The following is a 57,671-nucleotide window of genomic DNA, read 5'->3' as shown; positions in this document are numbered from 1 at the left end:
GCCGCGCTGGTGTCCAGAACACTGGAAGCATCGGCAACCGTGGCCGACAAGGACTCGATTTGTGGCTGCACGTTCCTGGCGTAATCCGCGGCGATGCTGGCAATGCTGTTTTGCGCCTGCTTGGCCAGATCCTTGACCTGCGCCCGCTGGTTCTGCGCGTCTTGGTTGCCCTGGCGGATATCGCTGGCTGTCGTGTTCAGCGCCTGCTGCAACCTGGTCTGCCGTGTGATTGAGCGGTCCAATGCCTTGACGATGGACGAATCGTCGCCCAGTAGTCCGGCCAGCGTATTGCGGATTTCGGTATATTGCGCGGTCTGCTTGCCCACGGCTGTGGCCTGGTGTTCCAGCTCGTCGGCGGTCGTGGTGGCTCCGCTGTTCGCGTCGGCATAGAGCTTATCGATGGAATCGGACACCGCGCCGAAGCTGGAGGCGCTCGTGTCCAGCGCGTTGCTCATTGCCTCGGTGGTGGTGCTGAGTGTGCCGGCCACATCGCTGACGCCTTGTTTGGCGCCTTTGAGATCTGTGCTGCCTTGTTGCGCGGCGCTGGAAGCCTGCGTGATGAGCGCGTTCGCGGTGTCCAGCAGAGCGCCGGCGGAATCGGTGAGTGAGCCATAGGTGCCGAGGAGATTGGCGGTGCTCTCGAGCTGGGTGGCGAATCCGGCGATATTCGTATTGAAGGTGTTCAGTTGCTCTTTCGCTGCGGGCGTGGAGAGTTGGTCAGCCAGCGATGACGCAATCTCCAGCCCGGCTGAGGTGATGGTTTTGGCAAAGACGGTGTTGATTTCCGCCGCCACCTCGTCGGTGCCCTCGTTGAGTAGGTTCGGAGCCAGCGCGTTCTTCTTCTCGTTGCGGTAGTAGGTCAGCTCGGCGTGCTGCACATCGTCGGAGAAGAAGGTCATCATGTCTTTGCTGAACTGCTTCGGAATCACGATGGCCGCATAGTATTTACCGGATTTCGCGCCTTCGATGGCGTCGGACTTGGAGGTGATGGTCCAGTCGAGTTCGCTGTTGGCGCGCAAGGCGTTGACCACTTGGTCGCCTACGGTGACTTTAACCGGAATCAGATCGGATCGATAGCCCTCATCCACATTGGCTACGGCGAACTTCAGGTTCTTCATGTTAGAGAACGGATCCCAGCAAGCGGCCACATTGAACCAGGTGAACAGGCCGGGAATCATGACCAAGCCAATCACGATGATGATGGACACCACATTGCTGGTCAAGCGCTTGATGTCGCCGGTAAAGAGCTTCCAGATTGTGCTCATCGTGCGTGCTTGCCTTCCTTGGTCGGCGGTGTTGCGGGAATGGTAAGGGTGTCTGCGCTGTGGTCGGGCCGTGCCTCGACGTTGGCCGGCGGCCGGTGACCGGTTTTATGCCTGTACAGCATGGCGCGAATCGATTCGTCGGAGAGGTTGCCGAGTTCGGTTTGGCGGCGGATGGAATCGCGCATATATTCCACGACCATCAGGAAGCCGACGATGATGAGCACCCATGCCAGCCACGTGCCCATCACCACGATCTTCTCGCTGGTGGTCAGCGAGAAGACGATGATGAGCGCTGCCGGCACCACGAATCCGGCAATCAACGCGCCCAGCAAGAGGCGTGGGTAGTGGTAGGCGAATTTGGCGGCGCGGCGCTCGATGGCGTGGCGGTATTCCTCGCGGTCGGCCAGTGCGGCGATAGCCTGGGTGACGCGGTATTCGTTGCTGGTGATGTGCACCGGCTCGCCGATAATCATGTCGCTTTCCTTGATTTCGCGGGCGAACAGACGGTTGAGATTCGCCAGCTTGGGACGGGCGCCGAGGCCGAGCAGGAAGGCGAGCATGGCGAAAATTAGCAGTTTGCCGATGTAGCCAAACCAGTGACCGTCATAGAAACCGCCGATGGTCTCGCGCAAGGCATCGATGGAATAGGTGAACGGCAGCAACGGGTAAAGCGTGCGGAAGAATCCCGGCATCATTTCGATCGGGTACAGACCGGAGGCGCCGGGCACCTGCAGGATGACCAGCGCCACGCACACGCCTTTGCCTACGTGCATGAAGGTGGTGGAGAGGGCGAAAATCACTGACATGTACACCAGTGAAGTGATGACGCAGGTGAGCAGGAACACGGGCGCGCTCGCGCATTGAATGCCGATGATGAGGTCGCCGATGCCAGTGACAAGGCCCTGGGTTGCGGCCAGCGTGGCCAGCAGCAGGAAACGGCCAAGATAGCCCTGGGAGGGGGTGAGGTTATCGATGTCTTCATCGTCGGTCTCGAGCTTGGGAATCACTACAAGCACGAATGCGCCTACCCACAGAGACAGGGTGGTGAACAGCGGTGCCATGCCGGAACCATAAGCGGCGACCGGATAGATGGCCTTCTCGATAATGACGGTGGGAGAGAGCATGAAGTCGGATATTGTGCTGGCGTCGAGTTTGCCGTCGGTGCCGATAAGCGCGTTTAGCGAACTGGAGATGCTCAGGGCCTTGATATCCGTGGCGAGTGTGCTGAGTTTGGCCTGCACACCGGCCAGAGCCTGGTCGGTGCTGTTCAACGCGGTTGTGGTGGAGGAGACCGCTTTGTCGAGCTGGTCGAGGGTCTGCTCCGATTGATCGATGAGCGAGCTTTGCGAGGTGATGCCATTGGACAGCGTACTGGCTGTGGAACTCAACGTGTTCAGGCCGGTGTTCAGTTGGGGAAGCGCGCCGGAAACCAGTGTACTGCGTGCGGTGTTGGTGGCATCCAGTGTGGTCTGGGTAGCGGTGTTGAGGCTGCTGGCCAGGCCTGCGGTATCGGTGTAGGTGTTACCGATGGTGGTGTTGAGACTGCTGAGATTATTCAGGGTTTCGGCGAGGTTGCTATTGCGGTTGTCCAGCTTGCTGATGGCGGATTTGAGCGGTTCCTGATTGGCGTTCGGCAGTTCCTTGAGCTGGGCGATGATATCGGCATTGGCCTGATTGATGTCTGCGGCGGTATTGATCATGCCGCCTACCTGCTGGTTGGCGGAGTTCAGCATGCCGGTTACTGTGCCGATGCTCTGATTGGCTCGAGAGGAAGCCTGGCTCAGCAGGCTTGACCCTTGGTCGAGGGAGCCGGATGTGGCGGTGACGAAAGTATTCAGACTGGTCTGTGTGGTGCCGATGAGTTTGGACGCGCCGGCCAGTCCCTGTGCGGTGTCGATGCCGAGTTCTCGTGCGTCTTCCAGCGCTTGGCGGGCCGTCCGTGTTTGTTCAGGCGTGCCGGCGAGCTTGGTGTTGAGTTTGGCGATGGTGTCTCGCGTGTGCTGCACGTCACTGGAGGCTTCATTGAGTGTAGTGATCGTTTTGGCTTTGGTCTGGTCTTCGGCAGCGATGGCTTTGTCTCCGACCGTGTTGATGACTTCGGTAAGCACCTCGGACACGGTGGACACAAAAGTGGAGTTGACCGTGCGGTCCACGGTGGATGCGCCGACGTCGGTGACTTTGGGCGCGATGGCGCTGGCTTTCTCGTTGACGTAGTACTGGAGGGTGGGTTTGTCTTTGCCGCCGGTCACCACACCGGCAAGGTCATTGGAGAAATCCTTGGGAATCACGATGGCGGCATAGGCTTTGCCGGATTCGACCTGGCTCATTGCTTCGGCCTCGGTAACGAAGGTCCAGCCGAGCTGGTCGTTGTCTTTAAGCTGGTTGACGATTTGGCCGCCAAGATTTTGTTTGCCGATCAGGGCGTTGTCGGTGCCGGTGTCGTTGTTGGCCACGGCGACGGTGATGCCGTTGGTGTTGCCGTATGGATCCCAGAAGCCGACGATGTTGTACCAGGAATACAGCGGCGGAATGAACACCATGCCGAACATGATCACCCAAGCTGCCGGCACTGTGAACAGGCGCGCGAAGTCGCGCTTGAGAACTTTCAGGATGTTGCCCACTGATACCCCCGGAGCCTGCTGCTGGATTACTGCGTTTCTCGTAGCGATACGGTAAGCGTAGCGCTACGGTTTAAGTAGCGTAATACCGCCGGGGGAGATTGATGGGTGATTTCGTCCGAATATGCGACTGCCCGGCGGCTTATCGTGCGCCGTTGGACAGTGTGTCTGGTTTTGGTGTTTGTGGGGCGTTGAAAAGAGTCGTTTTGGGCGGTATCCTCTCCCTGCCGGGAAAGCCCACCGCGTGGTTAACTTTTCACCGCGATGTGTTTGTCCCACCACGTAGTGACTGTTCCACGGCGAGGTGTCGCAAAATGGCTTTATTCAGCCAAAACCAAAATCCTGCTGACAACGTGGTGGAAGTTTTACTACGTGGTGGGGTGTTCGCCGCGTGGTGGAGGTGGCTGTAAGGGTGTCAAACTGTTTTGATGCTCCTAAGTTTGGCAAACCCCCGATTGGGGTGATAGCGTGAGATGACGCTACGCGGAGGGAAATCATGCTCAGAAACGACGATGCGGCCGCAAGCCCCGGGAATGCGCGGGAGCGTCGCAGCGGCATGGATATGCCGGGCACACATGCGGATTCCGAGGATAGGACTGCCGCGGACAACACTGTCCACGTTGCCGATGGTGCCAAGTCCGCCGTCGTGGCTGATTTGGTGGCCGACGAGTTGGACGTTGTCGGTCTGAATCCCGATGCCAAGCGTCTGCCGATTCTGGCGCGTATCTATGGTGTGCTGGTACTGCTCGACGGTCTGGCCGTGCTGCCGCTGGTGGTGCTGACCTGCATCTACTCCGTGCGTGAGATTCTGAATGGCCGTGTGCACGTCGATGCGATGAGTCTGACCTTCATTCTTTCCGTGGTCTACGCGTTGGTACTGATTGTCAGTGCCGTATGCCTCATCGTGTTCGGTGTTCTGTTATTGCGTAATCACCGCCGTTATGCCGCGCGATGGACGTATGTGCTGATGCCTCTCACCTTGGCCGACGGCATGCTGTCTCTGGCGCTGACCGGCCTCGGGTTCAACCTGTTGCTGCCGATGATCCAGATGATCATCCTCATCGTGATTTCGGTGACTGCCGATCCCTCCCTGATAGAGGAGAGACGCTTGCAACGCGCGCTCAAGCGTATGGATGAGCGCGATGAGTACGAGTCCGCCGTTGCTGTCGGCATGCTCGGGCGTGACCAGTCCGGCAAAGGCTATATCGCACTGGACTTCTTCAATGTCTTCTGGCTGTTCACCATCGCTTCAGTGGGTGGCTTGATTGTGGAGACGATATATCATTTTGCGCTCTATAACGGTGAGCTGCAGGACCGCGCGGGTCTGCTGTGGGGGCCGTTCTCGCCGATTTACGGCTGCGGTGCGGTTTTGGTCACCGTGTGTTTGAACCGCATGTGGAAGGCGAATCCGTTTCTGATTTTCTGCGCGTCGGCGGTGATTGGCGGTGCGTTCGAATACTGCACGAGTTGGTTCATGGAAGTGGCATTCGGCATCACCGCATGGGACTACACCGGTCGCTGGCTATCCATTGACGGGCGTACGTCGGGCCAGTTCATGTTCTTCTGGGGTCTGATTGGCGTGGTGTGGGTCCGCTGGCTGTTGCCTCGCCTGCTCGCGCTCATCAATCGGATCCCTTGGAAAGTGCGGTATTCGTTGACTGCGGTGTGTGCGGTGCTGATGGTGATCGACATCGTCTTCACCCTGATGGCCCTAGATTGCTGGTATGGGCGCATGGCCGGTCAGCCGCAGACTTCGCCGGTTGCGATGTGGTTCAGCGAGCGTTATAGCGATGCCTATATGACCAATCGTTTCCAGACCATGCACCTCGATCCCTCCAAGGCCGGGCGAATGTGACGAATCTCTTATGCGAGAGGCGTAAGACAGCTCGTGCGTGGTGACCGGCCGGGCGATAGACTGGAGCATGTTGTGATAATTTGGGGTCTCCGACAGGGAGGCCGCCGGTCGCGCCACTGCCGGGACCTTGGTCTCGGTTGCCGACGAACCGGTTGAGCGGGCAATCACATATTGCCCACCTGCAAGGAAAGGCAAGGCACATGGCCGAAGCTACGGCAAACATCGGTGTGATCGGACTGGCTGCGATGGGTTCCAACTTGGCGCGCAACCTGGCACACCACGGCAACACGGTGGCACTGTTCAACCGCCACTACTCCCGCACCGAAAAGCTGATGAATGAGCATGGCGCCGAAGGCAACTTCGTGCCGGCCGAAACGCTCAAGGAGTTCGCCGCATCCCTGAAACGCCCGCGTACCGCGATCATCATGGTCAAGGCCGGTGCGCCGACCGACGCGACTATCGAGCAGCTGGAAGAGGTGTTCGAGCCGGGCGACATCATCGTCGACGGCGGCAACTCCTTCTTCAAGGACACCATCAAGCGTGAGAAGGAAGTGCGTGCCAAGGGCTTCCACTTCGTGGGCTGCGGCGTATCCGGTGGCGAGGAGGGCGCGCTCAACGGCCCGTCCCTGATGCCCGGCGGCACTGCGGAATCCTGGAAGACCCTGGGCCCGATCCTCGAGTCCATCGCCGCCAAGGTGAACGGTGAGCCGTGCGTGACCCACATCGGCACCGATGGTGCCGGACACTTCGTCAAGATGGTGCACAACGGCATCGAATACGCCGATATGCAGGTGATTGGCGAGGCTTACGACATTCTGCGCCGTGGACTCGGCATGGACGCCGAGGAGATCGGCGATGTGTTCGAGGAGTGGAACAAGGGCGACCTTGACTCCTACCTCATCGAGATCACCGCTGAGATTCTGCACCACAAGGACGCCGAGACCGGCAAGCCGTTCGTGGACGTGGTCGTGGATCACGCCGGCATGAAGGGCACCGGTACCTGGACTGTGCAGACCGGTCTGGAGTTCGGTTCTCCGGTGGCCGCAATCGGCGAGGCAGTGTTCGCTCGTGCGCTTTCCTCCCATGGCGGGCTGCGTGAGGACGCTCAGAAGGAAGGCCTGGCCGGCCCGAACAAGACCATCGATTTGGCTGGCGAAGACAAGGCCGCGTTCATTGAGGACGTGCGCAAGGCGCTGTTCGCCTCCAAGGTGGTGGCCTACGCGCAGGGTCTGAACGAGATTCAGGATGGAGCCAAGGAATACGGTTGGGACATCAACCTGTCCGAGGTGGCCCGTATTTGGCGTGGCGGCTGCATTATTCGTGCCCAGTTCCTGCTCGACCGTATCACCGAGGCCTTCAAGGGCGATAACCCGCCGGCCTCCCTGCTGTTCGACCCGTACTTCGAGAAGATTATCGGCGAATCGCAGGATGCATGGCGTCGCGTGATCGTGCGCGCTGTGGAAGCCGGTATCCCGACCCCAGTGTTCTCCAGCTCCCTGGCCTACTACGATGGGCTGCGCTCCAAGCGTCTGCCCACTGCCCTGACCCAGTCCCAGCGCGACCTCTTCGGCGCCCACACCTACGGCCGCGTAGACAAGCCCGGCGTGTTCCATACTTTGTGGGCCGAAGAGGGCAAGCCGGAAATCGAAGCGTAGCTTCGGAAGTTCCGGCTTAGGGGAGCCCGGTGGGCTCCCCGGCCCTCTTCGGAGCGAGGCGGCTGTGCCGTCGGGCCAACACTGAGCCTCGCCGCAGGCAAGTCCCTAATTGCAGGGCCGGAGGCGAAGAGGGCAAGCCGGAAATCGAGGCGTGACGATATAGCTAGGCTCCCCTCAGAGAGGGGAGCCTAGCTACAGCTTTACAGCTTAGTGACGGTTTCTTCCGTGGAGAACCAGATGAATTCGTCCACTCCGTTGGCGTAGGACGACGGATAATTCGGATTATTCGACTTCGCAAATACGTGTGCCAGCGAATCGGCCTTACTGGCACCGGCAGCGAAGAACCATGTGCGGCGCGAACTCGCAATCATCGGAGCCGTCAAAGAAACACGCAACGGCGGCATCTTGGGGGAGTGATTCACACCCACAGCCAGCCGGTCGATGACTTTAACCTCATCATGGCCGGGGAACAGCGAAGCGTAATGGCCATCTGGTCCCATACCCAGAATCATCAGGTCGATGGTCGGCTTCGGGCCAAGCTCACGGATGAGCTCGGCCTCGTAATCGCGTGCAGCGGCGTCAAGCAACGCGTCGTTGGCAGCGTCAGCGGCGGCACGAACGGCGTCGTCATCGCTTTCGGCATTGGCCATGGCGTCGGCAATCTCGTCGGTGGAACGCACGTCGGCTGCCATCTCATGAATATTCGACTCGGGCAGCTTGCCGTCGGCCACCAGTTTGTCCAGTAGCAGTCGGCGGGCTTCCAGCGCATTGCGGTCGGTATCGTACGCCGGCACAAACCGTTCGTCACTCCACCAGAAATGCACGCGAGACCAGTCAATCGCCTCGGCCAGCGGATCATCCAGTACCAATCCCAGTGGTTGCGCGGCCGAGCCGCCGGACAGCGCCACATCCACGCGCGTGCGATGCGTACTATCCGGCAGCCTTTCAGCAAGCAGATCAAGCAATGCCAGCGCAAACCGCTGTGCGCCGGCCTGAATCATCAGATCCTTGTCTGGATAGACGACAAGTTTACGAGTTGCCATAAGTGTTCCTTCACGTAAAAAAAGACCACCCTCAGTCAGCTCCCGTCAGCGGGAGCCAATATGCTCCTCCCGCTGACGGGAGGTGGCACGAAGTGCCGGAGGGTGGTCAAATGAATATGCTCATCAGTGACGAATCAGATCCCAGCCCTTATTGATGACATCGGCGTAAATCTCATCCGGATCGATGCGACGCAACTCTTCGGTGAGGCAGTCCTCAATCGTGCGTACGGGAACGGAAATCGTCTGCGGAGCCTGCCCCGGCATGGAAATCAGTGCCTGATCCTCATACGGGCGTTCCAGTGACACCACGCCGTCATCGCGAGTCAGGTACACGCCGGTCACAGCCTCGGCATCGGGTACGAATTCGGTTTCGACTGGCACTCCGAGCTTGAGGTGCAGCCATGCGCACAGCAGTTCCATCGGCAGGAAGTCGGCCTTGCCGGTCACCTTGGCAGCAGTGATGGGCAGGTGCGGCGGCTGATCCAGCATGGAGGCGAGCATCGCGCGCCATACGGTCAATCGGGTCCAGGAAAGATCGATGTCTTCTGGAGTCCAGTTGCGGCGCAGGCGTTCGATCGTTGCCTCGGGATTGTTGGAGTTCAGGGCGTCGGTGATACGGCTGCGGGCCATCGCACCCAACAGATCCTTGGAAGGATTCGACGGTGGCGTGGTCGGCCACCAAGCCACTACTGGTACATCCGGCACCAGCAGAGGAATGACCAGAGTATCCGGGTGATTGATCAGGCCGTTGCGCGGGCGCAGAATAATAATCTCGCCGGCACCGGCATCCGCGCCGAAGCGCACCTGGGCGTTCAGATTGGAGTCATTCGGGTCGGCTGAGCCATCCGTCAGGTCGACTGCCGGATTATCGCGGTTGGCGCTGACCTCGGCGGCGACTTCACTGGCATTCGGCTCGTCGTTGGATTCGCTGCTGTGTGCGGTATCGGGCACAACGGCGATCACGCGGCAAGGATGCTCGCGGCTGGCCGAATTGGCCACCTCAAGCGCGTGCTCCAGGTTGGTGTCGTCGGTGGCGATCAGCAGCGTCAATACACGGCCGGTCGCCGATTCGCCGCGCTCCTCGTGCAGTTGCTCGATTTTGTGCGCAATCTCGCGGGTGCGAGTGTTCGGCATATCGATGATCATGGCATCCTCCAGTGGCGGTCGTCGCGTTCCAGCATCTCATCGGCCTGTGCCGGTCCCCACGTACCAGCGCGGTAGGCCTGCGGCTGGCCGAGCGTGGCCCAGAATTGTTCAATCGGATCGAGGATTTCCCAGCTCAGATTCACCTCTTCGGTGGTCGGGAACAGAGGCGGATCACCGAGCAGCACGTCCAGAATCAGTCGCTCATAGGCTTCCGGCGAGTTTTCGGTGAAGGAGCGGCCATAGCTGAAGTCCATGTTCACGTCACGGACCTCCATGGTGGAGCCGCCCGGCACCTTGGCGCCGAAGCGCATGGTGACGCCTTCATCGGGCTGCACGCGAATCACGATGGCGTTCTTGCCGAGTTCGCGCACGGCGGTCTGCTCGAACGGCAGGTGCGGGGCGCGCTTGAACACCACAGCGATTTCGGTCACGCGCTTGCCCAGGCGCTTGCCGCAGCGCAGGTAGAACGGCACGCCGGCCCAACGGCGGGTGTCGATGTCAAGGCGGATGGCCGCATAGGTTTCGGTGGTGCTGGAGGGGTCGATGCCCTTCTCCTCGAGGTATCCGACCACTTCGTGCGAACCCTGCCATCCCTTGGCGTACTGGCCGCGTGCGGTATTGGTGGCAAGATCCTTGGGCAGACGTACGGCGGAGAGCACCTTGGTTTTCTCGGCGGTCAGATCCTTGGCGGTGAAGCTCACCGGCTCTTCCATGGCGGTAAGGGCCATGAGCTGAAGCAGATGGTTCTGGATCACGTCTCGTGCGGCGCCGATGCCGTCGTAGTAGCCGGCGCGGCCGCCGATGCCGATGTCTTCGGCCATCGTGATCTGCACGTGATCCACATAATTGGCGTTCCAGATCGGCTCGTACATGGCGTTGGCAAAGCGCAGAGCCAGCAGGTTCTGCACGGTTTCCTTGCCGAGGTAGTGATCGATGCGGAACACGGAGTTCGGGTCGAATACTTCGGAGACCACGCTGTCGAGTTCCTTGGCGCTGGCCAAGTCATGGCCGAACGGCTTCTCGATAATCACGCGGCGCCATGCACCTTCGGACGAACGAGACAGGCCGGACGCGGCCAGCTGCTTGGCCACTTGCGGGAATGCGCGCGGCGGCACCGACATGTAAAAGGCATGATTGCCGCGCGTACCGCGGTCGCGATCAAGCTCCTGCACAGTGGCGCTTAGACGCTCAAAAGCCTCGGGGTCGTCGAACGTGCCCTGCACAAAACGGATGCCGGCGGCCAGATTGCGCCAGGTCGATTCTTTGAACGGGGTGCGGCAATGTGCCTGAACCGCGGTCTTGACGAATTCGATGAACCGTTCCTGGGTCCAATCGCGGCGTGCAAAACCGGTCAGGCCGAAGCTCGGCGGCAATAGGCCACGGTTTGCCAAGTCATAAACGGCCGGCAATAGTTTCTTTTGTGCCAGATCACCCGTGACACCGAAAATAACGAGGCTGCACGGGCCGGCGATGCGGGGCAATCGGAGGTCGCGCGAGTCGCGCAGGGGATTGCTCCAGTGGGGGGATTCACTCATGATTATTAAGGGTAGTCGCCGGAGGCTATCTATCGCTAGAGGCGATATACGATGTGGGCTGCGATTTATCGCACATTTGTGAAGTGCGGGCGGGGTAGGAGCGGGGTGAAGGCGGGAGTCCGAGCGATGGCGCGGTTCGAGATGTGCGCGTGAACGCCGTGCAGGCATATCAGCGTGCTGCCAGCATTTTTCCCAGTGTTCGTGCGAGTGTTCCAAAGATTGGAATCAGGGCTTTTCCATGTCAGCCCATTGGGAGAAAATGCATATGAATTAGTAACACAGTGTCAACTTTAGATGTGAAGTAATTATTATCATGCCTCGATCAGTGTCTTCGTCGTCGTATCCTCATGAGTATTCGAGGCATGCCTCCCACGCTGCAAAGCCGCATCGCCCACATCCACAACCGTGTAAGCCTCGCCAGCTGCGCCTTGATTGGCAGGCCCCGCTGCGCTTCTTCCAGAATCTGAGTGAGCGGTTGCCGCAACGTCATCACGGCAAGGTCAAGATACTTAAAGGTTCCGTATACACACGGCGTCGCATTGTGGTGGGCTGCTTGGGCGTGCTGCTGTTGGTCGAATTGTTCCAGCTGTTCTGGCCGTCCGACAAATTCTTCCCGCTCGCCACACTTGACGGTCATGCCGTGGGTGGGCAGAGTTCGCAGCAGGCTGCTGAGACGCTTAACGCCGCAACATTGAAACGCGCAGTAAAGCTGACCGATAAAACCACAGGCACTACGGTGTCGCTTACTGCCAAGCAGGCCGGCATCACGGTGGATTACACGGACCGGGCCAAGGCGGCGGCCAAGCATTCCGTGGTCAAGCGCATTGTTCCGTTCTCCTGGCTGTTCGTGCACAGCACCACATCCGATTCCCTGCCCGATGCGCTGGGAACGTCCGACAAGCAGGCGCATGAGGATATGCGCAATGCTTCGGTGCAAGGAACAAAGGGCGAGCTCAAGATAGTCAGCGCGGCACCCGGCTACACCTTTACTCCTGCGGATATTCGTTCTGCCGCTGGATCGAGTTTTTCCAGCAGCGCTACCGGCGACTTGGCCGCGGCAACCATCGAGATGGGCATCGTGAGCCCCACGGTCTCTGACGACACCGCCGAGCAACTGCTTGACACTTTGAATAAGGCGCTGAGCAAGGATGTCACGTTCACCTATGAAGACGGCACATGGACAGTGCCGGCCAAGAAAATCGTCAATACTGTCAGTGCGACAGTGAATGCGCAAGACGACACCAAGCTGGACGTTACCATCAGCGAATCCAAATTAATGCGGCAGCTCAAATCCAAAGGAATCGCTCTCAAGGTGGCAAAGAAAGCCGCTGACGCCGGTGTCACACCTGCGACGATTGCGGTGAAAGGAAGCGCCTATCAAGTCATAGACGCGAGTGCCACGGCGGCATCGCTGTCAGGCATGCTGGCCAGCGGGCAGAATGCGTCGGTTGCCATTTCAACCAAGGACTTCAGCAACGTTGAGTTGTATGAAGGTCTGCCCGCCAGCGGCACCATTGAGGAAAAGCTCCAGCAATTGTTCGGCGATGCCGATTATGAGGTCGCCGTCTACGACCTGAAAACCGGCAAATCCAAGATCCAGATTGACGCGGATACCGCGATGACCTCTGCCAGCACGTACAAGCTGTTCATCGCTTATTCGATGATCCATGCTGTGGAAACCGGCCAAGTCACGTGGGATAGCGCGCTCAATGGCATGACGCTGAGTTCCTGCATGGCCACAATGATCATTAATTCCGACAACAGCTGCCCGGAAGCGTGGCTGGCCCGTTACGGCTTCAGTACTGTCACCCAACAGGCGCATGATATCGGAGCCGCCAACACCAACTTCGTGCCGTACGGCATGACCACCACCGCCAACGATTTGGCCACAGTGCTCAAGGGCTTCTACAGCAACTCGATTGCCTCTCCGGATTCCACGGACCAGCTGTTCTCACTGATGGAAACGCAGGTGTACCGCGAAGGTATTCCTGCGGGCATAGGCTCGGACGGCGTGGTGCAGGACAAGGTCGGCTTCATGGACGGTTTGCTACACGATGCCGCAATCGTGCGCTCCGATAAAGGCGACTACGCGATGGTCATTATGACCGACGGCTCGAGTTGGAACAAAATCGCCCAAGCCAGTCTGCTGATTTACGAGTCTTTGTGAGTTCTGAAGGCCTGCGGCTGCTGGTTTTCGCAACGCCGTAGTTGAAATATCCCAAGACGGTGTGTAGTTTAGTAGAGTTGCCCCTCTAGCTCAACGGTTAGAGCAGCGTCCTTTTAAGTCGTGGGTTGTGGGTTCGAATCCCACGGGGGGCACGAGTAAATCCTTGGAATCGCAATGGTTCCAAGGATTTTTGGTTCGACCAGCCCAGCTCCTAGAGTGGTACTCCATGTCATGCACCACGATTCTTGTCGGCAAAAACGCCAGCTACGACGGTTCCACCATCATCGCCCGCGACGACGATTCAGGCTCCGGCCGTTACGATCCCAAGCGTTTCGTTGCCGTCGCCCCTGAAGACCAGCCGCGCCACTACCGCAGTGTGCTCAGTCACGTCGAAATCGACCTGCCGGACAATCCCTGCCGTTACACCATCGCTCCCAATGTGCTGAACAATCGTGGTGTGCTGGCCGAGGCCGGTGCCAATGAACACAATGTGGCAATGAGCGCCACCGAAACCATCGCCGTCAACGAGCGCGTGCTTGGAGCGGACCCGATGGTCGAGCTCAAGCCGGCCGTTAGCGAGCCCAACAGCCCCGATTATCAAGCCGAACAGCCGGGCGGCATCGGCGAAGAGGACATCATCACCCTCGTGCTGCCATATGTCGCCACCGCGCGTGAAGGCGTCGCTCGGTTGGGCGAGCTGCTTGAAACTTATGGCACCTACGAATCGAACGGCGTAATCATTTCTGACGTAGACGAGATTTGGTACGTCGAAACTATCGGCGGCCACCATTGGATCGCCCGCCGCGTGCCCGATGATTGCTACGCCACCATCCCCAACCAGCTCGGTATCGATGATTTCGACCTCGCGGACGCATTCGGCGAACGGCGTGAATACATGTGCAGCGCCGACCTGCGCGAGTTCATGGCGGTGCATCACCTCGACCGCACGATGGGTGCGACGTCGGGCCGTTTCAACCCGCGTAAGGCCTTCGGCGCCGCCACTGCCAAAGACCATATTTACAACACGCCTCGCGCTTGGTACATGCAGCGTCATCTCAACCCGAGCGAGGACTGGGATTCGCCGTCCGCCCGCCATACGCCTGAATCCGATGACATTCCGTGGTGTCGCGTACCGGAAGACAAGGTGAGCCTTGAGGACGTCGATTTCCTGCTGTCCTCGCACTTCGAAGGCACGCCGTACGACCCGTATGGTACGACCGGTACGCCGGAATCGCGCCACCGGTACCGTCCGATTGGTGTGAACCGCACCGGCCATATGGTGGCGATTCAGATTCGTCCGTATGTGTCGGCTGCCAATCGCACGGTGATGTGGGTGTCGTTCGGTTCCGGCCCGTTCACTGCTGCTGCGCCGTTCTACGCAAACGTCAACGATACGCCTGCCTACCTGCGTGACACCACGCCCGAAGTCTCCACTGGCAACCTGTATTGGACGAACCGCCTGATCGCCGTTGTGGCCGACGCGCACTGGTATGAGACGAACCGGTTCATCGAGGGCTATGCCGAGAGTGTGCGCGCGTTCGGTCACCAGCTTGTCGAACGTACGGATGCTTCGTTGGCCGCTGGCGGTGAGGTCGCGCACGATGTGCCGACCGTGTTGGAGCAGGCCAACGACGACATGGCCGACTACCTGCGCGAACACACGACCAAGCTGCTGAACGACGTGCTGTACACCTCCAGCAACTTGATGCACAACAGTTTCGCAATGTCCGACCGCTGGGCCGAGTAGCAAAACATCGGTTGGTAATAGTTATGCCCCCTGCTTGGTGTGTCAGCGGGGGGCAAACCTTGGCCTAGTTGAAGCCGACGATCCGCTCGGCGATGAGATAGCCGTTGCGCACGATCCAACGGCCGGGTTTGCCGGGCAAATTGAGCGCGCGGGACATCAGTTTGGCGCGTACATCCTTGCCGATGGCCGGTGAATAGGCGTCAATCGCGTCCCACAGCTCGGTTTTCTTAACATAATTGGCCGGATCGCGCGAAAGGATCAGGAACGCCGAGGTCACGCATGACTCGATTGCCAGGAAGTGAATCATGTACCGGTACAGGCCTTCCGGCACTGTGCCGCGTTCGGGCGTGGCCTCGGTCATCAACCGGTTGACGAGCCGCAGCTGGTCCACGCGGCGAATCATCACGTCGGTCTGCACGCTCTGGCCCTCACGCCCGATGAAGTAGTGATAGAACGGCACATCGAGATACTGGATGCGCTTCACCCACGGGAACGGCTGGTACGAGTAATAGAAATCGACGTAGAACGTGTGCTCGGGCAACTGCAGCCCGGAATCGCGCACCACCTGCGTGCGGAAAGTGAGCGCATGCATGATGATGTACTGAGCCAGGCCGAACTTGCCCAGATCATCCCAGCCGAGCACGCGGCCGGTCTCCATCACATGACGGAAGTTCACCACGATCTTGTGGCGCTTGGTCACTTTGTCATACACATAGTTGGTCACCAGCATGTCGATCGGCTCGCTGGCCTCACGTTGCGCGCGCAACGTGGCCAGAACCGTGTCGATGGCCTGCGGGTCGACCCAATCGTCCGCATCCACCACCTTGACATACATGCCTGTCGCCGCCGCGATACCGGTGTTCACCGCGCCGCCGTGACCCTTGTTCTCCTGATGAATCGCCCGCACGACGCCTGGATTGGTGCGTTCCAGCTTACGCGCGTACTCCAGCGTGCCGTCTTTCGAACCGTCGTCCACAATCAGCACTTCGAGGTCGCGGGTGTCGCTCGCCGAAAGCAGCGAGTTCACGCAACGGTCGAGATAGGACTCCATATTGTATGCGGGGATCACAAAGGTGAGCGTCTTTGCCGTGTTGGCCATGAAAGTCTTACGTCCTCACATATTTAGTCGTTCTGTTCAGTTTCCTGTTCAAACCGTAGCACTTCGGCTTCCGGCTCGGCAGAGTGTTGCGCAACCTGCTTCCCTGAACTCACATTCTGCAACCCTGAATCTTCCCTGAGCGTGTGGTCGAGGTCCGTCTGCTCTAAGGGCGATGATGCCTCGCCGTCCGGGGCCGGTGTTTCGGCATCGATCCCGCGCTTGGCCCGGCGCTCGGCCTCCTTCCGGGCCTTGACGCCTTCAAACAACAGCTGCGGCTTGGAATCGAGCCGGCTCAGGCCATGCCATGCCAGGTCCACGATGTACGCGGCCAGCTGCTCCTTGCTCACCTTGGGCCGGTCGGCCCAGTACTGGCCGGTGAACACGGTCATGCCCACCAGCATCTGTGCGTAGTATGGCACGCCCTTAACGGAGAGCTTCTGCCGTTTGAATGTTTCGGAAAGAATATCTTCAACGCGCACGGCGATATCGCCCAACAGCGAGCTGAACGAGCCGGACGGATCGGTGCTGGGCGAGTCGCGTACCAGCACCTGGAATCCTTCGGCGTTCTCTTCGATATAGGTGAGCAATGCCAGTGCCGTACGTTCCACAATCTGGCGCGGATTTACGGTCGGGTCATCCAATGCGGCTTCCAGCACACTGGTCAGCGCTCGCATCTCACGATCCACGATTACGGCGTACAGGCCTTCCTTGCCGCCGAAGTGCTCGTACACAATCGGTTTGGACACCTTGGCGTGTGCCGCAATCTCCTCGACGCTCACTGCCTCGAAGCCTTTGGCGGCAAATAATGCCCGCCCGATTTCAATCAGCTGTTCGCGCCGCTGCAGCGATGTCATGCGTGAAGAATGTGCCATAAAACTCCAGCTTAGTCGGCGGCTGGAATCGGCGGGGATTCCGTCTGCGGGCTAGACTTGGCAGATATGGATATGAATACTGTGCTCGCCATTGCTGGCGTGATTGTGGTGGCGATTGTCGTAATCGCCCTGAGTGTGTGGCTGGGCAAGTCCCGCAAGCGCGATTTGGATCGTGCGATGGGCAAGACTGCTCCCGATGATAAGCGCACCCGCGATGCCAAGGCCGCTGCCGATGCGCGACTGACAGCGGAAGCTGAGGCTGCCAAAGAGAGCGAGAAAGCCGGAGGTGCTGCGGCCGGTACCGCTGCGACGGGCAAGTCCGCTGCGGACGCCGAATCCGTTAGCCCTGCTGCCAAGCCGGCTGCGGCCGAGTCCACACCCGAACCCGCCAAGACGGAAACTCCGGAATCAGTCGGCTCCCGCCTGACCCGGCTCAAGGCCAAGCTCGCCAAATCCGGCAATCCCTTTGGCAAAGCGCTGTTCGACATTTTGGCCAAGGACAACCTGTCTGAGTCTGATTGGGAGGATGTCGAAGACACACTGCTGCTGGCGGACGTCGGCGCCGAGGCCTCCGCGCAACTGGTCGACGATCTGAAAACCGATGCCCGCATCACGGGTAAGGCCGACCCCGCCGAGGTGCGAGCCACGTTGAAGGACAAGTTGCTTGACCTGGTTGGCCGTGACACGGATCGTCGCCTCAATGTTGAGAAGCCGGGTGCCAACAAGCCCGGTGTCATCATCATGGTCGGTGTTAATGGCACTGGTAAAACCACCACGGCTGGCAAGTTGGCACGACTGTTCGTATCTGAAGACAAGCAGGTTATCATGGGCGCCGCCGACACCTTCCGTGCCGCTGCCGCCGATCAGCTTGAGACATGGGGCGCGCGCGTCAACGTACCGGTAGTCCGCGCCGACAAGGACGGCGCCGATCCGGCGTCCGTCGCATTCGAGGCCAGTGCCAAGGCCAAGGAAGCGAACGCGGACGTGCTCATCATCGACACTGCAGGTCGACTGCAGAACAAGTCGAACCTGATGGACGAGCTCGGCAAAATCCGTCGCGTCACTGAGAAGAACCTGCCGGTGGACGAGGTGCTGCTTGTGCTTGATGCCACCACCGGTCAGAACGGTATGGCCCAGGCCAAGGTGTTCGCTGAAGCCATCGGTATCACCGGTGTGGTGCTTTCCAAGCTTGACGGTTCCGCCAAGGGCGGCATTGTGATCAGCGTGCAGAAGGAGCTCGGCGTGCCGGTCAAGCTTGTGGGTCTTGGCGAGGGCCCGGACGATCTGGCGCCGTTCGATCCCGAAGGCTTCGTAGACGGCATTCTTGCGTAAGCCAACGTCCACGTTGTGAGAGCGCAAAACGCGCGACTTACCTATAAACCAAGCCCCGAATCATGCTCGAAACATGGTCGGGGCTTCGTCATATCCGTTGGAATCGCGCCAAAATTTCCCCGAGCGGTCGCACGTACGCTTCCAGCCACGCTTAACAATCGCGTAACTTGTCGTAACGAAACCAAAACGCGACCGGCTTTAACTGACGAACTGTTAGCCCCCATAAGGGGGACGGCATTGTAGAGACAAAGTCGACGCCGGCTGCGCAAAGCCCCCGGTGCCCTGAACGAAAGAGAGGGAGGTAGACATGGGAGCGATTGATTCCGGCAACACCGCATGGATCCTGACATCCGCGTCCTTGGTTTTCCTCATGACGCCTGGTGTGGCGTTCTTCTACGGCGGTATGGTTCGTGCTAAGGCCGTCCTGAACATGCTGATGCTTGAGGCGGCTGCCTTGTCAGTCACCATGATTATCTGGACCCTGTGGGGTTGGTCGATTGCTTACGCCGGTTCCGACATCGGCGGCATCTTCGGCGATCCGGCCAGCGGCTTCCTGCTGAAGGACTCCATGGTGGCTCAGGATGGCGTGTTTACCGCCACCGGTCTGAATGGCAACAACTACCCGGTTTCTGTGGACGTTGCCTTCCAGGTCGCTTTCGCGATGATTACCGTCGGCCTGATCTGCGGCGCCATCGCCGAGCGTGTGAAGTACAGCACCTGGATGATCTTCGTGGCGCTGTGGGTCACTTTCGACTACGCTCCGATGGCCCACATGGTCTGGAACGGCGGTCTGCTGTCTGCTGACGGCGCCATCTCCAAGGCCATCGGCGCCGCCGCCCACGATTTCGCAGGTGGTACGGTCGTCCACATCAACGCCGCAGTTGCCGCCCTGATTATCGTGCTCATCATCGGCAAGCGTAAGGGCTTCGGCACTCAGCCGTTCCGTCCGCACAACGTGCCGTTCGTGATGCTCGGTGCCTTCCTGCTGTGGTTCGGCTGGTTCGGCTTCAACGCCGGTTCCGCCTTCGCCGCCAACGGCACGGCTGGTTACGCTTGGGTTTCCACTTCCGCTGCTACCGCCGCCGCAATGCTTTCGTGGGGCTTCACCGAGAGGATTCGTTCCGGTCACTACACCGCTATGGGTGCCGCCTCGGGTATGGTCGCCGGTCTGGTTGCCATCACCCCGGCCGCCGATGTGGTTTCCCCGCTGTGGGCCATCGTGATGGGCGCCATCGCTGGTGTTCTGACCTGCCTGGCCTGCGGTCTCAAGTTCAAGTTCGGTTACGATGACTCCCTCGACGTCGTCGGCGTGCATGGCGTTGGTGGTTTCACCGGCACTATCCTCATCGGCTTCTTCGGTGAAGGCACTGGTCTGCTGGCTGGTGGCGACTGGAAGCAGCTCGTCGTTCAGCTGGTCATCGCTCTCGTCGCCATCCTCTACTCCGCAGTGATCACCGCGATCATCGCCTTCGCTCTGGAGAAGACCATCGGCTGGCGCGTCACCGAAGCCCAGGAAGTCGGCGGCATCGACCTTGCCGACCAGGGTGAACGTGCTTACGATTTTGCTGGTACTGCCAGCTCCGTTCTCAAGGAGGTGAAGTGAAATGAAGCTGATCACCGCTATCATTCAGCCTCATAAGCTCGATGACGTCAAGGAGGCCCTCGCGGCCGCCGGTGTGCACGGTCTGACCGTGTCCGAGGCTAACGGCTACGGCCGTCAGCGCGGTCACACTGAGGTCTACCGTGGCGCCGAATACACCGTGGATTTGATTCCGAAGATTCGCATTGAGGTGCTGGCCGATGACGCCGACGCCGAGACGCTGGTCGGTGTGATCGTTAAGTCCGCTGGCTCCGGCACCATCGGAGACGGCAAGGTGTGGGTCGCTCCGCTTGACTCCGTGACCCGCGTGCGTACCGGCGAGACCGGTTCCGCCGCAATCTGATAGGCGTCCGTTCCCCTGAGAGAGGTTCGGGCTATCAAATAGACAGATCCCCGCACGCTGCCGTATGGCCGTGCGGGGATTTTTGTGGTGGTTGGGGTACTTGGACTTCAAGGGGCTGATTCATCCCGTTCCGGAGGTCTACTTCCGTTTCAAGGGGCTGTTGGTGAAGTATCCGCGCTCTGAAAATGGCGGAATGACGTAGAGCTCGATCTCCGAATAAGCTGTATACGAATTGGTGGCAGCCCCTTGAAGCGGAGATAGACCTCCGGGAAACGACAAATCAGCCCCTTGAAACGCGAAATGACATAATCATCGATGAAAGATGGAGCGATGGCGTCAGCAGTAGATGGCTTGAAGCAACGATTCATGGATATGAGCCAGCCGGATGACGCTGGCATCTACCGGAATGGTTCAGCCAAGCGTAAGGCCCGCACGGAATTGGCCATGCAGTGCCTCACCGAGTTATGGCAAGAAGCCTGCAAAGGTGTTTCATTCAGCGTGCCCGATTCCGGTATCGGCTTCGCTTCGGTCGGTTCCCTCGCCCGAGGGCAGCTCGGCCCCAGCTCGGACCTTGACCTGGTCATCATCTATGAGCCCCGCGCCCTCAACGACCAGCAACTCAATGAACTGGCCAATAAACTTTGGTACCCCCTGTGGGATAGCGGCTTGGACCTCGACCATTCGATTCGCACCCGCGCCCAGTGCGAGGAGGTCACTGATCATGACCTGCCCGCCGCCATGGGGTGGCTTGATGTCAAACCTATCGCCGGAGATACGGAACTGATACAGACCACTGCCACCTCCATCTTGGAACGATGGCGCAAGGCCGCGCGCAAGAGGCTGCCCGAGCTGCTCGACTCGGCTAAATCTCGACTGGACGAGTTCGGCCGTCTTCAATACATCAATCAGCCCGATATCAAAGAGGCCCGCGGAGGCTTGCGTGATTCGGTGCTGGTCTCCGCGCTTGCCGCTTCATGGCTGGCCGACCGCCCGCATGGCATCTACGATGAGGCCGTTGAACGCTTGCTTGACGTTCGCGATTGCATTCATCTGGCGGCCGGGAAAGACACCAATCTGCTGCTTACGCCGTATCAGGCCAAGGTGGCTGCCATGTTGGGTCTTGCCGATCCGACGTGGCCGGAGAACGAGCGTGCCGCCTATTCCATTGACGATCTGCAGACGCTGCTCGCCCGCATAGGCCGGCGCATTTCCTTTTCGCTGGATTCCACCGCTTCGCGTGCCGAACATTCGCTCACCCATGAAAAGCCGCGATTCGCGTTCTTCCAGATGTTTTCGCAGCGCGCAGGCGGCAGACGCGAGGCTCCGCAATTCGATGTGGTGGCTCCCGGTGTGGCCAAACATGAGGGCGAACTGGTGTTGGCCCCCGGCGTCGATCCTGCCAAGAATCCGACATTGGCGCTGCGCGCGGCTGTGGCGTCCGGAGAATTTGGGCTGCCCATCAACCCGTCCACACTCGTCAACCTCAAAAACTGTCCGATTCATGACAACCAATGGGATGATGAGTCGCGCGAACTGTTCGTCCGGCTGCTGGCCTGTGGGCCTGAGTTGTTGGATGTGTGGGAGAGCATTGACTTTGTGGATATTCCCGGCCGGTGGATGCCCGAATGGCTCGGCATCCGCAATCGTCCGTCCGCTTCGGCCGCCCACCGGTACACCATCGACCGGCATATGGTGGAGGTCGCGTCGCGGCTGACCCGCGAGACGCCGTCCGGCAGCCGATATGACGACGACCATTTCAAGGCATTGCTTCTGGCGGGCATCACCCACGATATCGGCAAGCGAGCATTCGTGCGCGATCATGCCGCCGAAGGAGCTCGCCATGTACCGGTGATTCTCAAACGTATGGGGTATGCGTCGGAGATTATCGATTGGGTCACCGTGCTGGTACGTGAGCATCTGACACTATCCGAATATGCCACAGGCAAGGATCCCAACGACCCGGCCGTGGCTGAGGAACTGGCCGACCGTCTGCACCATAACAAGCTCTTGCTTGATATGCTGTTCGATCTGACCCGTGCTGATGGCTCGTCGTTGGGTGCCACCGCCGGCGAGAGCATCACCAAACAATACGGCTGGTCCAAGTGGCGTGAACAGATTGTGCATGGCATGTACGCAGCCGTGCGCGCCGTGATGTAGCAATCCAAGTCCCCTCTGACGAGGGGACTCCCGGCGCAGCCGGGTGGGGGAGAGAAGTGCGGCCGTGATTGTTGTGAACTACTTCATCCAGACGTCCGACCGCACGCGCAGTCCGTTGAACAGGCCTCGTCCGCCCATCAGCACCACGTTGAACGCTGCCCAGAGCATCGCGGTCCGTGACAGATCGTTAGGCATTATCGGTGTCACGATACTGGCCAACACCAGTATCAGGGCAATATAGACCACAGCAGTCAATGTGCAGGTGCCGGCCAGATAGCGGTAATCGCGCGCACCAATCAGAATGCCGTCAATCGCCATCATCCAACCTTGTAAGGGGAAGAACACGCCCATAGTCACCATGCCAACGGCAATCAGTATCTGAACATGCGGCGTGGGGGAGAACAGGTGTCCGGCAAATAGTCCGACTATTGCAAAGACCACACCGATGATTGCGCCGGCCACCAGTCCTGCACGCCCGGTTGCTCGGGTCAATTGACGGGCTCGGCTTACGCTGCCCGCACCCAATGCGGTGGCCACAAGCGTTTGCCCGGCAATACCCACTGAATCCAGCATGTTCATCGCGAAATTCCAAGAGGAGTTCACCGCTTGAAAACCGGCGAGCACAGAGGTACCCATGCGCGCCGCGCAGGCGACGGTAGCCACCATCGCCGCGCGAATCGCCAGCGTGCGGATGAACAATGGTAGTCCGTCGCCGCCTGCTGCAGCGATGCCGGCAATCCGCGGTCTGAGGCTCGCTCCGTCCGCGCGCGCCCAGAGAATGGCCGGCGCGACCAGAAACAGTCCCATATACCATTGCGCTATCAGGGTCGCTATGCCCGAGCCGGCAATACCCCAGTGCAGCACGATTACGAACAGCACATCAAGTACCGCGTTCATTACGGCGCCACTCACCGCCGCAATCAGGGTGATGCGCACTTTCTGCAATCCGCGGAAGATGCCGTTCGCTGCGTATACCAGCAGCATGCCAGGGGCACCCAGCACAATGGCGCGTGTATAGGCGACCGCCTGGTCCAAAACGGCACCTTGTCCGCCCAGCGCCCGGCACAGCGGCTCGGCTCCGGCGAATAGGCCGAGACTCAGCACGATGCCGATGCCCAAAGCCAGCCAAAGTCCGTCGATGCCGGCCTGCAAACCTTCGCGGCGGTGCCCCGCACCGAGCAGATGCGCCACTTGTGCTGTGGTCGAGTAGGCCAGAAAAACGCATAGCCCAACGGCGGTCAGAATGATGGTGGAACCGATGGAAAGACCCGCAAGCGCCGTGTCTCCAATATGGCCAACGATGGCCGTGTCGATAAGCACAAAGGTTGGCTCGGCGATGAGCTGCCCAAACGTAGGCAATGCCAGCGCGATGATGCGGCGATTGGCGGTTCGGCCGTTGCCGTCGGTGGAGGAAGGATCTATGTGCACGCTCACACGCATACCATGCATTGTTTCATCGCGCAAGCAGCTTTAAGGACTACATCAAGTTATCCCCCCTCTGTCCACCAAGTTATCCCCCATGTGTGGATAACTCAGTGGATTATCCCCAAAGTTATCCCCCAAATGTGGATAACTTTTTTCTCTATCCACATTTCAACTTCCGCGTGTTGCCGCGATGTCTCATTGATGAATAACTGCTGAATTGGTTGTGCATAAAAACGCATAAGCACATACCAATATGTAAGTCATCGCATCTTCCCTTTTTGCGGTGGCGAAATACGGAGTGGAGGCTTCTAGGGGCGGTATCTTCTGGCGCTCGCATATTCACGTAATTACTTCGTTACCGTACGATATCTTCCGTCGGGCGCTGCTCTCTCTATACTTGGTGGCTATGGCAGAAGGAAACGACACTTCAAATCAAGGCGGTTACTCGGGCGGCGCCAGCTATCAGGGCGGCGCCGATCGTGGCAGCCGTAGCGGGGCATCCGGGGCGACAGCTGCTGGCGACCCGATTTTCGACCGCGTGCCGCCGCATGACGACGACGCGGAAATGGCCGTGCTCGGCGGCATGCTGATGAGCAAGGATGCCATCGGCGAGGTGTCGCAGACCATCGACGTGACCGACTTCTACCAGCCGAAGCATCAGACGATATATAACGCCATCATTGATCTGTTCTCCGCCAGCCAGCCGGTGGATGTGGTGCTTGTGGCCAACCAGCTGCTTGCCGATGGCAATCTTGAGAAAGTTGGCGGCGCGGATTATCTGCATAGTCTGGTGGCCTCCGTCCCTACTGCTGCTAACGCCATGTATTACGCCGAAATCGTCCACCAAAGGGCGATTCTGCGTAACGTGATTGCTGCCGGCACCAAGATTGCACAGCTCGGCTACTCTGCCGAAGGCTCACAGGCCGAGGATGTGGTCAATCTTGCCCAGTCCGAAATCTATGAGATGTCCATGGGCAAGGTCCGTCAGGACTATGCCGCCATCGGCCCGGTGGTGCATGACGCGCTCGACCAGTTGGACAAACTGCAGAACGGTCTGGTCCAGAAGGGCGTGCCGACCGGCTTCCGAGACATCGATGACGTAACCCAAGGTCTGCAGCCTGGACAGATGATCGTCGTCGCAGGACGTCCGGCCATGGGCAAGTCCACGCTTGGCATCGACTTCGCCCGTGCCGCAGCGCTGCATCACAACATGACTTCCGTGGTATTCAGCCTCGAGATGAGCAAGGTGGAGCTTGCCCAGCGCATTATCTCCGCCGAGACCAATATTCCGATGGCCGCCTTGCGCCGCGCGGACGATATCACGCCCGAACGCTGGAACACGTTGAACAATTTCTGGAACAAGATGCAAAACGCGCCGTTCTTCATTGACGACAGCCCGAACATGAGCCTCATGGAGATCCGTGCGAAGTGCCGCCGACTCAAGCAGACCAATGACCTGAAGCTCGTGGTCATCGACTACCTGCAGCTCATGACCTCGGGTAAAGCCGTGGAATCCCGCCAGCAAGAGGTTTCCGAATTTTCCCGTGCCCTGAAGCTCTTGGCCAAGGAACTCGAAGTGCCGGTTGTGGCCTTGTCCCAGCTGAACCGTGGCCCGGAAATGCGTAACGACAAGAAGCCGCAGCTCTCCGATTTGCGTGAATCCGGTTCGATCGAACAGGACGCCGACGTGGTGTTCCTGGTGCACCGCCCGGACTTCTATGACAAGGAAGACCGCCCAGGTGAGGCCGACATCATCATGGCCAAGCACCGTAACGGTCCGACCGAGACCTTCCACCTCGCCTTCCTCGGCGCCACGTCCAAGTTCAAGGACATGCCGCAGGATTACAACGCCAATCAGGGGGTGTGATCATGTTTGCCACCGTGGCTGTAGGCCGATTGATTCGCTTCGCTTCCCGCATCACCAGGCATGGTGGTTCGGCGTTGCCAGGCAAGGTCGTGGAGAAAATCGACCCCGGATTCTTGTCTCGCACACTGGATCAGCTGCCGCTCGGCGTGGTACTGGTTTCTGGCACGAACGGCAAGACCACCACCACCCGCATGGTCGCTTCGATGCTTTCTGATTTGGGATTGAAGGTATTCACCAATCCCACCGGCTCGAACTTCGTGCGTGGCGTGGTCTCCGCGTTGCTCACCGAGGTGAATCTTGCCGGCAAACTGGACGCCGACATCGCCGTGCTGGAATTGGATGAGGCGTATGCCGTGCATTTCGTGAAGCAGGTCAAGCCCCGTTATACCCTATTGCTCAACGTGATGCGCGACCAGCTTGACCGCTTCGGCGAAATCGACACGACTGCCCACCTGTTAAGCCATGTGGCTGAAGCTACCACCGGAACCGTGGTGCTCAACCGCGAGGATCCGCGTATTGCAGCGCTCGCTGCCAAAGTGCCAGCCGGCACTGCGGTGCGCTACTTCGGTCTTACGGACGATTTGAAGCACTTCTTCCCGTCCGATGACGATATGGCCACGACGGTAAGTGCGGAAACGACAACCACCCCCAGTCCGACTGTGTCGGACAGCCCCCGCCAGCGGGGGCGGGAAGATGGCTTCCCGCCGGCGGGAGGTGGCGCGTCAGCGCCGGAGGGTGGTCAGCATGACCTTCCCGCCGATGTGATCCTCACCGCGGTTGGTGACCACCATGCCACCTTCCACATGGACGGCCAAGACTACGCCACCGATGTCAAACTCGAAGGCGTCTACAACCTCTACAACGCCGCAGCCGCACTGGCTGTGGCCCGTGCGGTAATGCAAGACAACACTGCTGCCGCCAAAACCGTAGCCTCAACCAATGCCTGTGCCGTATCCGCAGACGATCTCATCGCCGCGGTTTCCCGCGTCACCCCGGCATTCGGGCGCGGCGAGGTCATCGATGTGAACGGGTCCCCGGTCGAGCTACTGCTGGTCAAAAATCCAATGGGCTTCCGTCTCGCGCTGGCCAGCTTCAGTCCGGCCGGCGCGGACACCATGATCGCCATCAACGACGAATATGCGGACGGACGCGACATGAGCTGGCTGTGGGATGTGGACTTTACCTCACTGCGCGAGTCCGGTGTAAACATGGTCTCCGGCGTGCGCGCTTGGGATATGGCATTGCGACTGGGCTACGATCAAGTGCCGGTCGCCAATACGAACACCGACCTCGAGCAGGCGGTCACCGCATTCGTGAACACCAACCCCGGCAAACGCAAACACATCTACTGCACGTACACCGCCATGCTCAAGACCCGAGCAGTGCTGGGCCGCATCACCGAAGTGCGAGACGCAGGCGTAGGCAAGTAACCACCCTCCGGCGCTTCGCGCCACCTCCCGCCAGCGGGAGAGTAGAAATAGCCCGGATCGGGAACTCTCCACTTCCCACCGGCGGGGATATCGACAAGGAGAACGTGACATGAGCAAGATAATCGACATCATGTCCCTGTACCCGAAGGACATGAACATCTACGGTGACTCGGGCAATGTGCTGACTGTCAGCCGTCGACTGAGCCTGTACGGTTATGAGCCGGTTATTCACCAATACAATCAGGGTGATGACTGGCCGGAGCATGTCGATCTCATTCTGGGCGGTGGTGGTCAGGACACCGGTCAAAAGAAGATTATTGATGACTTCTACATGCGTGCCGAGCTGCTGCGCTCGCTGGCCGCAGACGGTACCCCTATGCTTATGATTTGCGGCCTGTACCAGCTGTTCGGCGAATACTTCGAAACCGTGGACGGTACCCGACTGGACGGCATCGGCGTCATCGGTGCCTACACCGTAGGCCAGAACGTGCGCATGATTGGCAATCTGGTTGAGCACTCTGATCAATTCGGCGATGTGATTGGTTACGAAAACCACTCCGGCCAGACATTCCTGCGCGACGGCGTACAGCCGCTCGGCACGGTCGATCAGGATGGCCGTGGCAACAACGGCGAAGACCATACCGAGGGCGCGCGCGTGCACAACGTGATCGGCACCTACATGCACGGCTCGTTGCTACCTAAAAACCCCGCCATCAGCGATTTCCTTATCGAAACCGCCGTGACTCGTCGTTACGGTACGTTCGATACGTCCGATCAGACCCTCGAACAGGCCAAGGAACTCGCCCGGCTCGATCAAGTGGCCACCAACGCGCGCAAGGCTGCCGCCGAACGTCCTCGGTGAATTCTCGGTGAGGCCTCGGTAAGTACCAATCAGCGAAAAACCAGCCGAAATCAGTCTGAGGGTCTAGTACATTGCCCTGCTGTTTGCGCTAGGCTTGGTGGTACGAGACATGGCACCAGGCCATGTCGGACCTCGAAGGAGGGGTATCATGGCTGATTTTGATTTGGGCGATGGCCTGCGCAAGGTCCTGCTGGCGGGCATCGGTGCCCTTGCCACCGGATACGAGAAGAGCAGCGAGCTTGTCGATGAGCTCGTCAAGAAGGGCGAGATCACCGTTGAGCAGGGCAAGGCCCTGAACACCGAGCTCAAGCGCAAGGTGAGCGAGACGGTGGATGACGTCAAGAAGGCCGCTGCCGAAGCCGGTGACAAAGCTGCTGCCGCAGCCGACACCAGCGCCGCCGACAAGCCCGCTGACGAGGGCAAGGCCGAGTGACCAAGCCCACACGCACTACGCCGGAATCAGAGTCGACCCCGCTTTCCAGCAGGGTCGACCCTATTCTGACGCCTGCGAAAGCCGAACGTGAGGCGGCAGCGAACCGATCCGCCGACACGTCGGACACGCTCAAGCGGACCGTTGACAAGGCGACCCCCGGCGTATCCGACGAAACGCTGGCATTGTTCGGACGCAGGAACGATTTCGCCACGCGCTACCATCTGACGCGCCGTGGCAAGATCAAACGACTCGGGCAGATCACCAGAATCGTCGAGCAATTTGACGTGCTGCACGGCCTGACTCCGGTCAAAATGCGCCTCATGTTCGAGGCGCTCGGCCCCACGTTCGTCAAAGTGGGCCAGATTCTGTCGATGCGCTCCGAGATTCTGCCGCAAAGCTTCTGCGACGAACTCGCCAAACTGCGCGCCGACGCCGACCCGATGCCGTATTCCACGGTGTTGGATGTGCTTGCCGCCGAATACGGGCGTCCCGCCGACGAGGTGTTCGCGCATATCGACCCCAAGCCGTTGGGCTCTGCTTCACTGGCGCAAGTGTATCGCGCCACGTTGAAAACCGGCGAAGATGTGGCCATTAAAGTGCAGCGCCCGGGTGTGCGCGAAACCATGGCCCAGGACGTCTCCATCATGCGCTCCATAGCCAAGGCCGCCACTAAGGTGATTCGCACCTCACAGATCGTGGACCTGAAGGGCGTGGTCGAGGAGCTGTGGGACACCTTCGAATCGGAGACCGACTTTCTGATCGAGGCCCGCAATCTCGCCGAATTCAAGCGCTTCTCCGTCCGATTCAAATACATGGACTGCCCGACGGTGTACGCCGAACTATGCACCGAGCATGTGGTGGTCATGGAGTACATCGACGGCATCTCCGTCTCCCACCCGGGCCAGCTCATCGACGCCGGTTATGATTTGAAGGAGATCGGCACCAAGCTCGTCGACAATTACGCCACACAGATTCTCGACGACGGCTTCTTCCACGCCGACCCACATCCCGGCAATATCCTCATCCGGGGCGGCCAGATTGTACTTATCGACCTCGGTATGACCGGTCGGCTCGACCAGCGCACCCGTACAGTCCTCAAAGAAATGATTTTCGCCGTCGCCAAACAGGATTCGCCTGCTCTGGCCGAGGGGCTGCTGCGATTCGCCGGCACCGAGGCCGATCCGGAGGACTATCCCGCGCTGTTGGCCGATTTGGACGTGATCGTCAAGGAATTCGGCACCGTGGATTTGGCCGAACTAGACATCGCCGCCTTCCTGACCGCGCTGACGCAGATGGCCGGCCGCCACAACATTGAGGTGCCCAGTACGGTGACCACCATCGGCCGCGCGTTGGTTACGCTCGAAGGCTTGCTGGACGAGTTCATTCCTGATGTGAATATGATCGAAATCATTTCCGACCATATCGCCACGTCGAAATCGCTGAAGAACGCCACCAAAGACGAGATCAAGTCGCTGGGCGTTGAGGGGCATCAGGCTTTGCATGCCACGCTCAGCACCATGACCGAACTCAAGACCGTGGCCCGTATGCTGACCCGTGGTCAGTTGCGTGTCAACATGGAACTGGTCGGCTCCGAAGAGCCGTTCCAGCTGCTTTCGGATATGGTGAATCGTCTGACGATGGCCCTGATTGTGGTCGGTTTGTTCGTTGGCTCGTCGATTGTCTACTACGCCGGCATGAAGCCGATTATCTTCGGCATTCCGGTCATCGGCTTCATGGGCTACGTCGTGGCCTTCGCCCTCGGCGTATGGATCGTCATCGACATCTACTTAAAGGGCCGCAAAACCAAGAAGCGGTAGGGTATCGATTGATATCAGTCCAGCGGGAGGGTGGATTCGCGCTGGATAAGGTGGCAGGGTACGTAGTCGACACCGTGATGCGGGTTGCCGTCGATGGCATCGACCAAGTATCATGCCGCACGCCGTCCGATAGTTTCGGTTTCGTTGTCGATTGACGTCAGTGCGGGCCCCGAGTTGGAGGTCAGTACCGACCAGTTATCGTCGGCCGATAACGGCGACGTCATCCGGAATGCGTAGATCCTGCTGCTTGAGCACGTCAATGCAGCCTCGGGCAGCTGGTCGTTTTGGCAGACCACAGCGTCAAACGTGACGCCCTGATCGAGCAGCAGGCGGGTGGCGGCGCGGCCCCAACTCTCATCCCACTTGCCATACCGGATTGGTCCGGCCGGTTCGATGCCCAGCTCAGCCAGTGCCTCGAGCGCACCCTTGGTGCGGTCGGTGGCAGCGGTATAGGTTTCGCCGCCGCCGATAATGGCGATGTGCCGGCGACCGCAAGAAATGAGATGGTTGATGGCCATGCAACCGGCGTCCACATTGTCACAGGTGACCGAACAATCTTCGGTATCGGTGGAGGGGCCGTAGACGTAGACCAGTGGCACGCCCCAGTCATGGCCAAGCGTGGGCCGGGGGTTGGTTTCGCGCTGCACGATGAGTAGACCGTCGACCTTGAGGGACCGCAGTTTCTCGACATGCTGACGTTCCAGCGCGGCGTCGCGACCAGATCGTCGAATCCGTCATCCCCTACCAGTGGTGAGTGATGAACGACGAAATCGACACCACAGTGCCCGACGACCCGGCCGGCAACCAGCTGGCTGACAACAAAAGCCACGCGGTCGCCAATCTGAAGGTTGTCGCCGGCGAATTGGACGACGAATTCCACGGCATGGTGTTCCAGGATTCCGACGTCTACAAGTGGCTTGAGGAAGCCGCTTATGCGCTGGCCTACCATCCGGATCCCGAACTCAAGGCGCTGTGCGATCGCACGGTCAATCTCATCGCCCGCGCTCAGCAGCCGGACGGCTACTTGGACACTCCGTATCAGGTCAAGTCCGGCGTATGGGCCGACCGCCCGCGCTTCAGCCTGATTCAGCAGAGCCACGAGATGTATGTGATGGGTCACTACATCGAGGCCGCCGTCGCCTACCATCAGGTGACCGGCAATGAGCAGGCCCTTGAGGTCGCCAAGAAGATGGCCGGCTGTCTGGACGCCAACTTCGGCCCCGAAGAAGGCAAGATTCACGGTGCCGACGGCCACCCGGAGATTGAGCTCGCCCTCGCCAAGCTGTATGAGGAGCCCGGCGAGAAGCGTTACCTGACGCTTTCCCAGTACCTCATCGACGTGCGCGGCCGGGATCCGCAGTTCTACGCCAAGCAGCTCAAGGCGTTGAACGGCGACAACATCTTCCCTGACCTCGGCTTCTACAAGCCCACCTACTTCCAGGCTGCCGAACCCGTGCGCGGCCAGCAGACCGCGGACGGCCACGCCGTGCGCGTCGGCTACCTGTGCACCGGCGCCCATGTAGGTCGGTTGCTCGGCGATCAGGGGCTGATCGACACCGCCAAGCGTTTCTGGAAGAACATCGTCACCCGTCGTATGTATGTCACTGGTGCAATCGGTTCCACCCACGTGGGCGAGTCGTTCACCTACGACTACGATCTGCCGAACGACACGATGTACGGTGAGACCTGTGCTTCCGTGGACCGCTACATCTACACCGAGCGCGACGGTGGCAAGACCGTGCTCAGCCACCAGTTCATCGCCGATAAGGCCGAGTTCGCTTCCGGACTCACGGTTGAACAGCGTTCGGACTTCCCGTGGAACGGTCACGTGGAATACACGGTGAGCCTGCCCGCCAGCGCTACGGACAGCTCGGTCCGATTCGGACTGCGTATCCCCGGTTGGCCTTGGGCTCTTATGCACTGACCGTCAATGGCAAGTCTGCCGTGGCTCAGCCTGAAGATGGCTTTGTGTATCTGATGGTCAACGCGGGCGATACGTTGGAGCTTGATATGTCCGTCAAGTTCGTGCGTGCCAACTCCCGAGTGCGTTCCGACGCCGGCCAGGTGGCCGTCATGCGCGGCCTGCTGGTCTACTGCGTCGAGCAGGCCGACAACCCCGGTGATCTGTGGAACTACCGTTTGGCCGATGGCGTTGATGCCGCTGCCGCTAAGACCGAGTTCCAGTCTGATTTGCTGGGCAGTGTGGATACCGTCTCGTTGCCGGCTGTGCGTGAGCGGGCTGATAGCGATGACGCCGCGCTATATGCGTCCGCCGACGTTGCGCCAGCCACTGAAGCAGCCATACTGACACTGGTGCCGTACTACTCATGGGCCAACCGCGAGGTCGGCCAGATGAGGGTCTGGCTCAGACGATAATTCTTACCCCTCTATTCTCCTTCCATTGGGTGAGCCTCCCACTGCTGAACAGCGGCGGGAGGCTTTCTCATATGCGGGGTATGATGGGGTGTCGATTCACTGGGGAGAGCAATAATGACGGCATATATGGATCACAAGGACCTCGCCAACGAGATCATCGATCAATCGCGGGCACAGGAGATCACGGACGGCGTGCATCGGGTGCTTGATCGTATCGCTGCGGCCGAATCCATGGCCGGGCGGGAAGCTGGTTCGGTGCAGCTCTTGGCCGCAACCAAAACGCGTGACGTTGGCGAGATTATGGCCGCGATTGGTGCCGGTATCCATCTCATCGGCGAGAATCGGCCACAGGAGGTTACGGTCAAGGCTCCGGGATTGACGCGCTTGCTTTCGGAGCGTGGAATGTCGTTGGGCGTGATTGGCGAGGCTGGGGCTTTCAACGGCGCAGCGGCGTCTGGCGCTGCGAACGGCGTCGGTGATTCCGATTCGACTGGTGCATCGGCCAATGCCGCGAATCATATTCCGTTCCATCTCATCGGCCAATTGCAGGCCAATAAAATCGGCAAAGTGCTGCCGGTGGTGAACACCATCGAATCGGTGGATTCCATCGAACTGGCGGAGAAGATTGCGCGCCGCGCCACCATGCGCGGCATCACGGTCGGAGTGCTGCTGGAGGTCAACGAATCCGGCGAGGAATCCAAGTCGGGGTGTGCTCCGAGCCATGCCATCGATTTGGCGCAGCGTATCGGTGCCATGGGCGGCCTTGAATTGCAGGGACTGATGACCATCGGCGCCCATGTGGACGACGAACGCGCCATTCGTGCGGGCTTTGCGCATCTGCGCCGTACCCGTGACCAGATTCTGGCCTCCGGTGCAGAAGGCACTGCCAGCTGTAAGGAGCTTTCCATGGGCATGACCCACGATATGGCCTATGCCATCGAAGAGGGCTCCACCATCGTGCGCGTCGGCACCGCCATCTTCGGCGAGCGCGCTTTTATCTGAGGTATTCCTAGTTTTATTTGTCTGTTAGCGACAGAATTTTAGGAAAGAATCGGCTTCGTCCTGAAATCCTGTCGCTGACTTCGTCTTAGTGACAGGATTTCCGGAAATGAGTCCTATCTTCCTAAAATCCTGTCACTCAGTTGTGCTCAGTGACAGGATTTCAGGAAGAGTGGGCTCATTTCCTAAATTTCTGTCGCTAAGAGGAGCTGGTAATACGAATAAGGTGTCGCGATACATAGAAAAGGTCGTCGCAATCAAGTGACGACCTTATGAATATCGAAATAGAGCAATCACGCGTAGATATTGCGCGGACGCATGTCCTCGGGAAGCCCCTCCAGCAGAATCGCCACGGAACCTTCCTCGAACACGGAACGGATACCGGCGGCCAGCAGAGGCGCGCAAGACAGCACGGTCATATTCGGCAGACGCTTTTCCTCGGGAATCGGCACGGTATCCATGAACACGATTTCATGAGCGCCGCAACGAGACAGCCGTTCCACAGCCGGGCCGGAGAGCAAGCCATGGGTGGCGACCAGCGTCACCGACTTGGCGCCGGATTCGTTCAGGGTGCGCACGGCCTCGCAAATAGTGCCGGCGGTGTCGACCATATCGTCGATCACCACACAATCGCGACCGTCGACATCACCGATGATGCCGTGTGCCTCGGCGTGGTTCGGACGGGTGATGTCGCGCTGCTTATGGATAAAGGCCAGCGGCAGGTTGCCCAACTTGGCGGCCCACTGCTCGGACACCTTGATACGGCCGGCATCAGGGGAGACGATGGTGGTGTTGTTCAGGTCAATGGCGGAACGCACATAGTCAAGCAGCACCGGCATGGCGGTCAGATGGTCGACCGGGCCATCGAAGAAACCCTGCTCTTGGGCGGCATGCAGATCAACCGTCATAATGCGGTCAGCGCCGGCGGAACGGAACAGGTCAAAAATCAGGCGAGCGGTGATGGGCTCGCGGCCGCGGTGCTTCTTGTCTTGACGAGAATAGCCAAGGAACGGGGCCACCACGGTAATCGACTTGGCGGAGGCGCGCTTCAAAGCGTCGATCATGATGAGCTGTTCCATGATCCACTTGTTGATATCGCCTGAATGGCACTGCAGCACGAACACGTCCGCACCGCGCACCGGCTCGGTGAACCGCACGTACATCTCACCGTTGGCAAAGTCGTAAGCGGTGGTCTCGAGAACCTCAGTGCCCAGGCATTCGGCCACTTTCTCGGCCAGCTCGGGGTAGGCGCGGCCCGTGACCAAAACGAGTCGTTTATCCGGAGTGCCTTCAAGAATTGCCGACATGCTTTCGCATCCTTTTGTGTTGCAGTGTTTTTAGCCTTAACCAGTGTACTAGCACCCCACCGCAGCGCGTGCCGTGAAGTGGGGCTGTGTTGTAAGAGTGCTGCAATCGTTGATGAACATGCGGCACTGTCTCGCCCTGACCATAGGATAGGCAAGTTGCTCACAGGGTGGAGTGCATCTGCATCACCCTATGATTAACACGCATACACACTCCTGCCACGGAACGTCCGTGGCCGAATAGTCCGAAGGAGGTGGGTGATGTCTGCGCACAAGTACGAACTGATGTTCATCGCCGATCCTGAGCTGGATGAGCGCGGTCTGAAGAAGCTGACCGAGCAGTATCTGGAACTCGTCACCAAGGAAGGCGGTTCTTTCGATGAGCCCGATTACTGGGGCCGTCGCAAGCTCGCCTATGAGATTGCCGGTAAGACTGAAGGCAACTACGTCGTGGTGAAGTACACCGCCGAGCCCGCTACCAGCGATGAGCTTGACCGTGTTCTTAACCTCAACGAATCCGTGATCCGTACGAAGATTCTTCGTAAGGGCTGAATTAAGCGTTAAGTCAGCTGAATAGCTGGTAAGTAAGAAGGCAATGGCATGGCAGGCGAAACGATTATTACCGTAGTCGGTAACCTTACCCGCGATCCTGAGCTGCGTACTATTGGCAGCGGTTCCACTGTGGTGAACTTCACCATTGCGGCTTCCACTCGTCAGTACAACCGCAACACGAATCAGTGGGAGGACGGCGATACGCTGTTCATGAACTGCTCGGCTTGGGATGGTCGTACTTCGTCGTTGGCCTCCAACATCGCCAACAGTCTGTCCAAGGGCATGCGCGTTATCGCGCAGGGTCGCTTGACCCAGCGTTCCTACCAGGCCCAAGATGGTACCCAGCGCACGGTTGTTGAGCTGCGAGTCGATGAAATCGGCCCGTCTCTGACTCGTGCCACTGCACAGGTGACCCGTCAGGCTAGCCAGGGCGGCTTCCAGGGTCGTTCCAACGGCGGCTTCCAAGGTGGCCAGCAGCCCGGTCAGGGCTACGGCAACCAGGGTGGCTATCAGGGCGGTTATCAGGGTGGCGCTGGATATTCCCAGCAGTCTGCCCCGTCCAACCCGGCCGCACAGTCCGCTCCGGCAACTGATCCGTGGAGCAACGCCGGCTCCTCTGATTCCGGCAGCTTCTCCACGTTCGGCGCTTCCTCCGATTTCGGTGGCGGTGACGATTCCGATCCGGAGTTCTGATCGATACTTACCCGCTGATTAGCAGCAATCAATATCAAGATTTACAAGGAGAACATCATGTCACGTAAGAGGCCGCAACCGCCGGTCAAGCCGTTCAAGAAGAAGCCGAACCCCTTGAAGGCCGCCAAGATCACCGAGATCGATTACAAGGACGTTGCGCTGCTGCGCAAGTTCATCTCCGATCGCGGCAAGATCCGTTCCCGTCGTATCACCGGTGTGACCGTTCAGGAGCAGCGCGAACTCTCGAAGGCTATCAAGAACGCCCGCGAGATGGCTCTGCTGCCGTACGCCACCTCGGGTCGCTGAGTTAGGGAGGCTTTGAACAATGGCTGAAACTAAGGTTATTCTTACCCAGACCGTGGCCAACCTGGGCCACTCCGGTGACGTCGTCGACGTCAAGTCCGGTTACGCTCGCAACTACCTGTTCCCGCAGGGCCTGGCTTTCGCCTGGACCAAGGGTGCTGAGGCTCAGATTACCGCTATGAAGCGCGCTCGTCTGGCCAAGGCCGTTGCTACCCGTGAGGAAGCTATTGCCGCCAAGGACGCTATCGAGGGCACTACCGTCGAGATCGCCGCCAAGGTGTCCGAGTCCGGCAAGCTGTTCGGTGGTATTTCCAACGAGGCTATCGCCATCGCTCTGTCCGACAAGGCTCCGGTGAACCCGAAGTCCATCGAGGTCGAGACCATCAAGACCACCGGCGATTTCCCCGCCAAGGTGGCCCTCCACCCGGAGATTACCGCTTCCTTCTTCGTGAAGGTAGTGGCCGAGTGAGCTATTCCGGCCTTGCGCTGGAATCTTTCAGACTGACAGTCTGAGCTTAAGCATTGAACCCCGTGCGGCGATTGCCGTGCGGGGTTTTTCGTGAATTGCGGCAAGTTTTTTTCGATGGTGTGCTGATTGATAATCGGCTCGTCTACACGCGACACGCCGAAGCTTGCGAGAGTCTCAGATTTGAGTATATTTATCACCTGTTGCATGAAACACTGCAGCGTCTAACCAAGCCCCTGTAGCTCAGTTGGTTAGAGCAGCTGACTCTTAATCAGCGTGTCCAGGGTTCGAATCCCTGCGGGGGCACAGTTCGGAAGGCTCCGGTCGATTATCGGCCGGGGTCTTTTTGTTTTCCGGCTTAATTCTGCTGATGAAATCCTCATCCTGGCGATAGTAGGTATCGTCGGTCAGATCGCTAATGGTTACGCCGAGTTCTTTAGCGGCGAGATACATCTTCTTCGGTCGAATTTCTGATCCCCCGTTGGGCCGTTGGCGGCACCGGGATCTCGGCTGCTGGAGGGTGGGGCCGGCCGCCATGATGCCGCGCGTCGACTGCCCCATGTGCGGCGTGGTCGTCGCATCGGCGCCGGGGGGCGGAGCCCGGCGGCCGGTTCACCCGGGCTGTTCGAACGCGGGGCTCGAGGCGTTCAACAACGGGATCAAGGTCGCCATCCGCATGGCCTACGGCTTCCACCACGTCACCAACCTCATCGCCCTGGTCATGCTCCGATGCGGCGGACTCGACATCCGGCTGCCACAACCCGCAATCTAACCCACGAAAACAGCAGAAGCCTTACTTTTTCTGGGGATGTGCATTGGTCAAATTACGTCTTCTTTCGTGATATGTCGAGCTTTATTGATTGTTGCGCAGAGTGCCGTAATCGCAAAAACGAGGCAGGTTCCAATTTCAATGACAACCGTCCAGCCTTTGGCGTCGCTGTTGGCAAAGCCGTTGGCGGCTATGGAGCCGAGGATGATTGCCGCCACGATTGCGGTGACGCCCGAGCCTCGCAGCAGTCCAATCAGCCCGCTGATGACGCTTACGCTGGCGGATAGTATGGCAACGCCGAGAGCTTCGACCATCATGCTTGCCAATGCGGGGAGACGGGAACCGTCTCCGGTCAATAGTGCGTAGGGAATCAGGGGCGCCGACATGCCGGCCCATGTGGCGAGGAACGTGCCGGACCAGATTATCGCGTTTTTTACCAAGAACAATGGGGCTCTGCCGCAGGGCCATGCATAGGTGATTACGCGGCCCGTGCCGGAGTAGGCCGGAATGATGATACGGGCGTAGTGGGCGGTTGAGGCGATGGAGCAGCCGGCGGTGGCGACCGCGCAGGTCACGGCCACCGTTAAGTCGGAAACCAGGAAACCGAGATGATCGACTCGGGCGATACCCACGATCCTGAAGAACAGCAACGACAGCGAGCTGCCGATAAGAGTGGCGGCCAGTAGAAACAGGTAGAACCTATACGAGGTGTATTGTCGTTCGATGCGGTAGACATCCAGCATGGGACATGCTCCTTGGTCGTTTGTGTTAGTCCTGAGTGTGGCGGAAATAGTAGGATTCCAGGTCGTTGATGTCGCTCGTGGCATGTTGCGCTTTGACGGAACCGTGATTGATGACGATGACCTGGTCTCCGATGGTTTCGAGTTGGGCGAGCATGTGCGCACTGATGATGGCCGTGACTCCTCGTTTGTTCTCTTCCCGGATGATGCGGCAAAACAGCTTCATACCCGTGGGGTCTAACCCGTTCATCGGCTCATCCAGGAGCAGGAGCGTGGGATGATGCGCCAGGGCCGTTGCCAGTGCAAGGCGCATGCGGTTGCCCATGGACAAGGTATCGGCCGGTAAATCCCCCATGGAGGCCAAGCCGACCCATTCCATTGTTTCGTCGGGGGACCAGTCGCATCGCATGAACGCTAGATGCTTGTGGAGGATGGCCCGTACGCTCATGCCTCGCTCGAAGACGGGAATGCCGATCAGCATGCCGACCTGTCTCAATAGCATGTCGCGGTTCTCGGGGTTCATGATACGGCCGCGGATATTAGTTTCACCTTGGTCGGGGGCGATCAGACCACCCAAGGTTTTGAGCAGCGTGGTCTTACCGGCCCCGTTCGGGCCGATCAGGGCGATGGTTTCTCCGGGATACGCGCTGAATGATATGTCGTTCAGGACCGGTTTTCCGCCGATAGTTTTCGACACCCTGTTGCAGTAGAGAGTCGCCGATAGCGATTTCATTTCATCTCCTTTTGGATGACCCCGCAAGACAGCCCACCTCCTTATCGCTTTAGGAGGGCAAACTCTGACAGTTCCCTGTCTTTGCTTGGCTCCCCGGACTGTTGATCCCGTTCATTTGTACGGGCATTCGTTAGATTACGAAGGGTTTCGCCATGGACCAAGGTCTCATCCTCGAAAATGAGGATTATCTGGCGCGGTCAGGCTGTCGCCACACCCCTTTCAGGGGCCGACGTAGATTCTCTGGGCCTGAGATAACAAGGGAATCGGTTGTCATCGGAGCGAAATCAGACTGCTGTGTTTCCGGGTTGCATCTGAGGTCAACGTGTCTTGCGTCACATCTTTCCTGCGCCAACTTCAGCGCATGCGTCGATTCCCGGATGGGAACTGTGCCGCGAAACCTGGACCGTATCTTCAGCATCGTGGAGGCAATCACCATGGAGGACTATCTCCATTGCCACTAAGCGGCTATAGTGGAGAGACGGCATGTGTCATATGCGTGTCAGACTTCCGCCGACCCGTGGAACGTTCGTTCCCGTTTGCCACGTTTAGGGGGACTCGTGAAACCTTTGCCGACGCTCCTGATCATGGACAACGACCGGCTGGCATTGCGATTGCTTTCAGCCAGTCTCAAACGTCTACTTCCCGGCTGCACGGTTCTTGCCCCAGTCGATACCGGCACCGAAGCCATATCCATCTGTTCTTCGCACCGCTGCCCGGATCTTCTGCTGGCCGATGTCTCCATGTCCGACATCAACGGATTAGTAGTGTGCCGGACGATCAGAAAAGAGAATTGGAAGACATCCGTACTGATGATGACATCGTTCAGCGTCGCCGAATATGCCGCTGAAGCGGTGGCTTCGGGCGCCCAGGGAATCATACATAAGGACAATCCGAAAACAATCGCCGAGGCTTTGCTGCAGATCAGGGAAAGGGGAGTCTGTTCTGATTGTTTCCTGAATGCCCACGATTCGTTTTTGCGACTGAAGTCGGCAAAGAACAAGGATCTGTCCCCTCGTGAAATGGAAATCGTTGATCGATGGTCGCGAGGGAGATCGATGTCCGATATAGCGGAGGAGTTATCGATCGGTCAGACCACGGTGCGCACCCATCTTGAACATGCCGCGTCCAAGCTGGGGGTAGCGAACAACCGTGCATTGATTTCCGCTTGGATGCATCTTAATCGTTGATGAGGATTTCCATGAATATGGCGTTTACGTTTCCGTCAAAAATAATTCGACACTATGTGGCACATCCCTGTTTGTCCCTTCTGTCGCTGCTGGGGCTGTCTCTTGCCCTGATGGAGATAATCCAAATCGGTCCCATGCCTCTTCTGCCGGCAATGCTCTATGGAGTGCTTGCGGTTTCCTTTGTCCTTCTCCCCGTCATCAACGACCAAACATGCTGGGCCATCATTGTTGCAGGTTCCGCGATCTCCATCTCCCTCACTCAGGACAGTCCCTTCGTTGTCAGCGGCATGCTCATCGCTCTCGGCATTCTTGCGTTCTCCGGAACCGTGTCTGAATGGCTGATCGCAATGCTGATTTGTTCCTGTACGTATATAGCGCGAAGCGTTATGGTGGGAAACTTCAATGTTTTCGTTTCCGTGTCGGTCACGGTCATGTTCTTGGCCAGCTTGCTTGCCGGCAGATTGGTAGCGCTTCGCCAACAGGCTTTTATCAGAGAAGAGCAAAGGTTGAAATTGCAGCTTCAGCTTCAGCGGCTTGATTATATGAAGCAGAAGAATCGTCTTGCAATACAGATACATGATTCCTTGACCAATAATCTTTCGGATATCTCATTAATGGCTCGAATTCATATCGATGACAACATACCCGACGGCGATGATTGGGCAATCGTTCTTGAACATAGCCAAGAGGCGTTCACGCAAGTGCACGACATCATAGACATCCTTTCCTCGGAAGACAAGGATGCGAAATCAGAAACGACATTCATGGTTGAACTGCGTAATCTGTTGGATGAAAGATGCAGCCATCTTCATGCGCTGGGTTATGAAGGGGATGCGACCATCGAGGGATTTTGCATTAAAACTACGCAGGAAGAAAAGGAAGAAGTGCTATCTCTAATAAAAGAGATATGCAACAACATACAACGTCATAGCTTGCCGCACAATGGCTCGTTCGAGTTGATCGTCAGGCTGTCACCCTCGTCAATGGAAATTAGCGAGATGAATGATATTGCAGCCGGATCGGCGCTGACTGCATTCGAACAATCGGGAAGGGGCCTTTCACTGCACTCAAAACGAATACAGGAAATGGGAGGCGAACTTAACTATAGAAGCGATGATGGATTGTGGGTGCTCTACGCCAAAATTCCGCTGAGTCATATGGAGACAACAAAAACTTGAAACCAAGTACAGCGAGAACTTTTAAAAAACAACAAATAATCCATCACAGATTAATACTCCAGTATGACGAATACAACAATCAAAACGCGGAAATATCATTTTATTCTATTTCCATCGCAGGCCGATAATTGCTGAGACTGCAGTGCCTCCTCTATGGACGTGGGTGGATAGGATACTGTCGTTGATCAATGACGAGGGGATATGCCGGCTGGTTTCCTCACCATCGTGCATCCTCTGATGGCCGAGCCCCAATGACCACATCGTCTGTCCCATGAAAATGACGATGTCGCTCTTGGCGGATTCGACCACATGAGTTGCCGTGCCCAACCCGTTAAACACCTCAGCAGCAATCGAAACCTTCGCTCTCGTCCGTTCACGGCGTTTTTTGCATGGTGACGTTCCGATCACTGTAGCGGTGAGAATAATCGCGCGTGCATAGGGAAAATCACCGGAAACGATATCGTCGTAGAACAGTTCCTGCGGCGCAAGACGATGTTTACCGGCATCCCGGGATTTCGAGGCGGAGTGCGCGTGGCTGATCGGTGGCTAACCAGAAGACCGTGAGTGGTCTCCCGCATATCGCATGGCGCGCCGCGGGCGACATCGCTCCGCAGGGTCCGGCCGGCCCAAGGCCGGAATGCCGTCGCTGTTCGACGGTCTCACGTCGATCGGCGTGGACGAGACCGGCCACGGGAAGGGCCACACGTGCATCACCGTGGTCGTCGACCACGAGCGAAGCCGAGGCATCTGGGCGCGCGACGGGCACGGCAAGGACGTGTTCGACCTGTTCCTCCGGCGATTGACGCCGGAGCGGCGCGCTCGGCAAGGTCCACAGACGCCTGTGGAACCAGTCAGCTAACCCACGAAAACAGCAGAAGCCTCAAAAAGAACCGAAAACGACCGTTTACGGTCATAGCTGGAGCACCTTTTATATTTTGTTTTTCATGGCCGTTCCATCCGATACCTATACCAACGCGGCGCGGTCCGCGGCCACGCTATCATTCGATTAGGCGAACGGCCACAGGGGAAAACAATGAATTGGTGGCCTTTGGCCGCTCCGCACGGTGGAATCCGCTAGCTTTGCTGACTCATTCCTCTAGCGAAAGAGACTTTGGGAAACGGCCGTAGCCCTTCGACGACAGCCAACTGCTCGATACGACGTGGCCGAAGATTGAGGTCGATACCGATACGGTTGATGGTCCTGGGCTTCCGCAGCGGTATGATCTGCCCGCCGAAGCATGGGGGCGAGTCAAGGCTAACAACCCTGCCACGCTCGGAGGTCACAAAGCTGCACATTATGGCTTGGTCGGGATACACCATGCTGCTATGCCAAGTATCTGGTCACCAGGGTGGACACCACCCCAATAATGCCCGCAACGGCCGAAATACCATCGACATAAGAAAACTATGAGATCTATCACAATCAACTGTTACATCCGCAATTATGGTCACTTGGCGAGTATCATGAAACCGTCTGCAAAGGGGGTAGGCAGTGATTCAGCGCTATAGTCAAGGGATGTCAGCAAGAAGAATCTTCCCCATATTGCTGATTGCGGAAGGATTATGCCTATCGGGCATGAGCGTGGATCTGACAATCACCTCACTGGCCGGTTCATCCCTCGCGCCAGCACCATGGATGGCAACATTCCCGATAGCGTGCATATTCATCGGTACGGTGATCGGCACACCGGCAATGGGACGCTTGGTGGGGCGATTCGGCTATCGGCAAGTATTCGTCTTCGGCGCCCTTCTGGCCGTCTTGGGTGGAATATCCTCAGCCACGGCTTTGCGATTCCACCAGTTCCCATTGCTCTGTATAGGGACGTTCTGTGTGGGCATATACCAGTCGGGGACGAACTACTACCGGTATGCCGCGGCCGATTCCATGCCCGGCAAAGAAAGCAAGGCAATCAACGGAATCCTATCAGCAGGAGCCATAGCAAGCATCATCGGCCCGGTTCTGGCGACATTCTTCGGCACTGCGACCAGCATCGAATACGAGGGGTCATATTACGTCGTCAGCGTGCTCGCCGCCTGCGCGGTAATCGTGCTGCTGGTGCTCCCGAAAATTCAGTCGCCAACTCCCTCGCATATGCGCGACAAAGCTATCGCGAGCACAACCCCTAATTATCCGGCATTGCTGACCCGACCCCGGTTCGTGCTGGGCGCGACCATCAGCTTCGTCGCATCATTCGTCATGGTGCTCGTGATGAGCGGCGCGCCCATAGTCTTGGAGAGCACGTTCTCCCAAAACGCGCAAACCAGAATGGTCGCCATGCAACTGCACATGGTCGGCATGTACCTGCCAACCCTGTTCGCCATCTTCATTTTCCACAAGAAAAACAGCGAAATGGCGCAGGCGTTGACGGGGTTGATCGTCGGCATGCTCGGCACAGTCGTCGCACTCGCCGCGTCGGCTTCTTATGCCGTTACTCTGGATCTGCTGCTGATCGGAATATCCTGGTCGCTGTGCTACGCCGCAGGCAGCGCTCTGTTGACAAAATCCTATGCGGAGTCGGAACGTTCGTGGGCGCGAGGCGTCGGCGAACTCGCTCCCGTATTGGGGCAGGTGCTGGGAAGTGTGCTCGCTGGCGTGCTGCTGGCCGCGGGGTGGAAAACCGTATTCGTCACCGTGCTGGCGATGATCGTATGCGCGCTCATCGCCATGGCGGGATATCGCAATAAAATCAAGTCATAAGCGCAAATGACATGTCCTTAGACGACATAGCCTGTTTTGCTGTAGCTGGTATTGCTGTCTATTTAGAAGTGCAACGCCCTTGTTCGTTGGTTAATTCTAGCAGTTCGTCGGCGAATGCCTCGGCCGCCCGATTCGCAAACCAATTAATTGTGGTACAATTAAATCATGGCAATTAGGTTCGACCCGAAATCCGCTTACAAGCATTTCGAAGAGGACCGTCTGAGCGAAGAGCAGATCAAGCAGTCGATGCGACAACCGGTATGGTTCGCATTAATCGACCCTAATGACGTGGAGGTTCCGCCTCCGGCAGCCGATGTGACATCACCTGTGGTGCTCATGATCTGCAAAAGGCATCCCGGCGCGTTGGACGACGACCTCATCGAATTGCTGATAACCATGGACGGCCGGGACAAGCTCGTATTTCATGCGGAGCGTCTGACCGACAAGTGGCGCACGTACTGGCTGAAATGGCGATAACGAAAGGAGAAGCGCATGACTGCCAAGAAATATCTCGACGCTCTGGCCGATGAAAACGGACCGGCTCCCTCGAACCCGCCCATCGCGGCTTTCTCAGGGAAAGAGGCGGCGGACTTCGCCGCGATGCTGATGGACGATTCCGTTCCTGCAGCCGACATGTTCGCGGCCATGAAGACGGCTGGCCGTCGCGGTCGCCCCGCCGCGCAAGAGAAACGGGAGAAAAGCGTACAGGAACGGTTCCGCCTCCCCGAATCATGGAGCTCCTACATCGACCACGCCGCCAAGCGTGACGGCTTCGCCAACAAAAGCGACTACCTCCGCTCACTGGTCATGGCCGACGCCGAAGCACACCACGAAGAGCGGCGACTCCAATTGGCCTAATCCATCACGACAAAAAGAGTGCCACCTGAATCAGGCGGCACTCTGTTCAGTTGGAGACATCCTGCGGGCGGCGCGCTCTCACCTTGCGTGCGATGAAGGTGAGATCCGAGGACGGCACAAAGATGTAGCTTTGGGTCGTGACCGATGACTCATGACCCAACAGCTCCTGCACGGCACGAATGTCATTCCCGGATTCCTCGTAGGTGATGCGTCCATACCGTCGGCGGAATGAATGGGTCGGTCAACCAGTCGTGCGCTTGATGACCCGATAGGCGTGATCGACGCAGCAGTGTCCATCGACCTTGCCCGGAAACAACCAGCCTTCGCCGGCCGTACTCCTTATTTCCTGTGCCAAATCATTGGAGATTGGCACGATGCGGGTTTCCCCTCCCTTGCCGTGAACCAGCAGGTGGTAGATCGACTCTCCCGCATGAACCGATTCGATGACGTCCGGCCCTTTGACTTTGCTGATTTCCTCTCGTCTCAGTCCCGCCTCGGCGTCCAGTCTGACCATCAGCCGTGCCTTGAGGTTTTCAGCCCAGACACCTGCGGCAACGGCGCTCTCCGGTGCAGGTTGCTTGGTCGGTTTCTTCGGCCGCTTGATGGGAGGCAGCGATGCGACAGGATTATTCTTCATCTTATTTGAGCGTACCGCCCATTTGTAAAACTCATTGATGCTCGCTCTCCTCCCGGCTTTGGCGCTTGCATCGAGATCCGACTCGGTCAACCAGGATTGAACATCGACGGGCGATACCTGTCGCGGCGGTTTTGAGCAGACCCGTGCAAAATCAGTGACGCGGTACCAATAGGATTCGACGGTTCGTTCTGTCAAACAACGTGCCTGCATATCCAGCACCCACTCGTCTATGAGTTTCGTCCATGATGCAGGCGGTTGCCGATGCGATGTGAACATTGCCATGTGGCCTCCCTTTGTTGCACAACAAAACCGGGTCGCAGGCCGCGACCCGGTAAGACCAAGAAAGATGAATCAACTGGGAGATTTATCTAGTCGTGTTGCTTGGTTGAGCGGGACAGCATTACGCGGAGACAAAGGGATAAAAGCATTAGACGCACGTACGGGGTGGGGTTGATCGTCGGCTGTGAATCAGCGTGTCCAGGGTTCGAATCCCTGCGGGGCACAGACAACCGGAATCGAAAGGTTCCGGTTTTTTGTTTTCCGGCAACCGGCAACCCTATGGGCGCTTTGGCGCGGTTCGTCGTGGGGCGAAGTGTAGAATCGCCACGTTTGCTTTCGCGCCCAGCGAACAATCGTCGCCGGCTCCGCGGACGAATCCCCGATAGCATGCCGTGAACAGTCAGCCATGCCTGTTGCGCGGCGAAGAGAAAAGAAGAAGCAGTGGATTATCCTCTCTTTACCAAGCTGGCCGCCGAGTTCTTCGGCACCGCCATTCTGATGATCTTCGGCAACGGTTCCGTGGCCAACGTCGAGCTCAAGAACACCAAGGGCCACCACGCCGGCTGGCTGAACATCGCCATGGGCTATGGCTTCGGCGTCATGTTCCCGGTGCTCATGTTCGGTGGCGTATCCGGCGCTCATATCAACCCGGCCATGACCATCGCCCAGGCCGTCAACGGCCTGTTCCCGTGGAGCGATGTGCTGCCGTACATCGTCGCTCAGCTGCTCGGCGCCCTGCTCGGCCAGTTCATCGTCTACCTGACCTACTACCCGCACTACAAGGAGACCGAGGACGCCGACGCCATCCTCGGCACCTTCTGCACCACCGACGCGGACAACCAGAAGGTCAACTACTTCCTCAACGAGATGTTCGGCACCCTGGTGCTCGTCTTCGGCGCCCTGTGCTGCCTGTCCCTGGCTTGGGGCAAGCAGGATTACGCCGCCGCCTCCATCGTCGTCGGCTTCATTGTGTGGGGCCTCGTGACCTCCATGGGTGGCCCGACCGGCCCTGGCCTGAACCCGGCCCGCGACCTCATGCCGCGTCTGCTGCACGCCATCCTGCCAATCCCGCACAAGGGCTCCTCCCGCTGGGGCGAGGCTTGGATCCCGGTTGTGGCCCCGATTGTCGGTGCCATTATCGGTGCTTGGCTGTACGTGTTCTTCTTCGCCAGCTGATTCGTTGATTGATTCATGCATGCAAATGGCCTCCGCTCGTTTTGGGCGGAGGCCATTGTCGTTGAATCAGGCAAACGCAGAGACTACTGCTCCAGGAACACCTGCGGGGCCTTCATGAAGTTCGTGGCACAGTGCTCACCGCAGAAGTAATAGGACTTGCCCTCATACTCGCGCGTGATCGCATCGGCGTTCACCGCCACGGTCATGCCGCACACCGGGTCGGTGGCGGTTTCGCCGCCTGCGGGGGCGTTGTGGTGCATGTGCATTCCCATATCCATAGTGTTCTCCTTGTTGGTTGGATTATTGGATTGGTCAGATACGTGATTGGTGTGATTCAGCGTGGTGCGATCGTCGATGATGACGGTCGGCTCGTGAGGCGCGTTGGATGTGGTGGAGCCGGTGGCGTTGGCGGCATTGGCTGATTCGGCCGATCCGGCTGATTCGATACCCGCCGTGCTGCTGCCCGAGCCAGCGGTGCTATCGGCAGCACCCACGTTGATATTCGCCGCATGAAGACGATTGGCGTTCAGCACCAGGCACACCGAGCTCAACGCCATCGCCAGTCCCGCGATCATCGGGCTCAACAGCCATCCGGTGAACGGGTAAAGCACGCCGGCGGCAATCGGAATGCCGATGATGTTGTATCCGAATGCCCAGCCAAGATTCTCTCGGATATTGCGCATCGTGGCATTGGACAGATTGATGGTCCTGATGACGCCGCGCAGATCGCCGCTCATCAGCGTCACGTCTGCCGACTGCATCGCCACGTCGGTGCCGGTGCCGATGGCGATGCCGAGATCGGCCTGTGCCAGCGCCGGGGCGTCGTTGATGCCGTCACCCACCATCGCGATAAGATCGTGCGGCGCGCGGGAGGAGCCGGACGTGGCTGTGTTCTCATCACGCTCGCGCTGCAGTTTGGCGATCCAATAGGCCTTGCCATCCGGCTTGACCTCGCAGATCACCGTATCGATGCCGACCTCACGGGCGATGCGCCCTGCCACTTCGGCCTTGTCTCCTGAAAGCATCACCGTGCGTATGCCGCGTGCACGCAATGCTGCAATCGCTTCCGGCGATCCTTCCTTAACGGTGTCCTGCTCGTAGCTCGGTTTGTTCCAATCGGCGGTCGCATCCACCACGCCGCGCGTAATAGTGCCGGTCTTGTCGAAGACCACAGTGCCGATGCGCCGCGCCTGTTCCAGAGCTTTTGCACTGGTGACCAGCACGCCGTTGGTGGCGCCGAGCCCCAGAGACACAGTGACCGAGAGCGGGGTGGCAAGACCCAGAGCGCACGGGCAGGCGATAATGAGCACGCTGACTGCGGTGATCAGCGCGTGCGCCAGTTGCGGCGCAGGGCCAAGCGCAATCCATATGGCAAAGGTCCATATAGCGATGACCATCACTGCTGGCACGAAATACCTGGCGATTCTATCGGCCAGCTGCTGCACCGGAGCTTTGGTTGCCTGCGCGCGGGCCACCATCGCCGCGATTTGGGAGAGCACAGTATTGGCACCGACCTGAGTGGCTTGCATGACGAGGTCACCCTTGAGCAATACGGTTGCTCCGGTGACGGCCGCTCCGGTCGTTTTGGTGACGGGCTTGGATTCGCCGGTAATCATTGATTCATCGATACTCGCGTTGCCGGCCACGATGATGCCGTCTGTGGGCACGCGCTCGCCGTTCTTGACGACCAGCAGATCGCCGACGGCAATCGTATCGATGTCCATGTCCGTGAAATTCGCGGGATTGAGCCATTCCACGTTCTCTGGCGAAGCCGCATTCAGCTTATGCGCGTTGCGAGGCCGTAGCTTGATTAGTGATTGCACCGCCTTGCCGGTGCCTTCGCGGGCCTTGGTCTCCAGCAGTCGACCGACCAGTACCAGGGTGATGACCACGCCGACCGATTCAAAATACGGCTCGCGTGAACCTTCCGGAAATACCTGAGGGGCTACACAGGTCACCAGCGAATAGAGATAGGCGGCCGATGTGCCCAACGAGACGAGCGAATTCATGTCGGGGGAGCGGTGCGCCAGTGCGGGGAATCCGACCGCGTGGATCGGGTGGCCGCAGTAGAACATCACCGGTGTGATGAGAATGGCCTGCAGCCATGGATTCACCATCCAGTGCGGCACCAGCATCGGATTGGCCATGTGCAGCATGGTGACGATGAACACGGGGAGTGTCAGCACTGTGCCGATGGCCACTAATCGTGTCAACGATGTGATTTCCTTCGTGCGTTCCGCTGCCTCACGTCGTTCTGCTTCTGCGGAGTCCAACATCGGGGCTTCCGCTGATGCAGTGAGCGGGTGCAGTTTGTCCGTGCCTGCGCTGGCATTTCCTTCGACCTTCAGCAGGCCGTGCACCATGTTCATGCCGCAGGCAAATGGATATTCGCCGGCGGGCAATGCGGGCAATTCCACGTCGGTCACCGCATTGCCGGGCAGCATGGCATCGAGGCCGAGGTCGCCAAACACCACGTGAGAGGTGCATTCACCGGTCTCCTGCCGGTCGAATGTCAGTGTGATCGGTGTGCCCGCGCGCATACTCACCACGGCAGGGGAGTAGCCACCTTTGACGGTGATTGTTGCGGTCTGGCGCTTGCCGGAGACGTCCATGGCTCCGGATGCGGCCTTCTGCTCGCCGAAAAAGAACCTGAGCACCAGCCATGTCAAGGCGGTTGCCGCAATCAGCGCCGCGGCGGTCGAGAAAAGGTTGAATTCCATCCCCGCTCCTTCCCATCAGTATTATACCGAGCAACAGTGTATACCCTATACCCCTATGGGGTATATAATGGGGTGTGTTCAGCTGAAAGATGAGTATCAGGAGGCAGCGATGCACGGGTATGACGACGATAAGGCCAAAGTCATTGCGCGGCTGCGCCGCATTGAGGGGCAGGTTCACGCCATTACGCAGATGGTGGAGGACGATAAATACTGCATTGACGTGTTGACGCAGATTTCGGCATCGAATTCGGCGTTGAAGTCGGTGGCCTTGATATTGCTGGACGATCATCTGAATCACTGTGTGCGCCAGGCGGCGGTGCAGGGCGGTGAAGTTGCCGATAGCAAGCTTGAGGAGGCATCCGCGGCCATCGCGCGCTTGGTGAGGTCGTAGTTGGTCGTGTGTTTGGCTGTTGGCCCTGGTCGTCTGTCGTTATGCATGCGGTGCGATTGTCAATGCTGACGTTAGGAAACAGGAACATATCTACCGCCGGTTGAAGATGGTGGAATACTGGGAACCATGTTTGAACAAATGGGAACTGTGATTGTGGTCATCGCCGTGCTGGTGGTCGGTGCGGGGCTTGGGCTTTGTGCCGGCTTTTTATTGGGGCGGCATAAAGGTCAGGCTATGGCGCGTGATGCCAGGGCTTCGGAGCTGGAGGAGGCCAAAAGCTTGCTGGAGTCGGCGCATGGGGAGGTTGCCGATTTGACCGCTCGCAATGCCGCTTCTCAAGCGCAGCTTGAAGGTGCGAACCAGCAATTGACGTTCGTGAAGTCACAGCTTGCTCAGGCGCAGCATGCGGAACAGATTCGCATCGAGCGTGAGCGTGAGCGCGCGGCCGCCGAGGCTGAACAGAAGCGTAAGGCCGATGCCGAAGCCGCCGAAGTCAAGCGTGTCGAGCAGGAGGCTCGTCTGAAAGAGCAGAGTAAAGTGCTGGAAGCGCTTGCTCCTGTTGCCAAGAATCTCGATTCGCTCCAGACCAAGGTCACCCAAATCGAAGAAGGCCGCAAGAAAGAGATGGGGGCGCTCGGGGCTCAACTCAAGGGCCTGAATGATCAGCAGGCCCGGTTGGACAAGGAAACGAGTTCACTATCCGCGGCACTGCGCAACAATAAGGTTCGTGGTGCCTGGGGCGAGGCGCAGCTGAAGAATATTGTGGAGTCCGCGGGATTGCTGGAGCACGTTGACTTTGACACCCAAGTGGTGGTGTCCGATGCCGACGGTCGTATGCTCAGACCGGATATGGTGGTGCATCTGCCCGGTGGCAAGACCATTCCGATTGATGCCAAGGTGCCGTATGCCGACTATCAGCGGGCTTGTGAGATTCCCGAGACCGCGGGCCCCGAGGAGTTGGATCGTCGTAACGACCTGTTGCGATCCCATGCCAAGGCGCTTCGAGAACACGTGCGTGCGTTGGGGGAGAAGGCCTATTGGAATGCGTTCCCCGTCACTCCTGATTTCGTTATCGCCTTTATTCCCAATGAGGCGTTGTTGCAGGCGGCGCTTGAGGCCGATCCCACGCTGATGGATGATGCCTTCTCCCGCAAGGTGGCCTTGACCTCGCCAGTGACCCTGTGGGCCGTGCTGAAATCAGTGGCCTATGCATGGCAGCAGCAATCGCTGACGGATGATGCCAAGCAGTTGTTCGATTTGTCTCGAGAGCTGTATGAGCGCTTCGCCGTGCTTGGCGACTATGCCACCAGGCTGGGAACCCAAATCACCAAGACGGTCAGTGCCTATAACAAGTTCGCATCCAGTTTGGAGCGACGTGTATTGCCCACGGCTCGCAAACTGCAAAAGCTCGAACCCACCAAGGTGCTCGAGGAAGTGCCTCTTATCGAATCAGACAAAGGCAATGTCAGTGAGTTATCCGCCCCCGATGTGACATCGTCGGAGGATGATGAGCCGGTCAAGCTGACTGCCTCAGGCGATAGGCTTGAAGCATGACTGAATCTGGATTCCGCCCGACCGGCACCTCGGACCTCAATGTTTCACGCGACGCTTCCGCTTTTGCCATGCTGGAGCCGCGTGAGCAGCTGGCCACCCTGCTGAAGGAGCACGTGGTTGGCCGCCCGTTTTCGGAACTTGCCTCGGTGACTTTCGATCATCGTGCCGCCACGGTGATGGGTCATGTGCTCATTGACACTCTTGAAGATGCAGGCTATTCGGTTGATGATTTTGACGCCGTTGGTGCCTTGACTGCAGCTGCCGTACCCATGGTGTCTGCCATGATTCATGCTGCTGCTTCCCGTGGCGAGGATCTGGACGGATTCGTAATGGACTTCGTGTATCCCTCAATCAAGGGTCCGTCTATTGAAGGACGACGCGTGATGCTGTTGGATGCATGGCTGTCCGAAAAATCGTATGTGCAGACCAGTTCGCTGGTTACCCTGCGTAATGGCAACGAACTCAGCCTCGACTTCGGCGTGGTCGAACAACTCGGCGCTCAGGTCGTGGCTATTACCTCACTGGTCGGCGGTGGAGCTAAAGACATCAATGTCATCAACCCCTCCACTGGCGAAAGCCACGTACTGCCATTCGTTCAGGTCTTTGACGAATCCGAGCTGAGGTAATTCCATTCGTGGCTTTCCCATTCGGGAGGCTGTCGGGCGCAACGAGACCGCTGTGGTCGGCGCACGACGTTGATAATCTCCGAGGAGCAACTGTGCACGCACCCAACCAGATTTCCTTGGCGGCAAAAGCCTCGGGCGAACCGGAATTCCGTGAAGTCGGTCTTGGCCCATGGGCTGAAACCCATCCCGGCGAACCTCGTCCTGATGACTTGGCATCGCCTAATTACGATGTCCGTTTCGATTCTGCTCTGCTCGATGAGGGCGATCGCCGCAATGTGCTCGACCGATATCGCTACTGGACTGTGCAGGCCATCAAAGAAGATCTCGATGCCCACGGCCGCCACGATTTCGAAGTGGCGGTGGAGAACTGGACCCACGATTTCAATATCGGATCCATGGTGCGCACTGCCAATGCTTTTCAGGCCAAGCGCGTGCATATCGTCGGCCCGCATAAGTGGAATCGCAAAGGCGCGCTGATGACTGAGCTCTACCAGCACGTTGAGCATCACCCCTCAATCGCGGAGTTGGTGGAATGCTGGCATAATCGTATCGCTGGTGAAATCGCTACCGAACGGGCGCGGGCTGGGGCGGCTGCCTTAAAGGCCCATGCCATCGCCAGTGCTCATAATGGGGCGGAGACTGGTGCCGGCAATGGGTCGGAGGGTATCATCGGTAATTCCGGTGCAACTGTGTCCTCCCACGTGTCGGCGCTGAATGCTGTTTCGGCAGTTGCCGAGGCCACTGCCGAAATCGCACAGGCGGATGCCCGCATCAAGGAACTGGAAGCCGCTCGCATCATTGCTCTGGACATCATTCCGGGCGCGGTGCCCATGGAGACCTATGCATTCCCCAAGCGCTGTCTGCTACTGTTCGGCGCCGAAGGCCCCGGGCTGAGCAGTAAGGCCTTGGAACTAGCCGACGACGTGGTATACATCTCCCAATTTGGTTCGGTGCGGTCCATTAACGCTGGCGCCGCGGCGGCCGTGGCCATGCATGCATGGATTGCCCGGCATGCCGCAACCGCAGTCTGATAGAGCATAGAAAAGCCTCGCTGCCATCGCAATTCCGCGTATTATCTGTGGTGTTGCGTCACGGCAATAATCCGTGAAACATTTTGTGAAACATCAATTCCCCATATTTCCTCCTGTGAAACATCGCGTGAAACACAAGCCCTGGTAGACGTGTGCCAACAGTTCTCCCCAATCTGCCCAATATAGGCTAGGATGAAAGCATGATTGAAGTTGAGGAGCTGAGCAAACGCTTCAAGACCAAGCAGGCACTAGACGGTGTGTCGTTCACTGCCGAAGATGGCAAGGTTACGGGTTTTCTGGGACCGAATGGCGCAGGCAAATCCACCACTATGCGTGCTGCGCTCGGACTCATCAGCCCGGATAAGGGCCGCGCGCTAATCGATGGCAAACCATATGTCACCTTACGCGCACCAATGCGTGCGGTCGGTGCGGTGCTTGACGCCAAGTCAGCGCATAAGTCGCGCACTGCACGAGCCCATTTACAGGCCCTTGCCTATACCAACAACATTCCTAAGCGTCGAGTCGATGAGGTCATTGACATGACCGGTCTGCAAGCTGTGGCCAATGTCAGAGCCGGTCAGTTCTCGCTCGGTATGAGCCAGCGACTGTCCATTGCTGCGGCATTGCTGGGCAACCCGCACAATCTGGTGTTGGACGAGCCAATCAACGGTCTCGATCCAGAAGGCGTTAAATGGGTTCGCGACTTATGTCGTTACTACGCAGCTGAAGGACGAGCCGTGCTGCTGAGCTCGCACTTGATGAGCGAGGTGGCGTTGACCGCGGATAATCTGGTGATTATCGGGCAAGGCCATGTGTTGGAAACCACCACGGTGAGTGCATTCGTGGCCGAGCATTCCTCCAGATCCATCCGTGTGGTGACGCCGGAACCCGACAAGTTGCGTGCGATTTTTACCAGTAGCCCTGAGGTCACCGTGGTTCCCGATACTCGAAAATCCGATGACCCGCAAGTAGGCGAGGTATTTCGTGTCAATGGCGCCGACTTGGTTGCGGCGGCACAGGCGTTCGCCCGGGCCGGCCTGATTACTTACGAATTCGTCGAAGAGCACGCCTCTTTGGAAGAGTCGTATATGGCGCTGACCCACAGCAGCGCCGAATACCTGGCCAAGGAGGTCGGATGATGAGCTCCAATACCATGAGAACGGCCACGGAAAACGCCAATATGACCGGCAGTATGAGTGGTGCAGCTGCTGAAAAGCATATGCCTGATGCGACCGGACCCAGCCAACCTGCCAACGCAGAGGCTTCCGGCCGTCCTGCCTCTAGCCGTCGTGCCAGCAGCATGTACCGTCGTGCCAAGCTCACTGTGTTCGGCTCGCTAAAGGCCGAATTGCTGAAACTGTGGTCACTGAACTCCACCAAGGTGCTGTTGGGTATTGCGGTCGCACTCATGCTGGCTATGTCCGCGTTGAGCGCTTGGAGTGTGACCTTCATGGCGTCTACGGATTTGAACACTGGCAAGACGCTGGACAATCCCAAGCCCATATCCGCCGCAGATATGTGGGCGGTACTGGCTTCTTCCGGCTCGACCGCGGCGCTGGTCATCGGCATTTTCGGCGTGATGGCCATCACCAGCGAATACACCACATCAGCCGTGCAATCCAGTCTGACGGTCAACCCCAGGCGCGGCATGTTCTATGCCACTAAGTCCGTGGCCACGGCCCTGTTTGCGCTGGTTGCTGGTATTGTCGGCATTCTGCTGGCCGCAGGTGTGCTCTGGCTATTCACTCGAGGCCATGACATTACGGCGCTGACCAGCGATCAAAGTCGAATCATTCCTGTCACGTTGATCGGCTTCCCTCTGACTATTGTGCTGGTGTCCCTGATGGCGCAGGGACTTGGCGGCATGACCCGTTCCACAGTGGGCGGCGTATGCGCGCTGATCGTGCTCTTCATGGTGCTCTCGTCAGTACTGTCCATCACATCGATGGCCATTAACCAGGTCGAATGGCTTGGCACTTTGTCCTATCTGACACCGGACACCGCCATGAATCATTTCCTCGGCGCTGGTATAGAAAGCAGCTCGCAGTCCACCCTTGCCGCAGCCGTTAAACCGAACTACTGGATTCCCGATTGGTGGCAGTCCGGCCTGATCCTCCTCGCCTGGGCCGCCGCAGCATGGGCTGGCGGACTCATCGTCACCAAAAAAGCGGATATCAAGTAGCTATGTTCTCTGCTGCAGGATTATCGCCGCATAAAGCAATCACACCTTCGTGCATCAGACATATTCTGACGATTGTTATCGCATCACCATTGTTGCGTCGGGAACGCCGGCAGCCCGTAGTTTATTGATCATTGGATGCTGCTTCAACACATCCTCATAAGTGAACCGAACTATGGAGTCGACTTTAGCTCGATACAGTCCGGTTTCCCGCTCTTTTTCCGCGTGCACCGCTCCTTGAATACCCCTGCGGTCATTCATATTCGGATTGGCGTATTTCTCGTACCCGTCATATTCGCCGACGATAAGACGGCCGTCGGGCAGCCGCCAGAGATAATCTACCCGGTACAGCGCGCCCGTTTGCGGGTCGGTGATGTCTTGCTGCAATTCGGGGACCATGAGTCCGCCTTCAACGATTGTGCCTCGACCGAGTGATTCGCCGCCGTTTTCGCTTGCCGGGTTCGCATAATGAAGCAAGCGGAATATCGGCGTGCAATCGCGGTGCATAGTGCTGCAAATATTGAGAATGTCCGCAATGGCAGTACCTTTACGTAGTGCCGAATCGATGATTGGCAACGCGAAGCGAAAATCGGTAGACAGCCCGCAGTCCACTACTGTTTGTGCCCCATTGGTCACAGGGATTCCATTGACATATTCCGGTGCACAATGTGGTACGAATACACGTTTGATATTGGCATTGTTCGCGTTGGTACCTTGCGACGCGGTGGCGATGGTAACGGAGCCGGCATGAAGATGCCATGGGTGTTCGAAACCATGCAGTGCCGCTGCGGTGACTCCGGCGAAAACCCAGTTTGGATGCTTGAGATGGAGTGTGCATGCCACATGCTGTATGCGTTCATCGGGTTTGAGCGCATTCCAGTATTCCGGTTTGACATACATGTTGGGAAATACTCGCTTGAGCTCGAGTTCTTTGGCTCGGCGAATAAGGGCCGAGCAGTGTGATTTTGTTCGGCCGTAAATGCATATGCCTGCTGCTTCCGCTTGCGCGATAAGCGCATCCACTTCTTTGTGATGTTTCATGAATCGAGAGTATGCCAATCGAGAATGAAGTGTCCACTTGTTCGGGCAATGTGGTCGCAGCTTCGAGCGGATTCGCATGTGAGGATTGCATAGATTGGCTATATCTCGCGGATGCTTGCGGATTGAGGTGTGAATCATCGGCATGATAATTATGTATGTGCCCCCGTTGCGGCGTGGAATGTGGATAACTATTTCGAGTGCGTTGATGCGGTGCCTGGAGAGGCTTTCCTGTTCCTTGCACTTGCCGGATTCGGTTTTTGGCGTTTAGAGGGGCAATTGGTTTAAAGAGGGGCAAACCTGACTAGCTCGCATTTTTGCTCCGCTGAGAAGTCGTGAGTAGAGCATTTTCTCGATTAGATCGAGGTTTTGCTTCGCTGGGGGACAGCAGTGAGGTGCTTTCATGGTCAGCTCGTGGTTTTACCTCGCTGAGTGCCAGTAAGCGTGGTTTTTCTTCGGCTTTGTCGTGGTTTTGCCCCGCTTGGGATGCTGGGCGAGGTGTCTTCATTGGTTACTCGTGGTTTTGCCCCGCTGCGAGGTGATGAGTGGTGCGGTGTCGTGATCTGTTGGTGGTTTTGCTTCGCTGGGGGACAGCAGCGAGGTGCTTTCATGGTCAGCTCGTGGTTTTACCTCGCTGAGTGCCAGTAAGCGTGGTTTTTCTTCGGTTTTGTCGTGGTTTTGCCCCGCTTGGGATGCTGGGCGAGGTGTCTTCATTGGTTACTCGTGGTTTTGCCCCGCTGCGAGGTGATGAGTGGTGCGGTGTCGTGATCTGTTGGTGGTTTTGCTTCGCTGGGGGACAGCAGCGAGGTGCTTTCATGGTCAGCTCGTGGTTTTACCTCGCTGAGTGCCAGTAAGCGTGGTTTTTCTTCGGCTTTGTCGTGGTTTTGCCCCGCTTGGGATGCTGGGCGAGGTGTCT

Annotated in this window: 46 protein-coding genes, 2 tRNA genes and 4 pseudogenes (1 of these 52 only partly in view); 36 read left to right on the top strand and 16 right to left on the bottom strand. The window is 58.4% G+C overall.

Going from position 1 to position 57,671, the window contains the following annotated elements; translation table 11 throughout:
• Both NBH12_RS02255 and NBH12_RS02250 read right to left on the bottom strand, forming a co-directional pair.
• Positions 1–1,265: the 5' portion of a YhgE/Pip domain-containing protein gene (locus NBH12_RS02255; RefSeq protein ID WP_250819129.1), read on the bottom strand. Its footprint begins 898 nt before the window's first position; 1,265 of the gene's 2,163 nt are visible here — the first part of the coding sequence; it begins with the start codon at positions 1,263–1,265; the stop codon falls past the left edge of the window.
• Positions 1,262–3,886: a YhgE/Pip family protein gene (locus NBH12_RS02250; protein WP_250819128.1), complete on the bottom strand. Its 2,625-nt coding sequence runs from the start codon at positions 3,884–3,886 to the stop codon at positions 1,262–1,264. Before NBH12_RS02250 ends, NBH12_RS02255 begins: the two co-directional genes overlap by 4 nt.
• Positions 3,887–4,379: 493 nt before the next feature.
• Between NBH12_RS02250 and NBH12_RS02245 the strand changes: the two genes are divergently transcribed.
• Both NBH12_RS02245 and gnd read left to right on the top strand, forming a co-directional pair.
• Positions 4,380–5,738, top strand: a complete 1,359-nt coding sequence (locus tag NBH12_RS02245) for a putative ABC transporter permease (protein ID WP_250819127.1) — start codon at positions 4,380–4,382, stop codon at positions 5,736–5,738.
• Positions 5,739–5,938: 200 nt separating this feature from the next.
• On the top strand, positions 5,939–7,393 hold the full coding sequence (gene gnd, locus NBH12_RS02240) for an NADP-dependent phosphogluconate dehydrogenase (protein ID WP_065454034.1): 1,455 nt from the start codon (positions 5,939–5,941) through the stop codon (positions 7,391–7,393).
• Between the two features lie 200 nt (positions 7,394–7,593).
• Here the strand turns inward: gnd and NBH12_RS02235 are convergent, their stop codons facing one another.
• The 3 genes from NBH12_RS02235 to zwf form a co-directional block, all read right to left on the bottom strand.
• Entirely contained in the window at positions 7,594–8,436 is an 843-nt protein-coding gene (locus tag NBH12_RS02235; protein ID WP_250819126.1) for a 6-phosphogluconolactonase, read from the bottom strand.
• Positions 8,437–8,559: 123 nt separating this feature from the next.
• Positions 8,560–9,582: a glucose-6-phosphate dehydrogenase assembly protein OpcA gene (locus NBH12_RS02230; RefSeq protein WP_003828085.1), complete on the bottom strand. Its 1,023-nt coding sequence runs from the start codon at positions 9,580–9,582 to the stop codon at positions 8,560–8,562.
• Positions 9,579–11,117, bottom strand: a complete 1,539-nt coding sequence (zwf, locus tag NBH12_RS02225) for a glucose-6-phosphate dehydrogenase (RefSeq protein WP_052828399.1) — start codon at positions 11,115–11,117, stop codon at positions 9,579–9,581. Before zwf ends, NBH12_RS02230 begins: the two co-directional genes overlap by 4 nt.
• Positions 11,118–11,592: 475 nt before the next feature.
• Here zwf and NBH12_RS02220 point away from each other — a divergent pair, with 475 nt between their 5' ends.
• The 3 genes from NBH12_RS02220 (at position 11,593) to NBH12_RS02210 (ending at position 15,031) form a co-directional block, all read left to right on the top strand.
• Positions 11,593–13,284, top strand: coding sequence for a serine hydrolase (locus tag NBH12_RS02220; protein ID WP_250819125.1), 1,692 nt, complete (start codon positions 11,593–11,595; stop codon positions 13,282–13,284).
• A gap of 79 nt (positions 13,285–13,363) precedes the next feature.
• A tRNA-Lys gene (locus tag NBH12_RS02215) sits at positions 13,364–13,436 on the top strand.
• A gap of 74 nt (positions 13,437–13,510) precedes the next feature.
• Positions 13,511–15,031 carry a C69 family dipeptidase gene (locus tag NBH12_RS02210; protein WP_065456723.1) on the top strand — a complete coding sequence of 507 codons (1,521 nt, stop codon included), beginning with the start codon at positions 13,511–13,513 and terminating at the stop codon, positions 15,029–15,031.
• A 64-nt stretch (positions 15,032–15,095) separates the two neighbouring features.
• Here NBH12_RS02210 and NBH12_RS02205 read toward each other — a convergent pair whose 3' ends face one another.
• Together NBH12_RS02205 and NBH12_RS02200 are read right to left on the bottom strand one after the other, a co-directional pair.
• Complete coding sequence (locus NBH12_RS02205; protein WP_065453953.1) at positions 15,096–16,130, bottom strand: glycosyltransferase family 2 protein; 1,035 nt, start codon at positions 16,128–16,130, stop codon at positions 15,096–15,098.
• A gap of 23 nt (positions 16,131–16,153) precedes the next feature.
• Entirely contained in the window at positions 16,154–16,984 is an 831-nt protein-coding gene (locus NBH12_RS02200) for a TetR/AcrR family transcriptional regulator (RefSeq protein ID WP_025221088.1), read from the bottom strand.
• Positions 16,985–17,068: 84 nt separating this feature from the next.
• Here NBH12_RS02200 and ftsY point away from each other — a divergent pair, with 84 nt between their 5' ends.
• The 4 genes from ftsY (at position 17,069) to NBH12_RS02180 (ending at position 22,434) form a co-directional block, all read left to right on the top strand.
• Positions 17,069–18,334 carry a signal recognition particle-docking protein FtsY gene (ftsY, locus tag NBH12_RS02195; protein ID WP_003831351.1) on the top strand — a complete coding sequence of 422 codons (1,266 nt, stop codon included), beginning with the start codon at positions 17,069–17,071 and terminating at the stop codon, positions 18,332–18,334.
• A gap of 307 nt (positions 18,335–18,641) precedes the next feature.
• Positions 18,642–19,937, top strand: a complete 1,296-nt coding sequence (locus tag NBH12_RS02190; RefSeq protein WP_025221090.1) for an ammonium transporter — start codon at positions 18,642–18,644, stop codon at positions 19,935–19,937.
• A gap of 1 nt (position 19,938) precedes the next feature.
• On the top strand, positions 19,939–20,277 hold the full coding sequence (locus NBH12_RS02185; protein ID WP_003828096.1) for a P-II family nitrogen regulator: 339 nt from the start codon (positions 19,939–19,941) through the stop codon (positions 20,275–20,277).
• 330 nt (positions 20,278–20,607) lie between these two features.
• The gene (locus NBH12_RS02180) at positions 20,608–22,434 is read left to right on the top strand and encodes a [protein-PII] uridylyltransferase family protein (RefSeq protein ID WP_060618822.1); all 1,827 of its coding nucleotides are present in this window, start codon (positions 20,608–20,610) and stop codon (positions 22,432–22,434) included.
• Between the two features lie 78 nt (positions 22,435–22,512).
• On the opposite strand, the gene NBH12_RS02175 is transcribed toward NBH12_RS02180, so the two are convergent.
• A complete protein-coding gene (locus NBH12_RS02175) occupies positions 22,513–23,883 on the bottom strand; it encodes an MATE family efflux transporter (protein WP_250819124.1) in 1,371 nt (456 codons plus the stop codon).
• A gap of 382 nt (positions 23,884–24,265) precedes the next feature.
• Here NBH12_RS02175 and dnaB point away from each other — a divergent pair, with 382 nt between their 5' ends.
• The 5 genes from dnaB (at position 24,266) to NBH12_RS02150 (ending at position 30,268) form a co-directional block, all read left to right on the top strand.
• Positions 24,266–25,726, top strand: a complete 1,461-nt coding sequence (gene dnaB / locus NBH12_RS02170; protein WP_025221094.1) for a replicative DNA helicase — start codon at positions 24,266–24,268, stop codon at positions 25,724–25,726.
• 2 nt (positions 25,727–25,728) lie between these two features.
• Positions 25,729–27,156 carry a Mur ligase family protein gene (locus tag NBH12_RS02165; protein WP_250819123.1) on the top strand — a complete coding sequence of 476 codons (1,428 nt, stop codon included), beginning with the start codon at positions 25,729–25,731 and terminating at the stop codon, positions 27,154–27,156.
• Positions 27,157–27,265: 109 nt separating this feature from the next.
• A complete protein-coding gene (locus NBH12_RS02160) occupies positions 27,266–28,018 on the top strand; it encodes a type 1 glutamine amidotransferase (protein WP_052788096.1) in 753 nt (250 codons plus the stop codon).
• Between the two features lie 148 nt (positions 28,019–28,166).
• Positions 28,167–28,451: a phasin family protein gene (locus NBH12_RS02155; RefSeq protein WP_014483385.1), complete on the top strand. Its 285-nt coding sequence runs from the start codon at positions 28,167–28,169 to the stop codon at positions 28,449–28,451.
• Positions 28,448–30,268: an ABC1 kinase family protein gene (locus NBH12_RS02150; protein WP_065465626.1), complete on the top strand. Its 1,821-nt coding sequence runs from the start codon at positions 28,448–28,450 to the stop codon at positions 30,266–30,268. The genes NBH12_RS02155 and NBH12_RS02150 overlap by 4 nt, the downstream gene beginning before the upstream one ends.
• A gap of 110 nt (positions 30,269–30,378) precedes the next feature.
• Here the strand turns inward: NBH12_RS02150 and NBH12_RS02145 are convergent, their stop codons facing one another.
• Positions 30,379–30,948, bottom strand: a complete 570-nt coding sequence (locus tag NBH12_RS02145) for a substrate-binding domain-containing protein (protein ID WP_236716293.1) — start codon at positions 30,946–30,948, stop codon at positions 30,379–30,381.
• Positions 30,949–30,989: 41 nt separating this feature from the next.
• Here NBH12_RS02145 and NBH12_RS02140 point away from each other — a divergent pair.
• Together NBH12_RS02140 and NBH12_RS02135 are read left to right on the top strand one after the other, a co-directional pair.
• Positions 30,990–32,644: pseudogene (locus NBH12_RS02140) on the top strand (glycoside hydrolase family 127 protein).
• Between the two features lie 114 nt (positions 32,645–32,758).
• Entirely contained in the window at positions 32,759–33,646 is an 888-nt protein-coding gene (locus NBH12_RS02135; RefSeq protein WP_250819122.1) for a YggS family pyridoxal phosphate-dependent enzyme, read from the top strand.
• Positions 33,647–33,936: 290 nt separating this feature from the next.
• Here the strand turns inward: NBH12_RS02135 and NBH12_RS02130 are convergent, their stop codons facing one another.
• The gene (locus NBH12_RS02130) at positions 33,937–34,950 is read right to left on the bottom strand and encodes a ribose-phosphate diphosphokinase (protein WP_003828109.1); all 1,014 of its coding nucleotides are present in this window, start codon (positions 34,948–34,950) and stop codon (positions 33,937–33,939) included.
• A 258-nt stretch (positions 34,951–35,208) separates the two neighbouring features.
• Between NBH12_RS02130 and rpsF the strand changes: the two genes are divergently transcribed.
• The 6 genes from rpsF to NBH12_RS02100 all read left to right on the top strand — a co-directional run bounded on the left by rpsF (position 35,209) and on the right by NBH12_RS02100 (position 37,733).
• Positions 35,209–35,499, top strand: a complete 291-nt coding sequence (gene rpsF / locus NBH12_RS02125; RefSeq protein WP_003828111.1) for a 30S ribosomal protein S6 — start codon at positions 35,209–35,211, stop codon at positions 35,497–35,499.
• A 48-nt stretch (positions 35,500–35,547) separates the two neighbouring features.
• Positions 35,548–36,192 (top strand): single-stranded DNA-binding protein, encoded by a 645-nt coding sequence (locus NBH12_RS02120; RefSeq protein ID WP_003828112.1) that lies wholly within the window; start codon positions 35,548–35,550, stop codon positions 36,190–36,192.
• Between the two features lie 57 nt (positions 36,193–36,249).
• A complete protein-coding gene (gene rpsR, locus NBH12_RS02115; RefSeq protein ID WP_003828113.1) occupies positions 36,250–36,498 on the top strand; it encodes a 30S ribosomal protein S18 in 249 nt (82 codons plus the stop codon).
• A 19-nt stretch (positions 36,499–36,517) separates the two neighbouring features.
• Positions 36,518–36,964, top strand: coding sequence for a 50S ribosomal protein L9 (gene rplI, locus NBH12_RS02110; RefSeq protein WP_003828114.1), 447 nt, complete (start codon positions 36,518–36,520; stop codon positions 36,962–36,964).
• A gap of 229 nt (positions 36,965–37,193) precedes the next feature.
• Positions 37,194–37,267: transfer RNA gene (locus NBH12_RS02105), tRNA-Lys, on the top strand.
• A gap of 229 nt (positions 37,268–37,496) precedes the next feature.
• Positions 37,497–37,733: a transposase gene (locus NBH12_RS02100; RefSeq protein ID WP_250819121.1), complete on the top strand. Its 237-nt coding sequence runs from the start codon at positions 37,497–37,499 to the stop codon at positions 37,731–37,733.
• A 47-nt stretch (positions 37,734–37,780) separates the two neighbouring features.
• Here the strand turns inward: NBH12_RS02100 and NBH12_RS02095 are convergent, their stop codons facing one another.
• Both NBH12_RS02095 and NBH12_RS02090 read right to left on the bottom strand, forming a co-directional pair.
• Complete coding sequence (locus NBH12_RS02095; protein ID WP_019727740.1) at positions 37,781–38,473, bottom strand: hypothetical protein; 693 nt, start codon at positions 38,471–38,473, stop codon at positions 37,781–37,783.
• Between the two features lie 25 nt (positions 38,474–38,498).
• Positions 38,499–39,203, bottom strand: coding sequence for an ABC transporter ATP-binding protein (locus NBH12_RS02090; RefSeq protein ID WP_250819120.1), 705 nt, complete (start codon positions 39,201–39,203; stop codon positions 38,499–38,501).
• A 584-nt stretch (positions 39,204–39,787) separates the two neighbouring features.
• On the opposite strand from NBH12_RS02090, the gene NBH12_RS02085 reads away from it, so the two are divergent.
• From NBH12_RS02085 to NBH12_RS02060, 6 genes are all read left to right on the top strand, one after another.
• Positions 39,788–40,390 carry a response regulator gene (locus tag NBH12_RS02085; RefSeq protein WP_003828121.1) on the top strand — a complete coding sequence of 201 codons (603 nt, stop codon included), beginning with the start codon at positions 39,788–39,790 and terminating at the stop codon, positions 40,388–40,390.
• 11 nt (positions 40,391–40,401) lie between these two features.
• A complete protein-coding gene (locus tag NBH12_RS02080) occupies positions 40,402–41,568 on the top strand; it encodes a sensor histidine kinase (protein ID WP_250819119.1) in 1,167 nt (388 codons plus the stop codon).
• A gap of 637 nt (positions 41,569–42,205) precedes the next feature.
• Positions 42,206–42,427, top strand: a complete 222-nt coding sequence (locus tag NBH12_RS02075; RefSeq protein WP_003828126.1) for a transposase — start codon at positions 42,206–42,208, stop codon at positions 42,425–42,427.
• Positions 42,428–43,084: 657 nt separating this feature from the next.
• A complete protein-coding gene (locus tag NBH12_RS02070) occupies positions 43,085–44,266 on the top strand; it encodes an MFS transporter (RefSeq protein ID WP_227976747.1) in 1,182 nt (393 codons plus the stop codon).
• 165 nt (positions 44,267–44,431) lie between these two features.
• Positions 44,432–44,743: a hypothetical protein gene (locus tag NBH12_RS02065; protein ID WP_003828131.1), complete on the top strand. Its 312-nt coding sequence runs from the start codon at positions 44,432–44,434 to the stop codon at positions 44,741–44,743.
• A 15-nt stretch (positions 44,744–44,758) separates the two neighbouring features.
• On the top strand, positions 44,759–45,124 hold the full coding sequence (locus tag NBH12_RS02060; protein ID WP_003828132.1) for a hypothetical protein: 366 nt from the start codon (positions 44,759–44,761) through the stop codon (positions 45,122–45,124).
• Positions 45,125–45,170: 46 nt separating this feature from the next.
• Here the strand turns inward: NBH12_RS02060 and NBH12_RS10820 are convergent.
• Together NBH12_RS10820 and NBH12_RS02055 are read right to left on the bottom strand one after the other, a co-directional pair.
• Positions 45,171–45,350, bottom strand: a pseudogene (locus tag NBH12_RS10820) (hypothetical protein); the annotation flags it as partial.
• 15 nt (positions 45,351–45,365) lie between these two features.
• A complete protein-coding gene (locus tag NBH12_RS02055; protein ID WP_250819118.1) occupies positions 45,366–46,043 on the bottom strand; it encodes a tyrosine-type recombinase/integrase in 678 nt (225 codons plus the stop codon).
• A gap of 438 nt (positions 46,044–46,481) precedes the next feature.
• Between NBH12_RS02055 and NBH12_RS02050 the strand changes: the two genes are divergently transcribed.
• On the top strand, positions 46,482–47,216 hold the full coding sequence (locus NBH12_RS02050; protein WP_014483394.1) for an MIP/aquaporin family protein: 735 nt from the start codon (positions 46,482–46,484) through the stop codon (positions 47,214–47,216).
• An 83-nt stretch (positions 47,217–47,299) separates the two neighbouring features.
• Here the strand turns inward: NBH12_RS02050 and NBH12_RS02045 are convergent, their stop codons facing one another.
• Entirely contained in the window at positions 47,300–49,936 is a 2,637-nt protein-coding gene (locus NBH12_RS02045; protein WP_250819117.1) for an HAD-IC family P-type ATPase, read from the bottom strand.
• Between the two features lie 109 nt (positions 49,937–50,045).
• Here NBH12_RS02045 and NBH12_RS02040 point away from each other — a divergent pair, with 109 nt between their 5' ends.
• From NBH12_RS02040 to NBH12_RS02015, 7 genes and pseudogenes are all read left to right on the top strand, one after another.
• Positions 50,046–50,327: a metal-sensitive transcriptional regulator gene (locus NBH12_RS02040; RefSeq protein ID WP_015438337.1), complete on the top strand. Its 282-nt coding sequence runs from the start codon at positions 50,046–50,048 to the stop codon at positions 50,325–50,327.
• 126 nt (positions 50,328–50,453) lie between these two features.
• Positions 50,454–51,881 (top strand): DNA recombination protein RmuC, encoded by a 1,428-nt coding sequence (locus NBH12_RS02035; protein WP_250819116.1) that lies wholly within the window; start codon positions 50,454–50,456, stop codon positions 51,879–51,881.
• On the top strand, positions 51,878–52,507 hold the full coding sequence (locus tag NBH12_RS02030) for a type I phosphoribosyltransferase (protein ID WP_003831382.1): 630 nt from the start codon (positions 51,878–51,880) through the stop codon (positions 52,505–52,507). Before NBH12_RS02035 ends, NBH12_RS02030 begins: the two co-directional genes overlap by 4 nt.
• Before the next feature lie 92 nt (positions 52,508–52,599).
• Positions 52,600–53,115 (top strand): annotated as a pseudogene (locus NBH12_RS11105) (RNA methyltransferase); the annotation flags it as partial.
• A gap of 144 nt (positions 53,116–53,259) precedes the next feature.
• Positions 53,260–53,538 (top strand): annotated as a pseudogene (locus tag NBH12_RS11100) (TrmH family RNA methyltransferase); the annotation flags it as partial.
• A gap of 200 nt (positions 53,539–53,738) precedes the next feature.
• Positions 53,739–54,677, top strand: a complete 939-nt coding sequence (locus NBH12_RS02020; RefSeq protein ID WP_052788102.1) for an ATP-binding cassette domain-containing protein — start codon at positions 53,739–53,741, stop codon at positions 54,675–54,677.
• Positions 54,674–55,720 (top strand): MATE family efflux transporter, encoded by a 1,047-nt coding sequence (locus tag NBH12_RS02015; protein WP_065505299.1) that lies wholly within the window; start codon positions 54,674–54,676, stop codon positions 55,718–55,720. Before NBH12_RS02020 ends, NBH12_RS02015 begins: the two co-directional genes overlap by 4 nt.
• A 75-nt stretch (positions 55,721–55,795) precedes the next feature.
• Here NBH12_RS02015 and NBH12_RS02010 read toward each other — a convergent pair whose 3' ends face one another.
• Positions 55,796–56,758 carry a hypothetical protein gene (locus NBH12_RS02010; protein WP_065452497.1) on the bottom strand — a complete coding sequence of 321 codons (963 nt, stop codon included), beginning with the start codon at positions 56,756–56,758 and terminating at the stop codon, positions 55,796–55,798.
• Between the last annotated feature and the right edge of the window lie 913 nt (positions 56,759–57,671).

Origin of the sequence: Bifidobacterium sp. M3-N-101 (genome assembly GCF_023656805.1) — a bacterium.
GTDB classification, from domain to species: domain Bacteria; phylum Actinomycetota; class Actinomycetes; order Actinomycetales; family Bifidobacteriaceae; genus Bifidobacterium; species Bifidobacterium breve.
Note: the sequence above shows the minus strand (reverse complement) of the source record. Positions and strands in the feature narration are given on the sequence as shown.

Excerpts from the sequence above, each read along its gene's own strand:
- NBH12_RS02155 (WP_014483385.1), top strand. The coding sequence starts at position 28,167 with ATGGCTGATTTTGATTTGGGCGATGGCCTGCGCAAGGTCCTGCTGGCG.
- NBH12_RS02120 (WP_003828112.1), top strand. The coding sequence starts at position 35,548 with ATGGCAGGCGAAACGATTATTACCGTAGTCGGTAACCTTACCCGCGAT.
- rpsR (WP_003828113.1), top strand. The coding sequence starts at position 36,250 with ATGTCACGTAAGAGGCCGCAACCGCCGGTCAAGCCGTTCAAGAAGAAG.
- NBH12_RS02060 (WP_003828132.1), top strand. The coding sequence starts at position 44,759 with ATGACTGCCAAGAAATATCTCGACGCTCTGGCCGATGAAAACGGACCG.
- NBH12_RS02030 (WP_003831382.1), top strand. The coding sequence starts at position 51,878 with ATGACTGAATCTGGATTCCGCCCGACCGGCACCTCGGACCTCAATGTT.
- NBH12_RS02055 (WP_250819118.1), bottom strand. The coding sequence starts at position 46,043 with ATGGCAATGTTCACATCGCATCGGCAACCGCCTGCATCATGGACGAAA.
- dnaB (WP_025221094.1), top strand. The coding sequence starts at position 24,266 with ATGGCAGAAGGAAACGACACTTCAAATCAAGGCGGTTACTCGGGCGGC.
- NBH12_RS02100 (WP_250819121.1), top strand. The coding sequence starts at position 37,497 with ATGATGCCGCGCGTCGACTGCCCCATGTGCGGCGTGGTCGTCGCATCG.
- NBH12_RS02190 (WP_025221090.1), top strand. The coding sequence starts at position 18,642 with ATGGGAGCGATTGATTCCGGCAACACCGCATGGATCCTGACATCCGCG.
- NBH12_RS02015 (WP_065505299.1), top strand. The coding sequence starts at position 54,674 with ATGATGAGCTCCAATACCATGAGAACGGCCACGGAAAACGCCAATATG.
- NBH12_RS02075 (WP_003828126.1), top strand. The coding sequence starts at position 42,206 with ATGCCGTCGCTGTTCGACGGTCTCACGTCGATCGGCGTGGACGAGACC.
- NBH12_RS02085 (WP_003828121.1), top strand. The coding sequence starts at position 39,788 with ATGGACAACGACCGGCTGGCATTGCGATTGCTTTCAGCCAGTCTCAAA.
- NBH12_RS02130 (WP_003828109.1), bottom strand. The coding sequence starts at position 34,950 with ATGTCGGCAATTCTTGAAGGCACTCCGGATAAACGACTCGTTTTGGTC.
- NBH12_RS02205 (WP_065453953.1), bottom strand. The coding sequence starts at position 16,130 with ATGGCCAACACGGCAAAGACGCTCACCTTTGTGATCCCCGCATACAAT.
- NBH12_RS02045 (WP_250819117.1), bottom strand. The coding sequence starts at position 49,936 with ATGGAATTCAACCTTTTCTCGACCGCCGCGGCGCTGATTGCGGCAACC.
- NBH12_RS02035 (WP_250819116.1), top strand. The coding sequence starts at position 50,454 with ATGTTTGAACAAATGGGAACTGTGATTGTGGTCATCGCCGTGCTGGTG.
- NBH12_RS02095 (WP_019727740.1), bottom strand. The coding sequence starts at position 38,473 with ATGCTGGATGTCTACCGCATCGAACGACAATACACCTCGTATAGGTTC.
- NBH12_RS02160 (WP_052788096.1), top strand. The coding sequence starts at position 27,266 with ATGAGCAAGATAATCGACATCATGTCCCTGTACCCGAAGGACATGAAC.
- NBH12_RS02245 (WP_250819127.1), top strand. The coding sequence starts at position 4,380 with ATGCTCAGAAACGACGATGCGGCCGCAAGCCCCGGGAATGCGCGGGAG.
- ftsY (WP_003831351.1), top strand. The coding sequence starts at position 17,069 with ATGGATATGAATACTGTGCTCGCCATTGCTGGCGTGATTGTGGTGGCG.
- NBH12_RS02235 (WP_250819126.1), bottom strand. The coding sequence starts at position 8,436 with ATGGCAACTCGTAAACTTGTCGTCTATCCAGACAAGGATCTGATGATT.
- NBH12_RS02065 (WP_003828131.1), top strand. The coding sequence starts at position 44,432 with ATGGCAATTAGGTTCGACCCGAAATCCGCTTACAAGCATTTCGAAGAG.
- NBH12_RS02010 (WP_065452497.1), bottom strand. The coding sequence starts at position 56,758 with ATGAAACATCACAAAGAAGTGGATGCGCTTATCGCGCAAGCGGAAGCA.
- rpsF (WP_003828111.1), top strand. The coding sequence starts at position 35,209 with ATGTCTGCGCACAAGTACGAACTGATGTTCATCGCCGATCCTGAGCTG.
- NBH12_RS02200 (WP_025221088.1), bottom strand. The coding sequence starts at position 16,984 with ATGACATCGCTGCAGCGGCGCGAACAGCTGATTGAAATCGGGCGGGCA.
- NBH12_RS02040 (WP_015438337.1), top strand. The coding sequence starts at position 50,046 with ATGCACGGGTATGACGACGATAAGGCCAAAGTCATTGCGCGGCTGCGC.
- NBH12_RS02135 (WP_250819122.1), top strand. The coding sequence starts at position 32,759 with ATGACGGCATATATGGATCACAAGGACCTCGCCAACGAGATCATCGAT.
- NBH12_RS02090 (WP_250819120.1), bottom strand. The coding sequence starts at position 39,203 with ATGAAATCGCTATCGGCGACTCTCTACTGCAACAGGGTGTCGAAAACT.
- zwf (WP_052828399.1), bottom strand. The coding sequence starts at position 11,117 with ATGAGTGAATCCCCCCACTGGAGCAATCCCCTGCGCGACTCGCGCGAC.
- NBH12_RS02230 (WP_003828085.1), bottom strand. The coding sequence starts at position 9,582 with ATGATCATCGATATGCCGAACACTCGCACCCGCGAGATTGCGCACAAA.
- NBH12_RS02070 (WP_227976747.1), top strand. The coding sequence starts at position 43,085 with ATGTCAGCAAGAAGAATCTTCCCCATATTGCTGATTGCGGAAGGATTA.
- NBH12_RS02185 (WP_003828096.1), top strand. The coding sequence starts at position 19,939 with ATGAAGCTGATCACCGCTATCATTCAGCCTCATAAGCTCGATGACGTC.
- rplI (WP_003828114.1), top strand. The coding sequence starts at position 36,518 with ATGGCTGAAACTAAGGTTATTCTTACCCAGACCGTGGCCAACCTGGGC.
- NBH12_RS02175 (WP_250819124.1), bottom strand. The coding sequence starts at position 23,883 with ATGCATGGTATGCGTGTGAGCGTGCACATAGATCCTTCCTCCACCGAC.
- NBH12_RS02020 (WP_052788102.1), top strand. The coding sequence starts at position 53,739 with ATGATTGAAGTTGAGGAGCTGAGCAAACGCTTCAAGACCAAGCAGGCA.
- gnd (WP_065454034.1), top strand. The coding sequence starts at position 5,939 with ATGGCCGAAGCTACGGCAAACATCGGTGTGATCGGACTGGCTGCGATG.
- NBH12_RS02080 (WP_250819119.1), top strand. The coding sequence starts at position 40,402 with ATGAATATGGCGTTTACGTTTCCGTCAAAAATAATTCGACACTATGTG.
- NBH12_RS02180 (WP_060618822.1), top strand. The coding sequence starts at position 20,608 with ATGGCGTCAGCAGTAGATGGCTTGAAGCAACGATTCATGGATATGAGC.
- NBH12_RS02210 (WP_065456723.1), top strand. The coding sequence starts at position 13,511 with ATGTCATGCACCACGATTCTTGTCGGCAAAAACGCCAGCTACGACGGT.
- NBH12_RS02165 (WP_250819123.1), top strand. The coding sequence starts at position 25,729 with ATGTTTGCCACCGTGGCTGTAGGCCGATTGATTCGCTTCGCTTCCCGC.